Annotated in this window: 52 protein-coding genes, 10 pseudogenes and 1 riboswitch (1 of these 63 running past the window's edge); of the genes and pseudogenes, 30 read left to right on the top strand and 32 right to left on the bottom strand. The window is 51.0% G+C overall.

Annotated elements, in window-relative coordinates:
• Together A7090_RS05710 and A7090_RS05705 are read right to left on the bottom strand one after the other, a co-directional pair.
• Positions 1-172 carry the 5' portion of a hypothetical protein gene (locus A7090_RS05710; protein WP_157941443.1) on the bottom strand. 38 nt of this gene lie to the left of the window's left edge, so the window shows 172 of its 210 coding nt (coding positions 1-172); it begins with the start codon at positions 170-172; its stop codon lies beyond the left edge, outside the window.
• Positions 111-288, bottom strand: a pseudogene (locus tag A7090_RS05705) (IS481 family transposase); the annotation flags it as partial. The pseudogene A7090_RS05705 and the gene A7090_RS05710, both read right to left, overlap by 62 nt.
• Before the next feature lie 103 nt (positions 289-391).
• Here A7090_RS05705 and emrE point away from each other — a divergent pair.
• Positions 392-724, top strand: coding sequence for a multidrug efflux SMR transporter EmrE (gene emrE, locus A7090_RS05700; RefSeq protein ID WP_001070442.1), 333 nt, complete (start codon positions 392-394; stop codon positions 722-724).
• Positions 725-784: 60 nt separating this feature from the next.
• Here the strand turns inward: emrE and A7090_RS05695 are convergent, their stop codons facing one another.
• Entirely contained in the window at positions 785-1,828 is a 1,044-nt protein-coding gene (locus A7090_RS05695) for an alpha/beta hydrolase fold domain-containing protein (protein WP_105273322.1), read from the bottom strand.
• Positions 1,829-2,180: 352 nt separating this feature from the next.
• Between A7090_RS05695 and A7090_RS25710 the strand changes: the two are divergent.
• Together A7090_RS25710 and A7090_RS05690 are read left to right on the top strand one after the other, a co-directional pair.
• Positions 2,181-2,306 (top strand): annotated as a pseudogene (locus A7090_RS25710) (bacteriophage antitermination protein Q); the annotation flags it as partial.
• 67 nt (positions 2,307-2,373) lie between these two features.
• Positions 2,374-3,116: pseudogene (locus A7090_RS05690) on the top strand (hypothetical protein).
• Between the two features lie 405 nt (positions 3,117-3,521).
• On the opposite strand, the pseudogene A7090_RS26425 reads toward A7090_RS05690, so the two are convergent.
• A pseudogene (locus A7090_RS26425) lies at positions 3,522-3,643 on the bottom strand (hypothetical protein); the annotation flags it as partial.
• Here A7090_RS26425 and A7090_RS05675 point away from each other — a divergent pair.
• Positions 3,641-3,751, top strand: a pseudogene (locus A7090_RS05675) (DUF1737 domain-containing protein); the annotation flags it as partial. The pseudogenes A7090_RS26425 and A7090_RS05675 sit on opposite strands and share 3 nt — an antisense overlap.
• On the opposite strand, the pseudogene A7090_RS26125 reads toward A7090_RS05675, so the two are convergent.
• A pseudogene (locus A7090_RS26125) lies at positions 3,725-3,829 on the bottom strand (kinase inhibitor); the annotation flags it as partial. The pseudogenes A7090_RS05675 and A7090_RS26125 overlap by 27 nt on opposite strands.
• A 42-nt stretch (positions 3,830-3,871) precedes the next feature.
• The gene (bioA, locus tag A7090_RS05670; protein ID WP_105273320.1) at positions 3,872-5,176 is read right to left on the bottom strand and encodes an adenosylmethionine--8-amino-7-oxononanoate transaminase; all 1,305 of its coding nucleotides are present in this window, start codon (positions 5,174-5,176) and stop codon (positions 3,872-3,874) included.
• Between the two features lie 86 nt (positions 5,177-5,262).
• On the opposite strand from bioA, the gene bioB reads away from it, so the two are divergent.
• The 5 genes from bioB (at position 5,263) to uvrB (ending at position 11,465) form a co-directional block, all read left to right on the top strand.
• Positions 5,263-6,303 carry a biotin synthase BioB gene (bioB, locus tag A7090_RS05665; RefSeq protein ID WP_105273319.1) on the top strand — a complete coding sequence of 347 codons (1,041 nt, stop codon included), beginning with the start codon at positions 5,263-5,265 and terminating at the stop codon, positions 6,301-6,303.
• Positions 6,300-7,454 carry an 8-amino-7-oxononanoate synthase gene (gene bioF / locus A7090_RS05660; protein WP_105273318.1) on the top strand — a complete coding sequence of 385 codons (1,155 nt, stop codon included), beginning with the start codon at positions 6,300-6,302 and terminating at the stop codon, positions 7,452-7,454. The genes bioB and bioF overlap by 4 nt, the downstream gene beginning before the upstream one ends.
• Positions 7,441-8,196 carry a malonyl-ACP O-methyltransferase BioC gene (gene bioC, locus A7090_RS05655; protein WP_105273317.1) on the top strand — a complete coding sequence of 252 codons (756 nt, stop codon included), beginning with the start codon at positions 7,441-7,443 and terminating at the stop codon, positions 8,194-8,196. Before bioF ends, bioC begins: the two co-directional genes overlap by 14 nt.
• Positions 8,189-8,866, top strand: a complete 678-nt coding sequence (bioD, locus tag A7090_RS05650) for a dethiobiotin synthase (protein ID WP_105273316.1) — start codon at positions 8,189-8,191, stop codon at positions 8,864-8,866. The genes bioC and bioD overlap by 8 nt, the downstream gene beginning before the upstream one ends.
• A 577-nt stretch (positions 8,867-9,443) precedes the next feature.
• On the top strand, positions 9,444-11,465 hold the full coding sequence (gene uvrB / locus A7090_RS05640) for an excinuclease ABC subunit UvrB (RefSeq protein WP_105273314.1): 2,022 nt from the start codon (positions 9,444-9,446) through the stop codon (positions 11,463-11,465).
• 191 nt (positions 11,466-11,656) lie between these two features.
• Here the strand turns inward: uvrB and yvcK are convergent, their stop codons facing one another.
• Positions 11,657-12,565 carry a uridine diphosphate-N-acetylglucosamine-binding protein YvcK gene (gene yvcK, locus A7090_RS05635; protein ID WP_105273313.1) on the bottom strand — a complete coding sequence of 303 codons (909 nt, stop codon included), beginning with the start codon at positions 12,563-12,565 and terminating at the stop codon, positions 11,657-11,659.
• Between the two features lie 265 nt (positions 12,566-12,830).
• A riboswitch (molybdenum cofactor riboswitch) is annotated at positions 12,831-12,975 on the top strand.
• Between yvcK and moaA the strand changes: the two genes are divergently transcribed.
• From moaA to A7090_RS05585, 10 genes are all read left to right on the top strand, one after another.
• The gene (gene moaA, locus A7090_RS05630) at positions 12,963-13,952 is read left to right on the top strand and encodes a GTP 3',8-cyclase MoaA (RefSeq protein WP_097502660.1); all 990 of its coding nucleotides are present in this window, start codon (positions 12,963-12,965) and stop codon (positions 13,950-13,952) included. Its footprint overlaps the riboswitch before it by 13 nt.
• Before the next feature lie 21 nt (positions 13,953-13,973).
• Positions 13,974-14,486, top strand: coding sequence for a molybdenum cofactor biosynthesis protein B (moaB, locus tag A7090_RS05625; RefSeq protein ID WP_105273312.1), 513 nt, complete (start codon positions 13,974-13,976; stop codon positions 14,484-14,486).
• 2 nt (positions 14,487-14,488) lie between these two features.
• Entirely contained in the window at positions 14,489-14,974 is a 486-nt protein-coding gene (moaC, locus tag A7090_RS05620) for a cyclic pyranopterin monophosphate synthase MoaC (RefSeq protein ID WP_000080885.1), read from the top strand.
• Complete coding sequence (gene moaD / locus A7090_RS05615) at positions 14,967-15,212, top strand: molybdopterin synthase sulfur carrier subunit (protein ID WP_105273311.1); 246 nt, start codon at positions 14,967-14,969, stop codon at positions 15,210-15,212. The genes moaC and moaD overlap by 8 nt, the downstream gene beginning before the upstream one ends.
• 1 nt (position 15,213) lies before the next feature.
• Positions 15,214-15,666, top strand: a complete 453-nt coding sequence (gene moaE / locus A7090_RS05610; protein ID WP_000852287.1) for a molybdopterin synthase catalytic subunit MoaE — start codon at positions 15,214-15,216, stop codon at positions 15,664-15,666.
• Between the two features lie 137 nt (positions 15,667-15,803).
• Positions 15,804-16,508 (top strand): Bax inhibitor-1/YccA family protein, encoded by a 705-nt coding sequence (locus A7090_RS05605; protein ID WP_105273310.1) that lies wholly within the window; start codon positions 15,804-15,806, stop codon positions 16,506-16,508.
• A 109-nt stretch (positions 16,509-16,617) separates the two neighbouring features.
• Positions 16,618-17,361, top strand: a complete 744-nt coding sequence (locus tag A7090_RS05600) for a Bax inhibitor-1 family protein (RefSeq protein ID WP_240245880.1) — start codon at positions 16,618-16,620, stop codon at positions 17,359-17,361.
• A gap of 69 nt (positions 17,362-17,430) precedes the next feature.
• Positions 17,431-18,144 carry a Bax inhibitor-1/YccA family protein gene (locus A7090_RS05595; protein ID WP_105273308.1) on the top strand — a complete coding sequence of 238 codons (714 nt, stop codon included), beginning with the start codon at positions 17,431-17,433 and terminating at the stop codon, positions 18,142-18,144.
• Between the two features lie 58 nt (positions 18,145-18,202).
• A complete protein-coding gene (locus tag A7090_RS05590; RefSeq protein ID WP_105273307.1) occupies positions 18,203-18,580 on the top strand; it encodes a DUF3969 family protein in 378 nt (125 codons plus the stop codon).
• Positions 18,573-18,794: a hypothetical protein gene (locus A7090_RS05585; protein WP_105273306.1), complete on the top strand. Its 222-nt coding sequence runs from the start codon at positions 18,573-18,575 to the stop codon at positions 18,792-18,794. Before A7090_RS05590 ends, A7090_RS05585 begins: the two co-directional genes overlap by 8 nt.
• 47 nt (positions 18,795-18,841) lie before the next feature.
• Here the strand turns inward: A7090_RS05585 and A7090_RS25700 are convergent.
• The 3 genes and pseudogenes from A7090_RS25700 to A7090_RS05570 all read right to left on the bottom strand — a co-directional run.
• A pseudogene (locus A7090_RS25700) lies at positions 18,842-18,952 on the bottom strand (UPF0104 family protein); the annotation flags it as partial.
• Positions 18,952-20,193 carry a cardiolipin synthase ClsB gene (gene clsB, locus A7090_RS05575; protein WP_105273304.1) on the bottom strand — a complete coding sequence of 414 codons (1,242 nt, stop codon included), beginning with the start codon at positions 20,191-20,193 and terminating at the stop codon, positions 18,952-18,954. The gene clsB and the pseudogene A7090_RS25700, both read right to left, overlap by 1 nt.
• Positions 20,190-20,951 (bottom strand): endonuclease/exonuclease/phosphatase family protein, encoded by a 762-nt coding sequence (locus A7090_RS05570; protein ID WP_105273303.1) that lies wholly within the window; start codon positions 20,949-20,951, stop codon positions 20,190-20,192. Before A7090_RS05570 ends, clsB begins: the two co-directional genes overlap by 4 nt.
• A gap of 132 nt (positions 20,952-21,083) precedes the next feature.
• Between A7090_RS05570 and A7090_RS05565 the strand changes: the two genes are divergently transcribed.
• On the top strand, positions 21,084-21,494 hold the full coding sequence (locus A7090_RS05565) for a YbhQ family protein (protein WP_000871982.1): 411 nt from the start codon (positions 21,084-21,086) through the stop codon (positions 21,492-21,494).
• On the opposite strand, the gene A7090_RS05560 is transcribed toward A7090_RS05565, so the two are convergent.
• Genes A7090_RS05560 through cecR form a run of 5 tightly spaced genes read right to left on the bottom strand, consistent with a single transcriptional unit; the run spans position 21,456 to position 27,097 of the window.
• Positions 21,456-22,562: an ABC transporter permease gene (locus A7090_RS05560; RefSeq protein WP_001704899.1), complete on the bottom strand. Its 1,107-nt coding sequence runs from the start codon at positions 22,560-22,562 to the stop codon at positions 21,456-21,458. The two genes, A7090_RS05565 and A7090_RS05560, sit on opposite strands and share 39 nt — an antisense overlap.
• Before the next feature lie 10 nt (positions 22,563-22,572).
• Positions 22,573-23,706, bottom strand: a complete 1,134-nt coding sequence (locus tag A7090_RS05555; RefSeq protein WP_105273302.1) for an ABC transporter permease — start codon at positions 23,704-23,706, stop codon at positions 22,573-22,575.
• Positions 23,699-25,435, bottom strand: coding sequence for an ATP-binding cassette domain-containing protein (locus A7090_RS05550; protein WP_105273301.1), 1,737 nt, complete (start codon positions 25,433-25,435; stop codon positions 23,699-23,701). Before A7090_RS05550 ends, A7090_RS05555 begins: the two co-directional genes overlap by 8 nt.
• Positions 25,428-26,423, bottom strand: a complete 996-nt coding sequence (gene hlyD, locus A7090_RS05545) for a secretion protein HlyD (RefSeq protein ID WP_123056927.1) — start codon at positions 26,421-26,423, stop codon at positions 25,428-25,430. The genes A7090_RS05550 and hlyD overlap by 8 nt, the downstream gene beginning before the upstream one ends.
• Positions 26,424-26,425: 2 nt before the next feature.
• Positions 26,426-27,097 (bottom strand): DNA-binding transcriptional regulator CecR, encoded by a 672-nt coding sequence (gene cecR, locus A7090_RS05540; protein ID WP_001295890.1) that lies wholly within the window; start codon positions 27,095-27,097, stop codon positions 26,426-26,428.
• A 228-nt stretch (positions 27,098-27,325) separates the two neighbouring features.
• On the opposite strand from cecR, the gene rhlE reads away from it, so the two are divergent.
• Entirely contained in the window at positions 27,326-28,669 is a 1,344-nt protein-coding gene (rhlE, locus tag A7090_RS05535) for an ATP-dependent RNA helicase RhlE (RefSeq protein WP_105273299.1), read from the top strand.
• A gap of 233 nt (positions 28,670-28,902) precedes the next feature.
• Here the strand turns inward: rhlE and A7090_RS05530 are convergent.
• Positions 28,903-29,064 (bottom strand): annotated as a pseudogene (locus tag A7090_RS05530) (NADAR domain-containing protein); the annotation flags it as partial.
• A 285-nt stretch (positions 29,065-29,349) separates the two neighbouring features.
• On the opposite strand from A7090_RS05530, the gene dinG reads away from it, so the two are divergent.
• Positions 29,350-31,500 carry an ATP-dependent DNA helicase DinG gene (gene dinG / locus A7090_RS05520; RefSeq protein ID WP_105273336.1) on the top strand — a complete coding sequence of 717 codons (2,151 nt, stop codon included), beginning with the start codon at positions 29,350-29,352 and terminating at the stop codon, positions 31,498-31,500.
• 26 nt (positions 31,501-31,526) lie between these two features.
• A complete protein-coding gene (gene ybiB / locus A7090_RS05515; RefSeq protein ID WP_105273297.1) occupies positions 31,527-32,489 on the top strand; it encodes a DNA-binding protein YbiB in 963 nt (320 codons plus the stop codon).
• 442 nt (positions 32,490-32,931) lie between these two features.
• Here ybiB and ybiJ read toward each other — a convergent pair whose 3' ends face one another.
• The 5 genes and pseudogenes from ybiJ to mcbA form a co-directional block, all read right to left on the bottom strand.
• Positions 32,932-33,192, bottom strand: a complete 261-nt coding sequence (ybiJ, locus tag A7090_RS05510; protein WP_105273296.1) for a DUF1471 family protein YbiJ — start codon at positions 33,190-33,192, stop codon at positions 32,932-32,934.
• A 321-nt stretch (positions 33,193-33,513) separates the two neighbouring features.
• Positions 33,514-33,722, bottom strand: a pseudogene (locus tag A7090_RS05505) (DksA/TraR family C4-type zinc finger protein).
• Positions 33,723-33,778: 56 nt separating this feature from the next.
• Positions 33,779-34,456 (bottom strand): PKHD-type hydroxylase YbiX, encoded by a 678-nt coding sequence (gene ybiX, locus A7090_RS05500; RefSeq protein ID WP_105273295.1) that lies wholly within the window; start codon positions 34,454-34,456, stop codon positions 33,779-33,781.
• A 212-nt stretch (positions 34,457-34,668) separates the two neighbouring features.
• On the bottom strand, positions 34,669-36,951 hold the full coding sequence (locus tag A7090_RS05495; RefSeq protein WP_105273294.1) for a catecholate siderophore receptor Fiu: 2,283 nt from the start codon (positions 36,949-36,951) through the stop codon (positions 34,669-34,671).
• 264 nt (positions 36,952-37,215) lie between these two features.
• The gene (gene mcbA / locus A7090_RS25695) at positions 37,216-37,476 is read right to left on the bottom strand and encodes a DUF1471 family periplasmic protein McbA (protein WP_123056926.1); all 261 of its coding nucleotides are present in this window, start codon (positions 37,474-37,476) and stop codon (positions 37,216-37,218) included.
• A gap of 275 nt (positions 37,477-37,751) precedes the next feature.
• Between mcbA and rlmF the strand changes: the two are divergent.
• Positions 37,752-38,544: pseudogene (gene rlmF, locus A7090_RS05485) on the top strand (23S rRNA (adenine(1618)-N(6))-methyltransferase RlmF).
• On the opposite strand, the gene ybiO reads toward rlmF, so the two are convergent.
• From ybiO to rhtA, 6 genes are all read right to left on the bottom strand, one after another.
• Positions 38,541-40,760 (bottom strand): mechanosensitive channel protein, encoded by a 2,220-nt coding sequence (gene ybiO, locus A7090_RS05480; RefSeq protein ID WP_105273293.1) that lies wholly within the window; start codon positions 40,758-40,760, stop codon positions 38,541-38,543. The pseudogene rlmF and the gene ybiO sit on opposite strands and share 4 nt — an antisense overlap.
• 116 nt (positions 40,761-40,876) lie before the next feature.
• On the bottom strand, positions 40,877-41,599 hold the full coding sequence (glnQ, locus tag A7090_RS05475) for a glutamine ABC transporter ATP-binding protein GlnQ (protein WP_000569076.1): 723 nt from the start codon (positions 41,597-41,599) through the stop codon (positions 40,877-40,879).
• On the bottom strand, positions 41,596-42,255 hold the full coding sequence (glnP, locus tag A7090_RS05470) for a glutamine ABC transporter permease GlnP (protein WP_001159057.1): 660 nt from the start codon (positions 42,253-42,255) through the stop codon (positions 41,596-41,598). The genes glnQ and glnP overlap by 4 nt, the downstream gene beginning before the upstream one ends.
• 138 nt (positions 42,256-42,393) lie before the next feature.
• Entirely contained in the window at positions 42,394-43,140 is a 747-nt protein-coding gene (gene glnH, locus A7090_RS05465; RefSeq protein ID WP_105273292.1) for a glutamine ABC transporter substrate-binding protein GlnH, read from the bottom strand.
• 402 nt (positions 43,141-43,542) lie between these two features.
• Positions 43,543-44,046, bottom strand: coding sequence for a DNA starvation/stationary phase protection protein Dps (dps, locus tag A7090_RS05450; protein WP_000100800.1), 504 nt, complete (start codon positions 44,044-44,046; stop codon positions 43,543-43,545).
• Between the two features lie 298 nt (positions 44,047-44,344).
• A complete protein-coding gene (gene rhtA, locus A7090_RS05440) occupies positions 44,345-45,232 on the bottom strand; it encodes a threonine/homoserine exporter RhtA (protein ID WP_105273291.1) in 888 nt (295 codons plus the stop codon).
• 234 nt (positions 45,233-45,466) lie between these two features.
• Here rhtA and A7090_RS25690 point away from each other — a divergent pair, with 234 nt between their 5' ends.
• Together A7090_RS25690 and ompX are read left to right on the top strand one after the other, a co-directional pair.
• Positions 45,467-45,532 carry a protein YliM gene (locus A7090_RS25690; protein WP_120795379.1) on the top strand — a complete coding sequence of 22 codons (66 nt, stop codon included), beginning with the start codon at positions 45,467-45,469 and terminating at the stop codon, positions 45,530-45,532.
• 52 nt (positions 45,533-45,584) lie between these two features.
• A complete protein-coding gene (gene ompX / locus A7090_RS05435) occupies positions 45,585-46,100 on the top strand; it encodes an outer membrane protein OmpX (protein ID WP_024017622.1) in 516 nt (171 codons plus the stop codon).
• A gap of 48 nt (positions 46,101-46,148) precedes the next feature.
• Here the strand turns inward: ompX and opgE are convergent, their stop codons facing one another.
• Both opgE and mntS read right to left on the bottom strand, forming a co-directional pair.
• On the bottom strand, positions 46,149-47,732 hold the full coding sequence (opgE, locus tag A7090_RS05430) for a phosphoethanolamine transferase (RefSeq protein WP_105273290.1): 1,584 nt from the start codon (positions 47,730-47,732) through the stop codon (positions 46,149-46,151).
• A 270-nt stretch (positions 47,733-48,002) separates the two neighbouring features.
• Positions 48,003-48,131, bottom strand: coding sequence for a manganase accumulation protein MntS (gene mntS, locus A7090_RS05425; protein ID WP_001001762.1), 129 nt, complete (start codon positions 48,129-48,131; stop codon positions 48,003-48,005).
• Between the two features lie 185 nt (positions 48,132-48,316).
• Between mntS and mntR the strand changes: the two genes are divergently transcribed.
• Positions 48,317-48,784, top strand: coding sequence for a manganese-binding transcriptional regulator MntR (mntR, locus tag A7090_RS05420; RefSeq protein ID WP_105273289.1), 468 nt, complete (start codon positions 48,317-48,319; stop codon positions 48,782-48,784).
• On the top strand, positions 48,781-49,899 hold the full coding sequence (locus A7090_RS05415; protein ID WP_105273288.1) for an anion transporter: 1,119 nt from the start codon (positions 48,781-48,783) through the stop codon (positions 49,897-49,899). Before mntR ends, A7090_RS05415 begins: the two co-directional genes overlap by 4 nt.
• Positions 49,900-49,957: 58 nt before the next feature.
• On the opposite strand, the gene ldtB is transcribed toward A7090_RS05415, so the two are convergent.
• On the bottom strand, positions 49,958-50,878 hold the full coding sequence (ldtB, locus tag A7090_RS05410) for a L,D-transpeptidase (protein ID WP_105273287.1): 921 nt from the start codon (positions 50,876-50,878) through the stop codon (positions 49,958-49,960).
• A gap of 217 nt (positions 50,879-51,095) precedes the next feature.
• Here ldtB and A7090_RS05400 point away from each other — a divergent pair, with 217 nt between their 5' ends.
• A complete protein-coding gene (locus A7090_RS05400) occupies positions 51,096-52,691 on the top strand; it encodes an ABC-F family ATPase (RefSeq protein ID WP_000961457.1) in 1,596 nt (531 codons plus the stop codon).
• A 178-nt stretch (positions 52,692-52,869) separates the two neighbouring features.
• Here the strand turns inward: A7090_RS05400 and A7090_RS05395 are convergent, their stop codons facing one another.
• Complete coding sequence (locus tag A7090_RS05395; protein ID WP_123056925.1) at positions 52,870-55,233, bottom strand: glycoside hydrolase family 31 protein; 2,364 nt, start codon at positions 55,231-55,233, stop codon at positions 52,870-52,872.
• Between the two features lie 14 nt (positions 55,234-55,247).
• Positions 55,248-56,549, bottom strand: coding sequence for an MFS transporter (locus A7090_RS05390; RefSeq protein ID WP_123056924.1), 1,302 nt, complete (start codon positions 56,547-56,549; stop codon positions 55,248-55,250).
• Positions 56,550-56,843: 294 nt separating this feature from the next.
• On the opposite strand from A7090_RS05390, the gene A7090_RS05380 reads away from it, so the two are divergent.
• The coding region (locus tag A7090_RS05380) for a LacI family DNA-binding transcriptional regulator (RefSeq protein ID WP_157941442.1) at positions 56,844-57,671 on the top strand (828 nt) is incomplete at its 3' end.

Raw genomic sequence — 57,671 nt, 5'->3', positions numbered from 1 at the left:
TAAAACGGCTCATCACCCGTTGCCAATTCTGGATCGGCATGCTCCATTTTTTCGATGCCGACTGGATGGCCAGGTAAATGATCTTTCGCACCGAGTCATTTGTCGGGAGCACCTTGCTTGCGTAGCTGATTGCTGGTCCGGAGCTGGCCATGCGCAGGAAACGCGATGGCATAATCAACAACGGCCTGTCCAGTGGCTGCGATTTATCAGCGCCTCTACACTACCTTCATCAGCCAGATTGAGCAAACCGGCTTTGTGTTTGCTGACAGGATTGTTAGTATGAAGCATGAGAGTTACCTCGTGTTTTGTATACGGATTCGACACCTGTATCAAAATCGGTAACTGTCAACCTTTCAACGCCATGTGTCAGATCAGGTCGCGACTAATACATATGAACCCTTATATTTATCTTGGTGGAGCAATACTTGCAGAGGTCATTGGTACAACCTTAATGAAGTTTTCAGAGGGTTTTACACGATTATGGCCCTCTGTTGGTACAATTATTTGTTACTGTGCATCATTCTGGTTATTAGCTCAGACGCTGGCTTATATTCCTACAGGGATTGCTTATGCTATCTGGTCAGGAGTCGGTATTGTCCTGATTAGTTTACTGTCCTGGGGATTTTTCGGCCAACGGCTGGACCTGCCAGCCATTATCGGCATGATGTTGATTTGTGCCGGTGTGTTGGTGATTAATTTGTTGTCTCGAAGCACACCACATTAAAAATAATTTCTTTTGAATCGAGTGAAATACGTTAGCCCGCATGTAAATGCGGGCTGCTTTTTACAGGTTAGCGTTTGAGTTTTGTTGTTGTGTAGCGGTTTTTATGGGGGCTCCCAGGTTTTTAGTAAACCACTCAACAACTTTGTTTATAATAATTGGCTGATACCATGTGTTATCGCCATGTTCAGCCCCTTCTACCAGCACGTATTCAGCATTATCGCCGTTCTTCTTCAACATCCTGAATAGTTTGGCGCTTTGCTCCGGTGAAACCAGAGTGTCTTTGCTACCATGCATAATAAGGAATGGGGGTTTGACTCCTTTCATATGTCCGATTGGACTGGCGTTTAGCGCTTTTTCTTTTGACGCTGTGATGGGGGCTCCCGCAAAACTTCTGAATGCAGGGCCATTGATCATTAAAGCTTCGGTTACGGCAGGAGACCGATGAACCTCCTGCACTGACTCAGGGAACCCCTCGCCAATATTCAACAAGTCAGAAATCCCATAAAGTGTGGCAACTGCCTGAACATCTGATGATTGCTGAAGAAAGTCACCTTTATCAAAGGTTTTGTTACCATTTGTAGTTCCCATCATCTGGGCAAGCCATCCACCGGCAGAGTCACCCAGAACTCCGATTCTTTGAGGATCAATTCCATAATCGCTGGCATGCTCTCTCAGGTAACGTATTGCAGCTTTTCCATCCTCAACCGGTGCTGGAAATGTATCAGGAATTGTTCTGTATTCTACAGCGGCTACAACAAACCCTGCTTCAGCCAGAGCCATTCTCATTTCAATAAATTTGTCATGTTCAGAAGACATGAATCCGCCGCCAGGATAATAAATAATGGCGGGTTTTAACTCATTTGTTCGTGGGGCAAGAACTGACATGTGAAGCTGTCTGACAGAACGAGTCCCTTTTATCTGGGAATAAACAACATCACCAATAAGATCGACCTGGTTTCTGGCCGGTGAAACACTAATGACATCTGCACCGGGGGTGTAACCTGGAAGATTAGTCTGGACAGGTGTTGCACAACTCCCGACCGACATGACCATTGACATACCATACAATAGTGTTGCGGATGATAATATCTTGTTAATTTTCATGTTTTGCATGCCTTGACTTATCAGATGAAATTCTCTTAGTGAATTTAATGGCAACTTAATAGCCGTACAACTCAAGGTAGCCAGGGAAGTATCCCGGTTGCGGTTAAAGTTGTACCTGGTGGTTATTATTTCAACAATGCTTAAAGTGAGAGTTTAGGGTTATGCATCTGTTTTACAGTCCTGGTGCATTCAGGCCAATAGTTTCTTTGTACAATTCTGTCAGAAATTAATCTTGGTTTGCAGAGACGTTGGGTTAAATACATATGCAGAATGAGGCGATACTTTGACATGTGAAATCAGTGAGTAACAGCCTCAAAGTCGGCGAGCAGAACCATTACCATGCATGAACCCATGGCGCCGTGCGGTTTTGTCTCTCGAAGAACATCAGAAAGCATCGTTGCTGCGGAGTTACAGCGAATGTGTTCGCTGGGAGCATCAAGTCATTATAACGCAGTGGGCATGGAGCAAGTCTGTTACGTAATAGGGGTTTTTAGCCAGCACCCTCTTGACGGCATTGAATTGCTTTTGTTATGAGTTGCAAGTCGATGTTATCATCTTGTTAAGGTGGCTTATGAAAGATGGTGCGCTGCTCAGGAGTTCTTCACTTTTTATTGCCTACATGGGATGCCTTGGGTGGGGGAGTGCTTATTTCTATGGCTGGGGCACTTCTTTTTACTACGGCTTTCCATGGTGGATTGTAGGTGCTGGTGTTGATGATGTTGCCAGAAGTTTATTTTTTGCTGTTATCGTCATAGCTATATTTCTTATCGGCTGGGGTGTTGGTGTTGTATTTTTCTTCGCAGTAAAAAGAAAACACTCTATGCAGGAGCTAAATGTTTTTCGCCTTTATTTTGCTGTGGAATTATTGTTTGTGCCTGCTATTATTGAGTTTTCTATATTGAGACAGACGGTTCAGGTGTCTCTTTTGCTACTGTCAGCTGCTATAGCACTGGGGGTTACAATTGCGATAAGATTTTATGGGCGGTTTTTATCGGTATCATGCTTCTATGATAAGCCATTTATAAAGAAGCATTTTTTTGAAATTGTGCTGGTCTCTTTTGTGGCATATTTCTGGCTTTTTTCATTTCTGACTGGATATTATAAACCGCAGTTTAAGAAAGAATATGAAATGATTAATTATAATGATAATTTGTATTATGTCCTTGCTCGTTATGATAATCGCCTGGTTTTGTCTACATCTTTTAATGCAGGGAATAAGCGGTTTGTTATTTATCAATCCGCACAGGATAAGAATCTTCAGGTTGATATTGTAAGGACCAGGATTTAATGGGTTGCATAAAGAATAATGTATTAATCTGCGGGTTGGTTTTCGCATGAATAGAACCTTAGACATGCAGATTTTTATAAACTGTGTCCGCTTCTGTTGTGATCCTGCTTTTGGTAGTGATGCTGGATTTCACCAGCAGGATAATATCGGGGCTGGTACGTGAGATTATGATGTAATTGTGGCCTGTGATTGATAAAAATCGGTACTAATAATGCTTGATTTTTTGGTTTGCTGTTTATTAAAAACACTGCTGCATGGTGAATCCCCCTATGCGGTGGGGCAATCAGCTAGAAGGAATATGGGGTAATCGCGGATTCAGGTGCTGATACTGAATTCACCGGGAGGCACCCGGCACCATGTACTGCAACAAAAGTGTTTTTTCTCAAACTATCATTGTTATCCCTTTATTTCCGGCTGCGCATGGCGCAGCCTTTTTTTTACGATCTGCCACTGACAGATGGTCATCCTGTGATCTGATTCCGGTTCCGGCTTTTAACTCTGTTCCTGTACATGGGAGAAAGTCGATGTCAATTAAACATTACGATGTTGCCAGAGCCGCGTCGCCGTCAGACCTTGCGGAAAAGCTGACACACAAAATGAAAGAGGGCTGGCAGCCGTTTGGTCGTCCGGTGGCCAATGTCACCCGTGCCGTTAAAGACATGGCGGTGCGGCAGCTTATCGCCATCGCGCAGGTCATTACTAATGAGTTTCATGAACCCTCCTTTCTTGTTTGCAGAAAGTGTAGCCAGAACCCCTCACGCTGACTGCTCGTTATTAGCAAAAAATGTTTCATCCTGTACCGCGCGATTAACCGCTGAGGTCAGGCGCTGCAACTGTTGCGGGTGAATAATATAGGGCGGCATCAGGTAAATCAGTTTGCCAAAAGGCCGGATCCAGACACCCTGTTCGACAAAGAATTTTTGCAGCGCCGCCATATTCACCGGACGAGTGGTTTCGACCACACCAATTGCTCCCAGTACGCGCACATCGGCAACTATTTTGGCATCACGGGCGGGGGCCAGTTGCTCGCGCAGCTGCACTTCAATAGCCGCTACTTGTTGCTGCCAGTCGCCAGACTCGATAATCGCCAGGCTGGCGTTTGCTGCCGCGCAGGCCAGCGGATTACCCATAAAAGTTGGCCCGTGCATAAAGCAGCCAGCTTCACCGTTACTTATGGTCTCAGCAACCTCGCGCGTGGTGAGCGTGGCAGAAAGGGTCATCGTACCGCCGGTTAAGGCTTTACCGAGGCATAAAATATCTGGCGCGATCCCTGCATGTTCACAGGCAAACAGTTTGCCTGTGCGACCAAATCCGGTGGCGATCTCGTCATTAATCAGCAAGATACCTTCACGATCGCACATTTTGCGGATTCGTTTTAACCATTCAGGATGGTAGATGCGCATCCCGCCTGCGCCCTGGACAATCGGTTCAATGATCACCGCCGCGATTTCATGACGATGCGCCGCCATCAGGCGCGCAAAGCCCACCATATCGCGCTCATCCCATTCGCCATCCATGCGGCTTTGCGGGGCTGGAGCAAACAAGTTTTCTGGCATATAGCCTTTCCACAAGCTGTGCATCGAGTTGTCTGGATCGCACACCGACATCGCGCCAAAGGTATCGCCATGATAACCATTGCGGAAGGTCAGAAAACGCTGGCGCACTTCGCCTTTGGCTTGCCAGTACTGCAACGCCATTTTCATCGCCACTTCCACCGCTACGGAACCGGAGTCCGCGAGAAAAACGCATTCCAGCGGTTGCGGCGTCATCGCCACCAGTTTGCGGCACAGCTCAATGGCTGGCGCATGGGTGATACCGCCAAACATCACATGCGACATGGCATCAATTTGCGATTTCATCGCGGCATTGAGTTGTGGGTGATTGTAACCGTGGATCGCCGCCCACCAGGACGACATACCGTCAACCAGACGTCTGCCGTCAGACAAAATCAGCTCGCAACCTTCGGCGCTTGCCACCGGATAAACCGGCAGCGGGGAGGTCATGGATGTGTAGGGGTGCCAGATATGGCGTTGGTCAAAGGCAAGATCGTCCGTTGTCATAATCGACTTGTAAACCAAATTGAAAAGATTTAGGTTTACGAATCTACACCGAATTAACAACAAAAAACACGTTTTGGAGAAGCCCTATGGCTCACCGCCCACGCTGGACATTGTCGCAAGTCACAGAATTATTTGAAAAACCGTTGCTTGATCTGCTGTTTGAAGCGCAGCAGGTGCATCGTCAGCATTTCGATCCTCGTCAGGTACAGGTCAGCACTTTGCTGTCGATTAAAACCGGAGCTTGTCCGGAAGATTGCAAATACTGCCCGCAAAGCTCGCGCTACAAAACCGGGCTGGAAGCCGAGCGGTTGATGGAAGTTGAACAGGTGCTGGAGTCAGCGCGCAAAGCGAAGGCGGCGGGATCGACGCGTTTTTGCATGGGCGCGGCGTGGAAGAATCCGCACGAACGCGATATGCCGTACCTGGAACAAATGGTGCAGGGGGTAAAAGATTTAGGGCTGGAGGCGTGTATGACGCTGGGCACATTGAGCGAATCTCAGGCGCAGCGCCTGGCGAACGCCGGGCTGGATTACTACAACCACAACCTCGACACCTCGCCGGAGTTTTACGGCAATATCATTACCACACGCACTTATCAGGAACGTCTCGATACGCTGGAAAAAGTGCGCGATGCCGGGATCAAAGTCTGCTCAGGTGGCATTGTGGGTTTAGGCGAAACGGTAAAAGATCGGGCCGGATTATTGCTGCAACTGGCAAACCTGCCGACGCCGCCGGAAAGCGTGCCAATCAACATGCTGGTGAAGGTGAAAGGCACACCGCTGGCAGATAACGATGATGTCGATGCCTTTGATTTTATTCGCACCATTGCAGTAGCGCGGATCATGATGCCGACCTCTTACGTACGCCTTTCTGCCGGACGCGAGCAGATGAATGAACAGACCCAGGCGATGTGCTTTATGGCTGGCGCAAACTCGATTTTCTACGGTTGCAAACTGCTGACCACGCCGAATCCGGAAGAAGATAAAGACCTGCAACTGTTCCGCAAACTGGGGCTAAATCCACAGCAAACTGCCGTGCTGGCGGGCGATAACGAACAACAGCAACGTCTGGAGCAGGCATTGATGACCCCGGACACTGACGAATACTACAACGCGGCAGCGCTATGAGCTGGCAGGAGAAAATCAACGCGGCGCTCGATGCGCGGCGTACTGCCAATGCCCTGCGTCACCGTTATCCGGTGGCGCAAGGAGCCGGACGCTGGCTGGTGGTGAATGATCGCCAGTATATGAACTTTTCCAGTAACGATTATTTAGGTTTAAGCCATCATCCGCACATTATCCGTGCCTGGCAGCAGGGGGCAGAACAATTTGGCGTAGGTAGTGGCGGCTCCGGTCACGTCAGCGGTTATAGCGTTGCGCATCAGGCGCTGGAAGAAGAACTTGCCGAGTGGCTGGGCTATTCGCGGGCGCTGCTGTTTATCTCCGGTTTTGCTGCTAATCAGGCAGTCATCACCGCGATGACGTCGAAAGAGGACCGCATTGTTGCCGATCGGCTTAGCCACGCCTCCTTGCTGGAAGCCGCCAGTTTAAGCCCGGCGCAGCTTCGTCGTTTTGCTCATAACGATGTCGCTCATCTGGCGCGACTGCTTGCCTCCTCCTGTTCGGGGCAGCAACTGGTGGTGACAGAAGGCGTGTTTAGCATGGACGGCGATAGTGCACCACTGGTGGAAATCCAGCAGGTAACGCAACAGCACAATGCCTGGTTGATGGTCGATGATGCCCACGGCACGGGTGTTATCGGTGAACAGGGGCGCGGCAGCTGCTGGCAGCAGCAGGTGAAGCCAGAATTGCTGGTGGTGACTTTTGGTAAAGGATTTGGCATCAGCGGGGCAGCGGTGCTTTGTTCTGATAGCGTGGCGAATTATCTGCTGCAATTCGCCCGTCATCTTATCTACAGCACCAGTATGCCACCCGCTCAGGCGCAGGCATTACGTGCGGCGCTGGCGGTCATTCGCAGTGAAGAGGGGGATGCCCGGCGCGAAAAACTGGCGGCACTCATTACGCGTTTTCGTGCCGGAGTGCAGGGTTTGCCGTTTACTCTTGTTGATTCACGTAGCGCCATTCAGCCATTAATCGTCGGTGATAACAGCCGTGCATTACAACTGGCAGAAAAACTGCGCCTGCAAGGCTGCTGGGTCACGGCGATTCGCCCGCCAACCGTCCCCGCTGGTACTGCGCGACTGCGTCTGACCTTAACCGCAGCCCATGAAACGCAGGATATCGACCGGTTGCTGGAGGTGCTGAATGGCAACGGTTAATAAACAAGCTATTGCTGCGGCATTTGGTCGGGCAGCCGCGCAATATGAGCAACACGCAGATCTACAGCGCCAGAGCGCTGACGTCTTACTGGCAATGCTCCCACAGCGTACATACACCCACGTGCTGGACGCTGGTTGTGGGCCAGGCTGGATGAGTCGCCACTGGCGCGAACGTCACGCGCAGGTGACGGCGTTAGATCTTTCGCCGCCAATGCTTGTTCAGGCACGCCAGAAGGATGCCGCAGATCATTATCTGGCGGGAGATATCGAATGTCTGCCGTTAGCGACTGCGACGTTCGATCTTGCATGGAGCAATCTCGCGGTGCAGTGGTGCGGTAATTTATCCACGGCACTCCGCGAGCTATACAGGGTGGTGCGCCCCGGAGGCATGGTGGCGTTTACCACGCTGGCGCAGGGATCGTTACCCGAACTGCATCAGGCGTGGCAAGCGGTGGACGAGCGCCCGCATGCCAATCGCTTTTTACCACCAGATGAAATCGAACAGTCGCTGCACGGCGTGCATTATCAACACCATATTCAGCCTGTCAGGCTGTGGTTTGATGACGCGCTCAGTGCCATGCGTTCGCTGAAAGGCATCGGTGCAACGCATCTTCATGAAGGGCGCGACCCGCGAATATTAACGCGTTCGCAGTTGCAGCGATTGCAACTGGCCTGGCCGCAACAACAGGGGCGATATCCTCTGACGTATCATCTTTTTTTGGGAGTAATTGCTCGTGAGTAAACGTTATTTTGTTACCGGAACGGATACCGAAGTGGGGAAAACCGTTGCCAGTTGTGCACTTTTACAAGCCGCAAAAGCCGCAGGCTATCGGACAGCTGGTTATAAACCGGTGGCCTCTGGCAGCGAAAAGACCCTGGAAGGCTTACGTAATAGCGACGCGTTAGCGTTACAGCGCAGCAGCAGCCTGCAACTGGATTACGCAACGGTAAATCCTTACACCTTCGCAGAACCCACTTCGCCGTACATCATCAGCGCGCAAGAGGGCAGGCCGATAGAATCATCGGTAATGAGCGCCGGATTACGCGCGCTTGAGCAACAGGCTGACTGGGTGTTAGTGGAAGGCGCTGGCGGCTGGTTTACGCCCCTTTCTGACACATCCACTTTCGCGGATTGGGTAACACAGGAACAACTGCCGGTAATACTTGTGGTTGGCGTGAAACTCGGCTGTATTAATCACGCGATGTTGACTGCACAGGCAATACAACACGCCGGACTGACTCTGGCGGGGTGGGTGGCGAACGATGTCACACCTCCGGGAAAACGTCACGCTGAATATATGGCCACGCTCACCCGCATGATTCCCGCGCCGCTGTTGGGAGAAATTCCCTGGCTTGCAGAAAATCCAGAAAATGCAGCAACCGGAAAGTTCATAAACCTTGCCTTGTTGTAGTCATCCTGTATTTGGTTGAATTATGAGCGAGATCACGTCTTGGATTGACTGCAATTTAACCAATTAAATTCCAAAAAAATCACGAAAAAAATTTTGCCTTCACATCATACGGCGAATGTGGGAATTGCCCAGGCCAGGGGGGATAGGGGCTGCAGACAGTTATCCACTATTCCTGTGGATAACTATGTGTATTAGAGTTAGAAAACACGAGGCAAGCGAGAGAATACGCGGCTTGCACGTGAATTGGCGTTAAAGACGGCTCAAAGAATTATCTTTTATTTTTTAACTGGTTAGATAAATGCAATGGCAGTCACTAAAGAGACATCTCTTGCCATAAAACTGTCATCACTCATCTTGACAAATGTTAAAAAAGCCATTGCTTTGGGGATAACCTGATAAGGCCGGAGTTTTATCTCGCCGCAGAGTAAATTTTGCTCATGATTGACAGCGGAGTTTACGGTGTAACAGAAAATTATGGTGATGAACTGTTTTTTTATCCAGTATAATTTGTTGGCATAATTAAGCACGACGAGTAAAATTACATACCTGCCCGCCCAACTCCTTCAGGTAGCGACTCATGAGTAAACCGTTCAAACTGAATTCCGCTTTTAAACCTTCTGGCGATCAGCCAGAGGCGATTCGACGTCTCGAAGAGGGGCTGGAAGATGGCCTGGCGCACCAGACGTTACTTGGTGTGACAGGCTCCGGGAAAACGTTCACCATTGCCAATGTCATTGCTGACCTTCAGCGCCCAACAATGGTACTGGCACCCAACAAGACGCTGGCGGCCCAGCTGTACGGCGAGATGAAAGAGTTCTTCCCGGAAAACGCAGTGGAATATTTCGTCTCCTACTACGACTACTATCAGCCGGAAGCCTACGTACCGAGTTCTGACACCTTCATTGAGAAAGATGCCTCGGTAAACGAACATATCGAACAGATGCGTTTGTCCGCAACCAAAGCGATGCTGGAGCGGCGTGATGTGGTTGTGGTGGCGTCTGTTTCCGCGATTTATGGTCTGGGCGATCCTGATTTATATCTCAAGATGATGCTCCATCTCACGGTCGGTATGATTATCGATCAGCGTGCGATCCTGCGCCGACTGGCAGAGCTGCAATACACTCGTAACGATCAGGCATTCCAGCGTGGTACTTTCCGCGTTCGAGGTGAAGTGATTGATATCTTCCCGGCAGAATCGGATGACATTGCTCTTCGCGTGGAGCTGTTTGACGAGGAAGTGGAACGATTGTCGTTATTTGACCCGCTAACCGGGCAGATTGTTTCCACTATTCCACGTTTTACCATCTACCCGAAAACGCACTACGTTACACCGCGCGAGCGCATTGTGCAGGCGATGGAAGAGATCAAAGAAGAACTGGCCGCCAGACGAAAAGTGTTGTTGGAGAACAACAAGCTGCTGGAAGAGCAGCGGCTGACCCAGCGTACCCAGTTTGATCTGGAGATGATGAATGAGCTGGGATATTGCTCGGGCATTGAAAACTACTCGCGCTTCCTCTCCGGGCGCGGGCCGGGAGAGCCACCGCCGACGCTGTTTGATTACCTGCCTGCCGATGGTCTGCTGGTCGTTGATGAATCTCACGTCACCATTCCACAAATTGGCGGCATGTATCGCGGTGACCGGGCGCGTAAAGAGACACTGGTGGAGTATGGTTTCCGCCTGCCTTCGGCGCTGGATAACCGTCCGCTGAAGTTTGAAGAATTCGAAGCATTAGCGCCGCAAACTATCTATGTTTCGGCGACGCCGGGTCATTACGAGCTGGAAAAATCCGGCGGCGATGTGGTGGATCAAGTGGTGCGTCCAACCGGATTGCTTGATCCGATAATCGAAGTCCGACCGGTGGCGACACAGGTTGATGATCTTCTTTCGGAGATTCGTCAGCGAGCGGCAATTAACGAACGCGTACTGGTCACAACACTGACCAAGCGGATGGCAGAAGATCTCACTGAATATCTCGAAGAACACGGCGAGCGCGTGCGTTATCTTCACTCAGATATCGATACCGTCGAGCGTATGGAAATCATCCGCGACTTGCGTCTGGGTGAGTTCGACGTGCTGGTGGGGATCAACTTACTGCGCGAAGGTCTGGATATGCCAGAAGTTTCACTGGTGGCGATCCTCGACGCCGACAAAGAAGGATTCCTGCGTTCTGAACGTTCATTAATTCAGACCATTGGGCGTGCGGCACGTAATGTCAACGGTAAAGCGATTCTCTACGGCGATAAGATCACGCCGTCAATGGCGAAAGCGATTGGCGAAACCGAACGTCGCCGTGAGAAACAGCAACGCTACAACGAAGAGCATGGTATTACGCCGCAAGGGCTGAACAAGAAAGTAGTCGATATCCTGGCACTGGGGCAGAACATTGCGAAAACCAAAGCGAAGGGCAGAGGGAAATCTCGTGCTATTGTCGAGCCAGATGATATGCCAATGGATATGTCGCCAAAAGCGTTGCAGCAGAAAATCCATGAACTGGAAGGGCAGATGATGCAACACGCGCAGAATCTGGAGTTCGAAGAAGCGGCGCAAATTCGTGACCAGTTGCATCAGCTGCGTGAGCTGTTCATTGCGGCTTCGTGACAGGATGGCGAAGAAAACAGATGACAAACGCAAAACAGCCTGATGCGCTACGCTTATCAGGCCTACATGATCTCTGCAATATATTGAATGTGTAATGTTTGTAGACCAGATAAGGCGTTTACACCGCATCTGGCATGAACAATGTGCGCTTTGTCTTCAATCGGAAGCCGGAATTTTCTTTCGGCTTCTCGTTAACCTAAAGTCTGTAATGCTTTTTCTAGTGCGTTATGTAACAGCTGGCGGTCATGACGATACGGAATATCGCTGGCCTCCAGCACTTCCTGAATCACAATCCGCTCTTTCACCGCCGAGACATCCGCTTTTGGCCCGACGATGACCGCATCAATCACCTTTTTACCGACATACTGCTCCATAATTGCCAGCTTGCTTTCCAGTTTCAGATTAGCCGCAGGTAAACTCAGCTCACGCCCCAGATTGCCGATATAGACCATCGGCGCTGGCGTGCGGCGTAATGCCTGTGCGATTTCTTTCAGCAGCAGGATTGGCATCAGGCTGGTATAAAAACTGCCAGGCCCAATAATGATGAGATCTGCTTCATTGATAGCATGAACCGCCTCACGCGTTGCGGGTACATTAGGCGTTAACAGTAACTCCTGAATCGGCGTAGTTAACTGGTCAATATCCACTTCGCCGTAAACTTCATACCCCTGGGCATCAATTGCCATCAGATCAACAGGATGTTCTGACATCGGGATTAAATGTGCGTCTACTTTCAGCAGATTACGAATCAGATTAATTGCTTCCAAAGGCCGCACGCTCAAATTATCCAGCGCTTTTAACATTAAATTTCCAAGGTTATGCCCGGAAAGTTCGCCATTACCACCAAAACGGTATTCAAACATCGCGGAAGCGACGCTGGGTTCTGTAATCAGCTGGTTGAGGCAGTTGCGCATATCGCCCCAGGCGATACCGCCTTCCGAGCGACGAATACGCCCTGTTGAGCCGCCATTATCGGTAGTGGTCACAATGCCCGTTAAACGAGATCCCAAAGACGAAAGTGATGAAAGAACACGTCCCAGTCCATGCCCCCCGCCGAGAGCAACAACACGATCAAGATCAGCCAGCGTACGATTGCGCATATAGATTCCTGGAGTCAGATTATCCGCGCTACAGTAGCGCAAATTGCGGGGAAACAGCAATTAACCTGCCAATATTGAGGATACAAACTATTTTCTTCTACCTCTAAAGGACGATGCACGCTATGCCTCCCTGATGATATACATCAAAGTAAAACCGCCATTTTCCCTTATTCTGTAGCGAAATGGCACGATTATGGCGCTATATACATGATTACATAGCGAAAACTGTGAATGGTAAAAGTTTCATTTACACGCTAGTATCGGCGTAACCACTAAACACTCTAGCCTCTGCACCTGGGTCAACTGATACGGTGCTTTGGCCGTGACAATGCTCGTAAAGATTGCCACCAGGGCGAAGGAAGAAATGACTTCGCCTCCCGTATCTGGAAAGGTGTACATGGCTTCACAACTGACTGATGCATTTGCGCGTAAGTTTTACTACTTGCGCCTGTCAATTACCGATGTGTGTAACTTTCGTTGCACCTACTGCCTGCCGGATGGCTACAAACCGAGCGGCGTCACCAATAAAGGCTTTCTTACCGTCGATGAAATTCGCCGGGTTACGCGCGCCTTTGCCAGTCTGGGCACCGAAAAAGTCCGTCTGACGGGGGGAGAGCCGTCTTTACGCCGCGACTTTACCGATATCATCGCCGCTGTGCGAGAAAACGACGCTATCCGCCAGATTGCGGTCACCACCAATGGTTACCGTCTGGAACGCGACGTGGCGAACTGGCGCGATGCTGGCCTTACTGGCATTAACGTCAGCGTCGATAGCCTCGATGCTCGCCAGTTTCATGCCATTACCGGGCAGGACAAATTCAACCAGGTCATGGCGGGGATTGACGCCGCATTTGAGGCTGGTTTTGAGAAGGTCAAAGTCAATACCGTGCTGATGCGTGATGTTAATCATCACCAGCTCGACACCTTTCTGAACTGGATCCAGCATCGTCCCATCCAGCTGCGTTTCATCGAACTGATGGAAACGGGCGAGGGCAGCGAGCTCTTCCGTAAGCATCACATCTCTGGTCAGGTTTTGCGTGACGAGCTACTGCGTCGCGGCTGGATACATCAATTACGTCAACGCAGCGACGGTCCCGCGCAAGTCTTTTGTCATCCGGATTACGCCGGAGAGATTGGCCTTATCATGCCGTATGAAAAAGACTTCTGCGCCACTTGCAACCGTCTGCGCGTCTCCTCCATTGGTAAACTCCATCTCTGCCTGTTTGGTGAAGGCGGCGTTAACCTGCGCGATCTGCTGGAAGACGATACCCAGCAACAGGCGCTGGAAGCGCGTATTTCAGCGGCGCTGCGGGAGAAAAAACAGACTCATTTCCTGCATCAAAACAACGCCGGTATTACGCAAAACTTATCGTACATTGGCGGTTAAAACGTCAAAAGGAGAGATCAGATGAGTCAGGTAAGCACTGAATTTATCCCGACCCGTATTGCTATTCTTACGGTTTCTAATCGTCGCGGTGAAGAAGACGATACCTCCGGTCACTATCTGCGCGATTCGGCGCTGGAAGCGGGCCATCATGTTGTCGATAAAGCCATTGTGAAAGAAAACCGCTACGCTATTCGCGCTCAGGTTTCTACGTGGATCGCCAGCGACGATGTACAAGTGGTGTTAATTACTGGTGGTACTGGGCTGACCGAAGGCGATCAGGCACCTGAAGCGTTGTTACCGTTGTTCGACCGTGAAGTTGAAGGTTTCGGCGAAGTATTCCGTATGTTGTCGTTCGAAGAGATAGGCACTTCAACATTGCAATCTCGTGCGGTAGCGGGCGTCGCTAACAAAACGCTGATTTTCGCTATGCCCGGTTCAACCAAAGCGTGCCGTACCGCCTGGGAAAATATCATCGCGCCGCAACTGGATGCTCGTACGCGTCCGTGTAATTTCCATCCACATTTGAAGAAATAAGTATGTCGCAACTGACCCATATCAACGCCGCTGGCGAAGCGCACATGGTGGATGTCTCCGCGAAAGCGGAAACTGTACGTGAAGCGCGCGCCGAAGCCTTTGTCACCATGCGCAGCGAGACGCTGGCGATGATTATTGATGGTCGCCACCACAAAGGCGACGTATTTGCCACAGCGCGTATTGCCGGTATTCAGGCTGCAAAACGCACATGGGATCTGATCCCGCTGTGTCACCCGCTGATGCTCAGCAAAGTTGAAGTCAATTTACAGGCCGAGCCGGAGCACAATCGGGTTCGTATAGAAACCTTATGCCGTCTGACCGGAAAAACCGGTGTCGAAATGGAAGCATTAACCGCAGCCTCCGTGGCGGCGCTGACCATCTACGACATGTGCAAAGCGGTGCAAAAAGATATGGTGATTGGTCCGGTACGTTTGCTGGCAAAGAGCGGCGGCAAATCAGGTGACTTTAAGGTGGAAGCGGATGATTAACGTTCTTTTTTTCGCCCAGGTGCGCGAGTTGGTGGGAACGGATGCTACCGAAGTGGCTGCGGATTTCCCAACCGTAGAAGCCTTACGCCAGCACCTGGCGGCGCAGAGCGAGCGCTGGGCGCTGGCGCTGGAAGATGGCAAATTGCTGGCTGCCGTCAACCAGACGCTGGTGAGTTTTGACCATCCGCTGACTGATGGTGACGAAGTAGCTTTCTTCCCGCCAGTGACCGGAGGCTAAAATGGCAGAAACCAAAATTGTTGTCGGCCCGCAGCCGTTCAGCGTAGGAGAAGAGTACCCGTGGTTGGCTGAGCGTGATGAAGACGGTGCGGTAGTCACCTTTACCGGTAAGGTGCGCAACCATAACCTGGGCGACAGCGTCAAAGCATTAACCCTCGAACATTATCCGGGGATGACTGAAAAAGCACTGGCAGAAATTGTCGATGAAGCGCGTAACCGCTGGCCGCTGGGGCGCGTCACGGTGATTCATCGCATCGGCGAATTATGGCCAGGTGACGAAATTGTTTTTGTCGGTGTCACCAGTGCGCATCGCAGCAGTGCGTTTGAGGCCGGGCAGTTTATTATGGACTATCTCAAAACTCGTGCACCGTTCTGGAAGCGCGAAGCCACGCCGGAAGGCGACCGCTGGGTCGAAGCTCGGGAAAGCGATCAGCAGGCGGCAAAACGCTGGTAGTTTTTTGTTAGCCGGATAAGGCACCGCTGCGTCCGGCAATTTCACCGCTCAGTACATGCGTTTACGCTACGTCGATGCACGGCCCTATCATTTTTGCAGTATCCTTAAGATATTCCTTATATCTTCAGGAGATCGTCATGGACAGATTCCCACGTTCTGATTCAATCGTACAACCCCGTGCCAGCCTGCAAACCTATATGGCGCAAGTCTATGGCTGGATGACCGTTGGCTTGTTGCTGACCGCGTTTGTTGCCTGGTATGCGGCTAATTCCGCGGCTGTGATGGAGCTGTTGTTCACTAACCGTGTCTTTTTAATCGGTCTGATCATTGCGCAATTAGCACTGGTTATTGTGTTATCAGCGATGATTCAAAAGTTGAGCGCTGGTGTAACGACGATGCTCTTTATGCTTTATTCAACGCTGACTGGTCTTACGCTTTCCAGTATTTTCATTGTCTATACTGCCGCTTCGATCGCCAGTACTTTCGTCGTTACTGCCGGGATGTTCGGCGCCATGAGCCTGTATGGTTACACCACGAAGCGCGATTTAAGTGGTTTTGGCAATATACTGTTTATGGCGTTGATCGGTATTGTGCTGGCATCGCTGGTCAATTTCTGGCTGAAAAGCGAAGCATTGATGTGGGCAGTCACCTACATCGGCGTAATTGTCTTTGTCGGCCTGACCGCCTATGACACTCAGAAATTGAAAAACATGGGTGAGCAGATTGATACCCGCGACACATCAAACCTGCGCAAATATTCCATTCTTGGCGCATTAACCTTATATCTGGACTTCATCAACCTGTTCCTGATGTTGCTGCGGATCTTCGGCAACCGCCGTTAACTTCGTTTCTAATTCTCTGAATCCCGGCCTGGCGTCGGGATTTTTTCGGAATTTATAAAGGCGATTTCGCTCATTTACATGAGAATTGAATCGCCACAAATGCCAGACTATGTCCACTGCACAATTTCAGGGACAGATAACGCATTTGAACAGACGATCCACTGCTACTCAATTACAGCAAATAAGCGCTTCGCACAGCAAAATGCTGTCCCTCATTTGGTGGTTAACAGCTGCTGGAGTATGGGCTACGGCAGGCTGTGCCTGGATATTTCAGCACTTGCATTGGGGCTATTCACAAGATTCCCCTGGTGCGTTTATCTTCGCTTTTGCTGTGTTGATAATAGGTGGTCTCTGGTTAAACTACGCCCTGAAAAGACTCAATGCATCAGGCGCATGTCTGGTCTATCTGCTAATAATTCTGCTTATTGGCTTTCTCTTCGCCAGCCTTTTTACCTTTTCGGGCATAGCGACGGTAATGGGAATTACAGGAGGGATGTTTGCCGCAATGGCGCTAATTTGCTGTTGTACTAATAGGGTTATCCCACCGGTTAGACAGTTATGCTTATATATATTCTGTGGCTTGAGTATTGCTATTGTTGTTAACCTGACTCTTACCAGCCGTTTTTCCGTGTGGTTAATGAGTATTCTGACAGTAGTTGTTTGGGGCATTACGGCTGCCTGTGAAGCAACAACACTGGAAGATTTGATCCGTGTTGCTGACAACTCTGAAATTTCAGGTTCTCTTCGCGGTCTCGTTCCTGGGGCAATAATTCTCTATTTCAGTATTTTAAGCATCCTCTTTAGGATTACTGTAACAGTTCTTTATTTTATTAATGGTTTAGTGTGGTGGTAGTGCGAATTGATGAGTTTTATTACGTTAATTGGAATAGATATTGATATTTAACTTAAGGATACAGAAATAATGGCAACGCGCTCATCAAATAACATAGCTAATGATTTCCTACGCGAGGCGAGAATATTAAACGGCATATGGCTCATTACCGCTTTAGGTTTGGTGGCAAACGCAGGACTGGCCTGGATAGCAAAGCATCTCGAAATCACGGCAACAAAATATGATTCACCGCCAATGTATGTCACCATAGGATTCTTATTACTTTGTATGTATGGCTTAAGCATGGATATCAACAAGATAAATGCAGTCATAGCAGGCGTAATATATCTGTTTTTACTCTCTTTGGTAGCGATTGTCGTTGCAAGTTTAGTCCCTGTACCTGCCATTATCGTCGTGTTCAGCACTGCCGGATCGATGTTCTTAATCAGTATGCTGGCAGGTATATTGTTTAAATTTGATCCTGGTTCTCACCGTTTTATCATTATGATGACGTTAACAGGGTTGGCCCTGGTAATCATCGTGAATGCCACATTAATGAGTGAACGACCCATTTGGGTAATAAGTTGCTTAATGATTGTCTTATGGTCAGGCATTATCTCGCATGGACGAAATAAGCTCCTTGAACTGACAGGAAAAAGCCATAGTGAAGAATTATGGAGTTCGGTTCGTTGTGCTTTTATAGGTGCATTAACACTCTATTACTATTTTATCGGCTTCTTTGGTATACTTGCAGCAATAGTTATAACGATTTTTTGGCAAAAGCATACTCGATTCCATATTTAACGCACTTTCGGCTCACGTTTAGAAAGGTAGTATCTGAAATACAATAGAGAGGAATGTCATGCAGTTAGTTTGTACCATCGATAATAAATATGTGGATAAGTTTATGGCTATTCTGCTTTCAGGAATTTTACATTCACTCAAAGAAGGTTCAATAACTATAGATGAATCTGAATTACTTGTTTTTAGACCTTTTATTTCCAGACTTTTGCACAAAAATGGTTGTGATAAAGAGTTAATAGATATAATTGATCTAGGTTGTGAGTTTGAAGATATTGAGTCATTAGTCCCTGAGCATTTTGATGCTGCAATAAAAAACTTAATATCCAAAACAAGTGATTTTACATATACAAAAAAAGATACTTATCCCATGAGTGATGAAATGGAAAACGTGGTTTCCTTTGAATTTAGCAATAATGAGAATTTGCAGAGTGTTTAAAGATAAAACTGTCGCAGCAGATATCAGTGCATTAATGCTTGAGATTGGTGCAAAATTAGATAATTCCGTTTCACTTGTTCAGAGAAGTTGCGATGAATCTGAGCTTAATATTTATCAGGCCGCCGTTGGTGAAATTATGGGGTGCATGCTAATTGACATAATGAACCCCATTTATAAACAGCATCCCGAACTTAAACCCAAAGAACTTAACTGAACTTCACATCGCCGCTTCATTTTTCGCCCGTAACTTCTTCGCCTGGCTTTCCAGTCCACCTTTTTGGCGTAGACCACCAGCAACACAATCATCGCGATAAAAAACAGCCAGGTGAGGAGTTTCTTTGCTAAGCGCCAGCGCGGGTGTGATTTACTCATCAGGGTTTTACCCCCGTGTTTTCAGTTTCTATCCGATCCTGAGTTTCCATTGTCGGTTGTGCGGGGGGATCAACCTGCGCCAGACGTGGTGTGTGCGCCGGAAGCCAGCCGACCAGCGCCGGGAAATGGCGTAAAAAGTGGAATGCCAGCACGCTTTTGGTCAGGTTCCACCAGGTGCGTTTCGGCAGCATACTTTCATCCACTTGCTGGCAGTCGGCAGCGATGATGCCGTTCAGATTATCGCGCAGCGTCTGGTTAAAATGACGATCGTGGATGATCACATTTGCTTCGAGATTCAGTGACAAACTGAGCGGATCGAGATTACTGGACCCTACCGTCGCCCAGTGATCGTCCATCAATGCCACTTTGCCGTGGAGCGGGCGGCGACGGTACTCAAACACCTGAACGCCGCCTTTAATCAGATAGTTATACAGCAAGCGTGCGCCGACTCTGACAATGGGCATATCCGGTTCGCCCTGAATGATCAGTTTGATCCGTACCCCGCGGCGGGCAGCTTTACGCAAGGCGTGTAAAAATCGATAGCCGGGGAAGAAGTAGGCGTTGGCGACAATGACTTCCCGCTGCGCCTGAGTGAGCATTTTCAGATAGTGGCGTTCGATATCATCGCGATGTTCTTCGTTATCGCGCCAGACCAGCAATACCTGCGCTTCTCCTGGCTGGCGGTTCTCTTCCGCTTTATGATGATGTCGCCACCAGCGTCGTGCCGCGCTCTGTCCTGGCAGGTTTTCCAGCTCAAATTGCAGAATATCTTCGACAATCGGCCCTTCGAGGCGCACCGCGTAATCTTGTTTAGCTTCTGGACCGTAGCTGGACATATGCTCTGCAGAGTAATTCAGCCCGCCAATAAAGGCGATACGCGCGTCGATCACCACAATTTTGCGATGCATCCGGCGAAACACATTGGTGCGCATGCCGAACAGGCGAGGGCGGGGATCGTAGTAGCGAAATACCACGCCAGCTGCCGTCAGTTCATTGACAAACTCATCGCTGAGATCCGGCGAACCGTAGCCATCCAGCAAGACTTCCGCTTTTACCCCGCGTTGCGCGGCTGCCAGTAGCGCCGCATGCAGCTGTTTGCCGACGTCATCCTCAAACCAGATAAACGTTTCAAGAATGATGCGTTCTTGTGCCTCGCCAATCGCTTTAAACACTGCGGGATAATACTGCTCGCCATTTTCCAGCAACTGGATCTTATTGCCTTCGCGCCAGCGACATTTCATAAATGAATCTCCGTACTTAAAGGGGCATGATCAGAAAGGTGTCGCCAGATCCGCAGCGGTAACGCGGTTGGCGCACTGGCGCTGGCATTTTTGACGTAGATCCTGTCCAGACGTAGTAGAGGAAATTGCACCGGAAACGTGCGCGCCGGACGTCCGTGGGCGTGGGTAAATATCTCATCCAGCCCGGCACGGACCTTTAATGGATGATTAGCTTTTTGCCGCCAGTCGTTGAAATCACCCGCGACCAATGTCGGTTCGCCGTCCGGCAGCTCATTCACCCACTCGGCGAGCATCGCAAGCTGCGCCTGACGGTGCGCCTCACGCAGGCCCAGATGTACGCACATCACATGAATCGCTTTCCCGGTCATCGGCGGCACAATGCGGCAGTAGAGCACGCCGCGCTTTTCCGCACCATCGACCGAAACATCACGATTCTCATAATGTTCAATGGGATAGCGCGACAGTACGGCGTTGCCGTGATGCCCTTGCGGGTATACGGCATTGCGACCGTAGGCAAAATCGTTCCACATGGTGTCGGCGAGAAACTCGTAGTGCGAGGTATCGGGCCAGTTGTCCACATGCAGCGGATGAACTTCGTGCGCGCCCATCACTTCCTGCAGGCAAACAATATCGGCGCTGACGGTGCGCACGGCGTCGCGCAATTCCGGCAAAATGAAGCGTCGGTTAAACGCGGTAAAGCCTTTGTGAATATTGATGGTGAGCACCTTGAACGAAAAATGTTGTGTTTGATCGGGCATAATTTTCCTGTCTTTGCCTCTTATCTCATTGAAATAGTGTAGTCGGCGTCACAAAAAGGTGCGGTCTTACGGAATTTTCCGTAAAGTTCGGTACTCTGAGTAAGTAGAGATAAATTCTTCAGGAGAGAAGCCATGAAGTGGCAACAACGTGTTCGTGTCGCAACGGGTCTAAGTTGCTGGCAGATTATGTTGCATTTACTGGTAGTGGCGCTGCTGGTTGTGGGCTGGATGAGTAAGACTCTGGTTCATGTCGGCGTGGGATTATGCGCACTGTATTGTGTCACGGTAGTGATGATGCTGGTGTTTCAGCGCCACCCTGAGCAACGCTGGCGTGAGGTGGCAGACGTACTGGAAGAGCTGACCACCACCTGGTATTTTGGCGCGGCACTGATTGTGCTGTGGCTGTTATCCCGCGTACTGGAAAACAACTTTTTGCTGGCCATTGCAGGGCTGGCAATCCTTGCCGGCCCGGCGGTAGTGTCTTTGCTTGCGAAAGATAAGAAGTTACATCACCTTACGTCTAAACATCGCGTACGCCGCTGACCCTGTCGTGGCCGTTATCACCAGTAGCGGCCACAAACTATTCCACACAATATCCAGACTCGCATCCTTCAAATAAATCTGCTTGGTAATGTCCGTAAAGTGGCGAATAGGGTTAATCCACGTCAGGTTTTGCAGCCACACAGGCATGTTCTCCACCGGCGAAACGTAACCGGAAAGGAGAATAGCGGGCATCATAAAGACAAACACGCCGATAAACGCCTGCTGTTGTGTTGAACAGAGTGATGAAATCAACAGACCGAATCCCACCAGCGATAAACCGTAAATCACCATCGTAAAGTAGAACAGTGCCAGCGATCCGGCGAAGGGGATTTGATACGCCCAGATACCAATCGCCAGCACAATGGTGGCCTGGAAGGTGGCGACAATTAATGCCGGTACGGCTTTGCCGATGAATATCTGCCAGGTGGTGAGCGGCGAAACCAGTAGCTGATCGAGCGTACCTTGTTCACGTTCGCGGGCGACGGAAAGTGAAGTGACGATCATTACGCCGATAGTGGTGATCATGGCGATTAGCGACGGCACCACAAACCATTTGTAGTCGAGATTCGGGTTATACCAGTTGCGTACCACCAGCTCGCTGTTGTTTGGCTTCGGTTTTCCTTCCAGCAACTCCTGCTGATAATTTTTGACGATCTGTTGCAGGTAGTTGGCGGCGATTTGCGCGCTGTTGGAGTTACGCCCGTCGAGAATTAACTGCAACGGCGCGGTCTGGAAGGTATCCAGTTTGCGCGAGAAGTCAGCCGGGAAACGCACCAGCAGTAACGCCTTTTGTGTGTCGATGGTTGGGCGGATCTCCTGTGGGCTTTTCAGCAACAGCACATGGGTAAAGGCGCTGGCGCGGGCAAAACGCTGGGGCAGTTCTACTGAGTGCTCGCCGTTATCTTCATCGTAGATGGCGATGGTGGCGTTGGTCACTTCCAGCGTGGCGGCGAACGGGAACAGGATCACCTGAATCAGCACGGGTAAAATCAGAATCGCGCGGGTTTGCGGTTCGCGCAGCAGCGACTGCAACTCTTTGCGGATTAACGTCCATAAACGATGAAACATGCTCTTCTCCCTAATCCAGCCGACGTTTGGTTTTCAGCCACGTCAGGCCGATAAACATCACCGCCGAAGCGATCAAAAACAGCACGTTCACCACCAGCACCACTGGAATATTCCCGGCGAGGAACAGGCTTTGCAGAGTGCTGACGAAATAACGTGCGGGAATAATGTACGTCACCGCGCGGATCACTGCGGGCATACTGTCGATCTGAAAAATAAAGCCGGAAAGCATAATCGACGGCAGGAAAGCGGCGTTCAGAGCGACCTGAGCGGCGTTGAACTGGTTGCGGGTAATCGTGGAAATCAGCAGCCCCATCCCCAGGGTACTGAGTAAAAACAGGCTGGAGATAAAAAACAGAATCAGCAGCGACCCGCGATACGGCACGCCGAGAATAAACACCGACACCAGCATACACAGCAGCATCGCCAGCATGCCGAGAAAGTAATAAGGGATCAGCTTACACAGCAGCAGTTCCGTGCGGGTAATCTCCGTAGAGAGCAAAGCCTCCATAGTGCCGCGCTCCCATTCCCGCGCCACCACCAGCGAGGTGAGAATGGCGCCGATGACCGTCATGATAATGGTCACCGCACCGGGGATAATAAAGTGCTGGCTAATCGCCGCTGGGTTAAACCAGTAGCGGGTTTGTACATCAATAAGCGGTTCAAAAGTCTGCCCGTTATCCTCCGCTCGCTGCATTTGCCAGATCTGCCAGATCCCTTCGACATACCCCTGCACAAAGTTGGCGGTATTCGGCTCACTGCCGTCGGTGATCACCTGAATCGGTGCGGTGGCGTTGGCGCGCTCCATCTGTTCGGCGAAATCCACGGGAATCACCACCAGACCACGAATTTTCCCTGCCTGCATTTTGGCGATCAGTTCCTGTCGGTTATCGCTGATGGAGGCGTCAATATAGGGCGAACCGGTCATGGTGTGGGTGAAATCCAGCGCCGCTTCGCTACGCTGTTCCAGCAAAATTCCGACGCGCAGCTTGCTGGAGTCGAGGTTAATGCCATAACCAAAAATAAACAGCAGCAACAGCGGGATCACCACCGCAATCAGCCAGCTACTCGGATCGCGAACGATCTGCCGCGTCTCTTTGACGCACAGCGCCCGTACGCGACGCCAGGACAGGATCGGATTACTCATTGTTATGCTCCTTATCCCAGTTGTGGATCAACTGAATAAAGGCCTGCTCCATGGTGGGATCGGGTTGCTCATCGTTAGCCGACAGTGCTTTCAAATCATCCGGCGTACCGCTGGCAATCAGCTTCCCACGGTACACCAGGCCGATACGGTCGCAATATTCCGCTTCATCCATAAAGTGGGTGGTAACCATCACCGTGACGCCTTTCTCTACCATGCTGTTGATGTGCAGCCAGAACTCGCGGCGGGTGAGGGGATCGACGCCGGAAGTGGGTTCATCGAGAAACAGAATGTCCGGTTCATGCATCAGCGAACAGGCCAGCGCCAGCCGCTGTTTAAAACCTAAGGGCAGTTCATCGGTGGCGTGGGAGGCGATACTTTTCAGACCAAATGCTTCGCTCATACGGGAGATTTTTTCATTCTGCGCCCGACCGCGTAAGCCATACACACCAGAGAAAAAGCGTAAATTCTGGTCGACCGTCAGGTTGCCGTAGAGCGAAAACTTTTGCGCCATATAGCCGAGATGCTGGCGCGCTTTACCGGAACTCTCTTTCAGATCCATTCCCAGCACCAGCGCCTGGCCGGAGGTCGGTACCAGCAAACCGCACATCATCTTAAAGGTGGTCGATTTCCCCGCGCCGTTTGGCCCCAGCAAACCAAAAATCTCTCCACGTTTAACGGCAAAGTTAACGTGATCGGTGGCGGCAAAATCGCCAAACTTCTTGGTTAGTTCTTTCGCTTCGATCATCGTCTCGTCGGGTGTGCCTTCTACCGTATGTAATATTGCGCCCAGCGGCGATTCTGAGGTTCCGGCACCGCCCAGCAAATCAATAAACGCATCTTCAAAACGCGGCGTAGTTTCGTTGATATTGATTTCCGGCATCCCGTCGGCATGGCGAATATCATCTGGTGTGGCCTCTTTTTTGAGGATCAGACGTACCGATTTCCCCTGAATCATGCCGTCGCTGACCTGCGGCAGTTTCAAGGTGCGTTGTAGCAGTTTGCGGTTGCCCTCGTGTGGACTGGTCATCAGAAAGCTACGTCCGGCCATAGTTTGCGTCAGGGCCGTCGGTTCTCCCTGATACAGCAGCTCGCCTTCGTTCATCAGTAACACGTCACGGCACTGCTCGGCTTCGTCAAGATACGAGGTGCTCCAGAGGATTAACATCCCTTCGCCTGCCAGCTCATGCACCATCTGCCACAGTTCGCGCCGTGAGATAGGGTCAACGCCGACGCCGGGTTCATCGAGCAGCAACACTTTCGGTTCACCCACCAGCGTACAGGCCAGCCCCAGTTTCTGTTTCATACCGCCGGAGAGCTTGCCCGCCAGGCGCCCGGTAAATGGGCCGAGGGACGTAAACTCCAGCAGGCGAGCAAAAGTTTGCTTCCGCGCTTCACCGGTGACGCTGCGCAAATCCGCGTACAGATTGAGGTTCTCCATCACCGTGAGATCTTCATACAGACCGAATTTCTGCGGCATATAGCCGAGAACGGCGTGCAACGCGCCGTCGTTTTTGATCGGATCAAAGCCAATCACCGTGGCATTGCCGCTATCAGGTTTCAGTAATCCCGCGAGCATCCGCATCAGCGTGGTTTTACCTGCGCCATCCGGCCCTACCAGCCCCGTCACATAACCAGCATGAATGGTACAGTCGAGCGGTGCGACAGCGGGCTTGACCATGCCCGGAAAGCGTTTTTCCAGACCGTTCAGCGTAATAACGGCATCATTCATGACCTGCCTCGTCACCGAATTGTACCGTCACTGGCATTCCCTGGCGTAACGCATCATCGGCATCGGTCACCACAATACGCAGGCGATAGACGAGGTCGGTACGCAGATCCGGCGTTTCGACGGTTTTCGGGGTAAATTCAGCCGTTGGTGAAACGAAGCCAATCTGCCCGTGATACGGTTTGTCCGGGCGACCATCGGTATAAAGCAGCACTTTGCGCCCCGGCTGCGCCTGATCGAGATTACGTTCGTTAACATAAGCGCGGACCCATACCGGTCGCGTCAGCGAAACGGTAAACACCGTGCCGCCTTCATTGAGTACCGTGCCAGGTTCAACCGCGCGGGTTAACAGCGTGCCATCAGAGGGGGCTATCAACGTTGAGTCCTGCAAATTCAACTCTGCCTGTGCCAGTTGCGCCTGTGCCTGTTCGAGGCTGGCTTTCGCCTGGGCGATGTCCTGTTCACGGTTACCGGAGCGATACTGACGCAATTTATCCTGTGCTGACTTCAGCGTTGCCTGTGCCTGGTCGCGCGAGGAGCGGGCATTTTCCAGGTCATTTGCCGAAATGGTGCGGCTTTTCCAAAGCCCTTGCTGGCGGGTATAGAAATTCTGCGCATAGTCATACGCGGCTTGTGCCTGTTTCACCGCTGCGGCGGCCTGAGCGATTTCTTCATCGCGATACCCGGCAAGCATCAGGTCATACTGCGCCTGAGCCACTGAAACGCCCGCTTTTGCCTGCATCAGGGCAATTTCATATGGTTTATGATCCAGTTCGCCCAGCACCTGGCCCGCTTTGATTGCATCACCTTCGTCTACCGCCAGCGACTCAACGCGACCACCGACACGGAAGCTAAGATTCACCGTACGAATATCCACGTTGCCATACAGCGTCAGGCCGTTGTCCTGGCGGCTTTGATACCACCAGTAGCCTCCGGCAACCACGGCGGCAAGTACCACTACCGCCAGTCCAATCACGACAGGTTTTTTCATCACTACAAACTCCTTTGCGATAATCCTTGCAAAATCAGGTCGATATGACAGGTCACCGTCTGGTTAATCAGTTCGGTCTTTTCTTCATCGAACGCGGTCCAGCCGGTACGTAACAGAATGGTTTCTTTGCCAAGACGAAACGCCAGAATCTCGCCAATCAGCGCATGGGTATGAAGGATCATGCGAGTGTCGCTGGCATCGCAGCCGGTCCAGGCGGCAATCAGGCGTGTAAGGTGGCTGTGTAGCGGACTAATCACCTGTTCGTGCACCAGGTGGTAGGCTGCCGTGGGAGAGAGCTGCTCACGGGAGATAAACTTGCTGAGGTTGACGGTGTCATCCTGGGTGAGCAGCTTAATCATATTCCTGCAGGCACGAAGGATCAGTTCACGGATTGCCGCCCGATCCGGCTGAGGTTGTGCGAACAAACGTTCGGCCTCTTCCGCGTGCGGACGGAACTGCTCGCCAATAAAATCGGCAATCCACTGGGCGCAGGCGAGGTACAAATCTTCTTTCGAACCGAAGTAGTAGGTGATAGCAGCGATATTCTGTCCGGCCTGGGCGGCTATTTCGCGGGTGGTGGCGTTCATTCCGTATTCACCAAACTGCGCCAGTGCGGCGGCAATCAGCTGTTTTTTCGCCTGTTCACCCTTGATTGTCATGGCAGGATTATTCATCAGACAGTCCATTCTTAATCAAATGATTGATTAAGACTATGTCTCCTTATTGGAGTTGTCCAGTATGGCTAAGAATTTTAGCTGCACCAGTCACAAGGATAATTTATGCGCTGCGTCACAAAAACTGCTACACTCCGCCCCCTCATGACATTGTGGTTTTTGTCATTTTCCTTTTCAGTATCTCCCTGAAAACTACACCGGTAACGGTCGGGGCGGTTCGGAGTAGTTATGTCTTTCGATTCTTTGGGTTTAAGCCCTGATATCCTGCGCGCCGTTGCCGAGCAAGGTTACCGTGAACCCACCCCTATTCAGCAGCAGGCGATCCCTGCGGTGCTGGAAGGCCGCGACCTGATGGCCAGCGCCCAGACCGGCACCGGCAAAACAGCAGGCTTTACGCTGCCGTTGTTGCAACACCTGATCACTCGCCAGCCGCATGCCAAAGGGCGTCGTCCGGTACGTGCGCTCATTCTTACCCCAACCCGTGAACTGGCTGCACAGATTGGCGAAAACGTCCGTGATTACAGCAAATACCTGAATATTCGTTCGCTGGTGGTGTTTGGTGGCGTGAGCATTAACCCGCAAATGATGAAGCTGCGCGGCGGCGTTGATGTGCTGGTGGCAACGCCGGGGCGTTTGTTGGACCTGGAACATCAGAATGCGGTAAAACTCGATGGCATCGAAATTTTGGTACTGGATGAAGCCGACCGTATGCTTGACATGGGCTTTATTCACGATATCCGCCGCGTGCTGGCAAAACTGCCTGCAAAGCGCCAGAACCTGTTGTTCTCCGCAACGTTCTCTGACGATATTAAAAACCTGGCAGAAAAACTGCTGCACAACCCGCTGGAAATCGAAGTTGCACGCCGCAATACCGCTTCTGATCAGGTGACCCAGCACGTTCACTTTGTCGATAAGAAGCGCAAACGCGAATTGCTGTCGCACATGATTGGTAAAGGGAACTGGCAGCAGGTGCTGGTCTTTACCCGTACCAAACACGGTGCTAACCATCTGGCTGAACAGCTTAATAAAGATGGCATCCGCAGTGCGGCGATCCACGGTAATAAATCGCAAGGTGCGCGTACTCGTGCACTGGCTGATTTTAAATCGGGCGATATTCGTGTTCTGGTGGCAACTGACATCGCTGCACGCGGTCTGGATATCGAAGAGTTGCCGCACGTCGTCAACTATGAACTGCCAAACGTACCTGAAGATTATGTCCACCGTATCGGGCGTACCGGTCGCGCGGCAGCCACCGGTGAAGCGTTGTCGCTGGTGTGTGTTGATGAACACAAACTGCTGCGCGACATCGAAAAACTGCTGAAAAAAGAGATCCCACGCATTGCGATTCCGGGCTATGAGCCGGACCCGTCAATCAAGGCCGAACCGATCCAGAATGGTCGCCAGCAACGTGGCGGGGGGCGTGGTCAACAGCAACCACGCCGTGGAGAAGATGGCGCGAAGTCTGGTAACGCAAAGCCCGCAGAAAAACCGTCTCGTCGCCTTGGTGATGGCAAACCGGCAGGCGAACAACAACGGCGTCGCCGTCCGCGTAAACCTGCCGCTGCGCAGTAATCTTTTATGCCGGGATATGCCCGGCATCTGAGACTGATGACAAACGCAAAACTGCCTGATGCGCTACGCTTATCAGGCCTACATGATTCCTGCAATATATTGAATATGCACGATTTTGTAGGCCGGATAAGGCGTTCACGCCGCATCCGGCATGAACAACAAGCACTTGTCAGCAATTTGAGAACACGGCAAAAAGATTTCTCTGTTTTATCGCCCACAAGCCGCCCGATGCGTTACTTCTCCGCAGCCAATTGTTCGCGCAACTCCATTAAAAGGTAGCCCAGACGATTCTTCCCCTGACCATTACCGCCATCTCCCCAGTACGCATCATTTTCTGTATGCTCAACCAGTTTCGCTGACGCGGTTGCCAGCAGGAGCGCGCGCAGTTCTACGTGTCTGCCTGATGCGCTACGCTTATCAGGCCTACATGATTCCTGCAATATATTGAATATGCACGATTTTGTAGGCCGGATAAGGCGTTCACGCCGCATCCGGCATGAACAGGCAACCACGGGCGAGGAAATGCATGACGTGTTTGATCCTTTGTGCTCGAACGGGCATTAAACTGCATTATGTTGGTGGTTATTGCGAGCCGCTTTCCAGAAACAGAAAAACCATTACCCCTGAAAACCGAAAAATGCCACAATATTGGCTGTTTATACAGTATTTCAGGTTTTCTCATGGCATTGACTATTGCGCTTAAAGCGCAAATTGCCGCCTGGTATAAGGCGCTTCAGGAACAGATCCCCGACTTTATTCCCCGTGCGCCGCAGCGGCAGATGATTGCGGACGTGGCCAAAACGCTGGCCGGAGAAGAAGGGCGGCATCTGGCGATTGAAGCACCCACCGGCGTTGGGAAAACGCTCTCCTATTTGATCCCCGGCATCGCCATTGCCCGCGAAGAGCAAAAAACGCTGGTGGTGAGTACCGCTAACGTAGCGTTGCAGGATCAGATCTACAGCAAAGATTTACCGCTGCTGAAAAAGATCATTCCCGATCTTAAATTCACCGCTGCTTTCGGGCGTGGGCGCTACGTTTGCCCGCGTAACCTGACGGCGCTCGCCAGTACTGAACCCACGCAACAGGATCTGCTGGCGTTTCTTGACGACGAGCTGACGCCGAACACTCAGGAAGAGCAAAAACGTTGTGCGAAGCTCAAGGGCGATCTCGATACTTATAAATGGGATGGTCTGCGTGATCATACTGATATCGCTATAGATGACGATCTCTGGCGTCGTTTAAGTACCGACAAAGCCAGCTGCCTCAACCGCAACTGTTATTACTATCGCGAATGCCCGTTTTTTGTCGCTCGCCGGGAAATTCAGGAAGCCGAAGTTGTCGTGGCAAACCATGCGCTGGTGATGGCGGCGATGGAAAGCGAAGCAGTATTGCCGGACGCGAAAAATTTGCTGCTGGTGCTGGATGAAGGTCATCACCTACCGGATGTAGCGCGGGATGCGCTGGAAATGAGCGCCGAAATTACCGCGCCGTGGTATCGGCTGCAGCTGGACTTGTTCACGAAACTGGTCGCTACCTGCATGGAGCAGTTTCGCCCGAAGACGATCCCACCGCTGGCGATCCCTGAACGTTTGAATGCGCATTGTGAAGAGTTGTATGAGCTTATCGCCTCTTTAAACAACATTCTCAATCTCTATATGCCTGCCGGACAGGAGGCAGAGCACCGTTTTGCGATGGGCGAATTGCCTGATGAAGTGCTGGAGATCTGCCAGCGGCTGGCAAAACTCACCGAGATGCTGCGTGGTCTGGCAGAGTTATTTCTTAACGATTTAAGTGAGAAAACCGGTAGTCACGACATTGTGCGTCTGCATCGCTTGATTTTGCAGATGAACCGCGCGTTGGGGATGTTCGAGGCGCAAAGCAAGCTCTGGCGGTTGGCTTCACTGGCGCAATCATCCGGTGCGCCAGTGACCAAATGGGCGACGCGGGAAGAGCGCGACGGGCAGCTACATCTCTGGTTTAACTGTGTAGGTATTCGCGTCAGCGATCAACTGGAACGCCTGCTGTGGCGCAGTATTCCGCACATTATTGTCACCTCCGCGACGTTGCGTTCGCTGAACAGTTTTTCGCGTTTGCAGGAGATGAGCGGGCTGAAAGAGAAAGCGGGCGATCGCTTTGTGGCGCTGGACTCGCCCTTTAACCACTGTGAACAGGGCAAAATTGTTATTCCCCGGATGCGCTTTGAGCCTTCCATCGATAACGAAGAGCAGCACATTGCCGAAATGGCGGCCTTTTTCCGTGAGCAGGTGGAGAGCAAAAAGCATCTCGGTATGTTGGTGCTGTTTGCCAGCGGACGGGCGATGCAGCGGTTTCTCGACTATGTGACGGATTTACGCCTGATGTTGCTGGTGCAGGGCGATCAGCCGCGCTATCGCTTAGTTGAACTGCATCGCAAACGCGTCGCTAACGGTGAGCGTAGCGTACTGGTTGGTTTACAGTCATTTGCCGAAGGGCTTGATTTGAAAGGCGATCTTCTCAGCCAGGTCCATATCCACAAAATCGCGTTTCCACCCATCGACAGCCCGGTGGTGATCACCGAGGGGGAATGGCTAAAAAGCCTCAACCGCTATCCGTTTGAGGTACAAAGCCTGCCGAGCGCCTCGTTTAACCTGATTCAGCAGGTTGGGCGACTGATTCGAAGCCACGGTTGCTGGGGCGAAGTGGTTATCTACGACAAACGCTTGCTGACCAAAAATTATGGTAAGCGACTACTGGATGCATTACCGGTATTTCCGATAGAGCAACCGGAAGTCCCTGAAGGTATAGTTAAAAAGAAAGAAAAAACGAAATCCCCACGCCGTCGGCGGCGTTAATGATGTGAGTCAGGTAAGGAGTCGTAATGGACTATCGCAAAATCATTAAAAAGATCGGGTGCGGGAAAAACCACGCGCGCGATTTAGACCGGGATACTGCGCACGGTCTGTATGCCCATATGCTCAACGGTGAAGTCCCTGACCTTGAGTTGGGCGGCGTATTGATTGCGCTGCGTATCAAAGGGGAAGGGGAAGCAGAGATGCTCGGCTTTTACGAAGCCATGCAAAATCACACCATCAAGCTGACACCACCTGCTGGCAAGCCGATGCCGATCGTCATCCCCAGTTATAACGGCGCACGTAAACAGGCCAACCAGACGCCGTTGCTGGCGCTCCTGCTGCATAAACTCGGTTTTCCTGTAGTGGTTCACGGGGTTAGCGAAGATCCAACCCGCGTGCTGACAGAAACCATTTTCGAACTGATGGGGATTACGCCAACGCTGCACGGCGGGCAGGCGCAGGCGAAGCTCGATGAACATCAGCCTGTCTTTATGCCTGTCGGCGCGTTTTGCCCGCCGCTGGAAAAACAACTGGCGATGCGCTGGAGGATGGGCGTGCGTAACAGTGCACATACCCTTGCGAAACTGGCAACACCATTTGCCGAAGGTGAAGCGCTGCGTCTTTCCAGTGTTTCGCATCCGGAATACATCGGACGAGTTGCGAAGTTCTTTAGCGATATCGGCGGGCGGGCGCTGTTAATGCATGGCACTGAAGGTGAAGTTTATGCTAATCCGCAGCGCTGCCCGCAGATCAATCTCATTGACCGTGAAGGGATGCGGGTACTGTATGAAAAACAGGACACGGCTGGCTGCGAGCGACTGCCACAAGCAAAAGACCCGGAAACCACGGCACAGTGGATTGAGCGTTGCCTGGCTGGCAGCGAACCGATACCCGAATCGCTGAAAATCCAGATGGCTTGCTGCCTGGTCGCAACAGGTGAAGCGGCAACCATCAGCGATGGTCTGGCGCGCGTTAATCAGGCACTTTAATTTTTTCTCTGCCGGATGAGCAATGTCATCCGGCCTTTACCCCACCGCAACATGAAATTCCTGCATCTTTGTTGACCTTCCCACACCCGGCGTGCAGCATAAAAAACAACACATACATAACATAAGCAGGAGTTAACCATGGAAAGTGGTCATCGCTTTCATGCTCAGACGCTGCACTGTTTTATTCAGGCTGTCTGTCAGCAGTTAGCCAGCTAAAAAAGCCCGTCCAATAATGGACGGGCAAACAAGGGTAACATAGGATCAATGAGGGTTAGAGCATATGCGTCTGTCGGCAAACAGACAGGGAAGTACTTTTGCTGGACATAGCGTAAACGCCTTATCCGTCCAACGGTTCGGATTTTGTAGGCCTGATAAGACGCGGTAGCGTTGCATCAGGCACCTGTTGCCGGATACGGCGTAAATGTCTTATCCGGCCTACGAATTACTTATAGATAACCGCTGTACCGCTTAATTTATTGTTGCTGGTGGCAGAAGTGATGTTGTATCCGCTGGCGCCAGCAGCTGCCGCTTTCTCAGCCAGTTTCGCTTCCAGGGCATCGAGGGTGGATGCGCCATCGGCAGAAACCACGCCGATTTTATTCATGTTCTGTGCCTGGGATGCCGTTACCGGTTCCGCGGCGAACACGCCAAATGACAGAGTTGAAAGAGCCATAGCAGCAACAACAGTATTGATAGTTTTCATAATTAATCTCTCGCAGGTGATTTTTGTTTAAGTGACGTTGTTTCGTCGATGTGATGAGTATCACGTTTTTTTACGAGAGATAAAATCGAAGAGAATTGACCGCCTTGTTCAAATAAATTGATTGATATATAACATAATGATAAACCATCTATTTGTTGTACTTATGGACTCGTTTTGTACCGAGTGGCAGTCATGGCAGCGTTAAAGGCACGGAATGCCACGCAAAATACAAATTATACTCGCTATACATCCCGACAGTTACAGTTAACGTAACTGGCTGCCTTTCGAATCAATGAAATTATATCCTGTATAATCTGGTTTTCATAAATTTTTCTCCTGTTGATAATGGGGCATAAGCGCACGCCAGGAATGGCTTCCCGACGGCCCTGCGGGATGGAGGCGCCACACTCTTCACATTCATACAGGCTTTCACCACGTGGAGTTTCACCCTAGGTGCGAGCAATCGCATCTTCAATTGTACTGTTGATCTGTTCGTTGACGGCGTCATCGTTAGCCCAACCGGATGCCATATCGTCCTCACAGTTAAGTGTAGCTAATACAGGGACGAAGCCGGGCAGTTCAAGCGTCAGATCTCCGACCATTCCCGCAGCAGATTATGATAAAGATTGAGCAGCGAGAGGATCTCTTCACTTTCGCCATAGCGGCTTTTCAGCGACTGAATATTGTTGTCCAGTTCAAACAGCATGGCGCGTTTTTTATCATCGCGGATCATCGACTGGATCCACATAAATGATGCCACTCGTACGCCGCGGGTTACGGGTGTTACGCAATGCAGGCTGCTGGAGGGGTACAACACCAGATCGCCTGCCGGAAGTTTTACCTGATGTTGTCCGAAGGTGTCATTAATGACTAGTTCGCCGCCGTCGTAGCTTTGTGGATCGCTCAAAAACAGCGTGGCAGAAAGGTCAGTACGCATCCAGCCATTTTGCGGATGACTGCGTACCGCGCCATCCACATGAAAACCATAGGTTTCATTGTTCTGATAGCGATTAAACAGCGGTGTGGAAAGGGTACGCGGCAAGGCAGCGGCAAAGAACAAAGCATGTTGGTTAACCGCGTTCAGCACCTCATTTTGCAGGGCGGCGTATAACGTACTGCGGGTGTCTACCTGTTGATTGTTCTTAACTTGCGCACCTTGTGCGCCGGTGGTGACGCGTCCATCAACCCATTCGGCTTGTTCCAGTTGTTCGCGAAGCCGGGCGACGTCCTGTGGCGATAACACGCCAGAAATGTGGTACATCATACAAGTTCTCCAAAAAGTGGGGTTTTTACCTCACACCGATTTTTAACAGCTGGTGCTTTGTTCATGCCGGATGCAGCGTGAACACCTTATCTGGCCTACAAAATGATGTGAATTCAATGCATTGCACAACCTTGTAGGCCTGATAAGCGCAGCGCATCAGGCAGTCCTGTTCTCACCATCAACATTAGTGAGCCTTGCGCCCCACATCTGAATCAGAAATGCATATTGGCCGTGAGCAAGAAGGTTGTTGGCTCGCCCGGGTGATAACGGTAGCCGCTCTTGTTGATTGAGGCGACGTAATCGGTATCAAACAGGTTGTAAATGTTTAGCTGGAAGTCGAGGTTGCGATTGACGCGATACCCCAGTTTGGCATCGGCGACCCAATAACTTTCGGTAAACGCTGGCGTTCCCACCGCGCCGTCTGAGCCTTTATGCATACTGCCGATATAGCGTGCGCCCGCGCCAACGGAGATATCATCGGTTGCCTGATACTGGCTCCATAAGGTAAAGGCGTGCTCTGGCGTATACGGCAGCGATGAGGAACCATCCTGGGCAACATCTTTGCCGGTTTTGATGGTTGCTTTTTGCTGGGTATAGCCGCCAATCACCTGCCACGCAGGAGTGATATTCCCGGCTACGGATATCTCATAGCCTTCGACACGTTTCTTACCGTATTGCGAGTAAGTCCCGTCATCATTTTGCTCAACTTCATTTTCGATATCAGTACGGAACAGCGCAGCGGTAAGCAACAGGCGTTTATCCAGAACCTGCCATTTGGTGCCGATCTCGCTGGTGTTGGCTTTTTGCGGTTTAAAGTCGGTGCGGTTGGCACTGTTACCGCTGCCCGACTGAGCAAGGGCGAAGTTGTTGCCGCCCGGCGGCTGCTGGGAAACGGCATAGTTAATATAGACATTGCCGTTTTCCGTCAGGTGATACAGCGCCCCGGCTTTCCAGTTCACCAGATTGCCTGACCTGGCGGTGTCGACGGTGGTGACCGGAGAACCTTTCGTTACGCCTGCTGGGCAGGTGACGGCACCGCGGCCACTGCCGCCGCAGGCGGTGGCACTGTCATATTCAGTATGATAATTATCCAGACGGATCCCGCCGTTCAGCTCAAAATCACGGGTGATTTGCAGCGTATCGAAGGCATAAACTGCGAAGGTATCCGTCTGACCATTGGCGTTTGCGCCGTTGCGCGTCAGGCCGCCGGGATGAATGCTGCTGTCAGGATGATAAATATTCACCGCCGGTAACGTCAGCGGATTAACGCCGTAGTTGGTCTGCGTCTCACGGGTAAATTCCATGCCGGTACTGACATCATGACCGATAGCGCCGGTATAGAACGTCGAGGTCAGGTTGGTCTGGTTGGTGAGAATTTTATTACTCACATCTTTGGTATTCGCCGTGCGTGACCACGTCCAGCTATTCACATCGCTGGTGGGCTGGGTAATATTCGACGCCCCGCCCATAATCGCCGTCATCAGGTAATCCTGCTTCACCCGCGACCAACGCGTGGTGTTGCGAATAGTGGTGTTCTCGTTGATGTCGTGTTCAAAACGCATAGTCGCGGAGTCGGTGGTCGAATCGTCGTAATCGGAATCCGTGCCATAAAAGTTATGCGTATCCACTTTACCGGAATGATTCAGTGCCGCTGTTCCCGCAGATGGCGCGGAATAGCCGGGCAAACCAATGGTCGGAATACCGCCGTCCGGCGTGTTATGTTGGGTAACGTGTAAATAGTTAAGATACAAACGATTCGCAGTGCCAAGACCAAAGGCTACGGAAGGTGCAACGCCGTAACGCTCATTTTTGACTTTGTCGCGCCCGGCATCGTGCGTTTTTTCGCCCATCACATTCAGGCGCACCGCGGTGGTGTCACCAATGACCTGATTGACGTCCAGCGTGCCGCGACGGAACCAGGCGCTGCCAATACTGGCAGAGGCGTCAATGCCAGAATCATTGCGCGGCTGCTTGCTGATCATATTGATAGAACCCGTCGGCGCGCTGCGCCCGTAGTCGGTGCCAGATGGCCCTTTAATCACTTCGACCTGTTCTGTATTAAAGGTGTCGCGTGAGACGCTGCCGATATCGCGAATGCCATCAATATAAATACTGTTAGAGGTATCGGCGCCGCGCATATAAATGGCGTCGCCAGTGGTGGAGTTACCGTTCTCACCAGCAAAAAACGCACCCACGCCTGGGACGTTTTTGAGCGCGTCGGTAAGGTTGGTTGCGCCCTGATCTTTAATCACTTGTTCAGAAATCACCGTCATCGTGCGGGTAGTATCCGCTACCGGACGCGAGAATTTCGGATCGGCAGATTGTTGTGGTGCATAAAGCGAAGGTGTTGATGCTTCGACAACCAGCGTGTCATCCGCGTTAGTTTTCTCTTCGGCGGCGAGTGCCTGTGCCACAGGCGTGATACCAATACAAAGACCGGCAAAGAACGTGAGCGAATGAAATTGTCTGGCAGGGAAATTGCGATTGTTTTCCATTTTGCAGGTGACTTTTTCTTATATGTTGAAATTTTCACTGTCACGAGAAAGCATCTCTGCGGATGCGATGCCACTGTTAATCCCGTGATAGTGTTTACGTAAGTAATAATGATTTTGATAATCGTTATCACTTGGCGCGACTTTCTATCACCCATTGCGTGAAAAAGAAATACATTTATTTACATTGTGTTCATATTTGATGTTTTTTGCTTACAAAACAGGCGAAAACTGCATCCAGAGGCGAATGCAGTTACGTTGGTGGGGTTATTTGTAGATGGTTGCAGTACCGAACATCTGGTCATTTCCACCTGCGGAATTAATGACATAACCTTTCGCGCCTTGTTCGCGCGCTTTTTCTGCCAGTTTATCCTCCAGATCGCTTAGGTTCGATGCGCCAGTTGCCGAAACGGTACCGGCGGGCCGTAGCTGACCACTGTCCTGGTTACTCATTGGTTGCGCGGCATAAGCCGTGAGAGAGATTCCGCTCAGGACGGTGGCAATCAGTAGTGCGAGGCACTTTTTCATAATGACATCCTCATAAATACAACGGGTAGTGCCTGATAAGTGTAGGTCGCCTGTGCGATGAAAATGAGGCAAAAAATTGACAGAGATGCGCTTGTTTTTTGAACAATATATTTTTACAAAATAAGACAAATCAATGACATGCACGATGCTGATTTTTATGGTGAATTGATGGGAGAACATGATAGGTTGCGTGTTTTGCGCATGATACACGACGCCAGATATTTACCCTGTCGCGTTATGCGGGTATCTTACGCCGCTGCTTAAAGGAGAATGCTATGTCTGCCCAGAAACCGGGGTTGCATCCGCGCAACCGCCATCACAGCCGCTACGATCTCGCCACGCTTTGTCAGGACAATCCTGAACTCAGGCAATTCCTCACGCTTACACCCGCCGGGGAGCAAAGCGTAGACTTTGCCAATCCGTTGGCGGTGAAGGCGCTCAATAAGGCGTTGCTGGCCCATTTTTACGCCGTAGCGAACTGGGATATTCCGGACGGTTTTCTCTGCCCGCCAGTACCAGGCCGGGCAGATTATATTCATCACCTTGCTGATTTACTGGCAGAAGCAAGCGGAACAATTCCAGCTAATGCCTGCATTCTGGATATCGGCGTTGGTGCGAACTGTATTTATCCGCTGATTGGCGTACATGAATATGGCTGGCGTTTTACCGGTAGTGAAACCAGCAGCCAGGCGTTAAGTAGCGCGCAGGCGATCATCAGTGCTAATCCTGGTCTTAACCGCGCCATTCGTCTGCGTCGGCAAAAAGAGAGCGGGGCGATTTTTAATGGCATCATCCACAAAAACGAGCAATACGACGCGACCTTGTGTAACCCGCCGTTCCACGATTCTGCCGCTGCGGCACGGGCTGGTAGTGAGCGTAAACGCCGTAACCTGGGGCTGAACAAAGACGATGCACTGAACTTTGGTGGTCAGCAACAGGAGCTGTGGTGTGAAGGCGGTGAAGGTGGTAAAAAAAGAGATGGCCCAGGGGCAAAAGCAGAGTCGCTTTATTGCCTGGACCTTTATGAACGACGAGCAGCGCCGCCGTTTTGTCAATCGCCAGCGTTAAAGCGTTGGCTCCCCCGGTGGTAGCGGTGCTGCCGGGGCCGCGCCCGGCAGCACCTGATAAGTCTGCACTGGCGCGCGAACACCCGCCAGGTCGAAATGCTTTTTCACCTGGCTGTCGAGGGCAAAACGTACCGTCCACTGTTTGAGTGGCAGAGTGGTGAACGAAACTCGCAGTGTAAATGCGGTATTGCTTAAGCCGACAATTCCGGCAAAGTTCGGTTCACCAATAATCAGCCCGCGAATTTCTTCGTTTTCCATCAATTCCGCTACTGCATCTTTTAGCGCCTGATTGGCTTTATCAGCATCTTCATGGCGATCAACATCGTAATTCGCCACTACCGACCCAATGCCGCGGACGAAGTTAGCAAAGGTGGTAATCGAAGACCACGGAATGATGTGATACGCCCCGGTATCCTGGCGCACGCCCACCGATCGAATTGACATCCGTTCCACTGTGCCGGTCAACGGCCCGATAGTCACCAAATCTCCAGTGTTCATGCCGTTTTCAAACTGAATAAACACCCCGGTAATGATATCTTTCACCAGCGTTTGCGAACCAAACGAGATAGCCAGACCTAATGCCCCGGCACCTGCCAGCAATGGCGCGATATTGACGCCGATTTCCGACAACACAATCATGATGGTGATGGTACTGATAATCACCGCCAGCGCGTTGCGAAACAGCGTCAGCAGGGTACGCGTACGGGCGCTCGGTAGCGGACGTCCATGAATATCCGAAGCCAGCCGGTTTTCGATCAAACTGGCGAGCACCGTCCAGCCAACCGCCGAGAAGAAAAGGATGAGTGCGATACGGATCAGGATATCTACGGTTTTCTGCCCAGCGCCGTTTTGCAGCCAGTTCCAGAAATCGAACAATCCCCATGCGCTCAACAGCAACATCACCGCCACGCAGACTGTCAGAATACGCGCCGTTTTCAGCGCCGCCGAAAGCCAGCCGTTCAGCCGTTTTTGCAGCTCCGGATAGTGACGCTGAGTATGTGGCGAGAGGGTGATGGTCTTTGCCAGCCAGCGGGAAAACATACCGGACACAAACGCCGCGATACCAATAATCGCCAGGCTGCGTACCGTCGCGCCCATCATAAATTTCAGGCTGTTGCCAGGGTCGAACAACGAAAAGAAAAACAGCACGATAAAATAGGCGCTTGCCAGCCAGTGCCACACCAGCGCAAAGGCGCGGATAAAGAGGCTGAAAAAGGCCAGCGAGTGTTCCGCAAAGTTGAGCAAATGCTGGGTAATCTCTTTTTTATTACGAAAGATCAGATACAGCGCCCAGACGGTCATACACAGCATAATGATGACGTTCGCCAGCGCACCTATCTGTACATTCACCTGATTAGAGATAATCGGCACAGCTACAATGAGTCCATAGCCAATCAGGCTGCTTAACCAGCTCAGGCGACGACTCCAGTAACGGGCGCTTTCGTCCTGAATCGTGAACGGGCGCAGTTCTGCCACGTTTGGGCAAAAAATCAGGCGTAGTACGGCTTTGAAAAATTCAATCAGGGCAAAGGCGTTGAGAAACAAACTTTGTTGGAAAGCGATGGTGCGACTGCCCGCATTCAGGTTGTCGCTTAATACCTGGCCGACAAATAATGTCAGTGCCAGTAACAGCAGGTCGATGATAAACGCCCCGATAATCATCGCCGGAAGCTGCAACCAGTTACTGCGCTCACGATTTTTTTGCCGCGCCCACTGGCCCATTTTGCGATACAGCGGCAGCGCGCACAGGCGAATCAGCCAGTAAAAACCAAACACTAATACCGCTAACATTGAAAAATGGGTCAGCGCATTGCTGAAGGTTTGTGGGTTGAATGGCTTATGCGGGGAGCCGGTTATATTGCGATAAAGTTGTCCAAAGCGGGCTGAAAGGGCTTCACCATAATGGCGGCTGACTTCGGTGACCTTTTGCAGCACGGTTTGCTCTTCAACCAGCGTCGGCGGCACGATTTTCGGTACGGGTTCCGCAGGGGGCGTCGCGGCGACGCTGCGCAACTGGTCGATCAACTCTTTGCGAGAGGTGTCGTTATCCAGCACATCTGCCAGTGCGCCATAGGCTGCTTTTTTTTGTTCGATATCTGGTTCCGGGGCCGGCTCAGAGGCCGAGTCCGATGTGGCTGTGGTTGTAACGCCGGGTATGGATACCGCGTGGGCAGGTGCGCCCAGCAGGCAGAAGAGGATGAACAGGATCCACCGCATGACTCCTCCAGTGAGAAAACAGAGCAAAAAGATAAGTATAGATGCTGGGGGAGGGGGGATTTTAAATGAGAGGAATCTGGTGTGCCTCCCTTTCGGGTGAAAGGGAGGCAGAGATGTTAAGAGACGTGCTGCAAAAATTCCTGCAAGCGTTGGCTCGGTGGATTCTTGATCAACACCTGCGGATCGCCATCTTCCGCAATTCGGCCTTTATCAATGAAGATAAGACGCGATGCTACTTTCTCGGCAAAACCGATTTCGTGGGTTACGATCACCATCGTCATGCCTTCTTCAGCCAGATCCTGCATAACCTTCAGCACTTCATGGCGCAGTTCCGGGTCAAGAGCGGAAGTCGGTTCATCAAACAGCATCATTTTCGGTTTCACCGCCAGTGCGCGGGCAATCGCCACCCGCTGCTGTTGACCACCAGAAAGTTCGGAAGGGTAGTGATGCGCACGTTCTGCCAGACCGACTTTCGCCAGCAGCTCTCGCGCCAGCTTTTCCGCGTCTTCTTTGTTCGCGCCACGTACACGTAGCGGGCCAAACATGACGTTTTCCAGCGCCGTCAGATGCGGGAAAAGGTAAAACTGCTGGAACACCATACCTGCTTCCTGGCGAATCAGGCGCTCGTCAACTTTCGGATCGTTAACCTTCAGGCCATCGACAATCAGATCGCCGGAGGTGATTTCTTCCAGTTTGTTGATGCAGCGCAGCAGGGTCGATTTACCGGAGCCGGACGGCCCGATAATCACCACGACTTCGCCCTGGGCAATGTTCAAATCGATATTGTGCAGCACCTGGGTTGGACCAAAATGCTTGGAGACGTTTTTAAATTCAATCACAGGATTTTCATCCTTCTTTCCAGACGACGCAGAATAAAGCTCAGCACCAGGGTAATAATCAAATAGAACACCGCCACGGCGCTCCAGATCTCAAGGGCGCGGAAGTTACCGGCAATAATTTCTTGCCCCTGACGGGTCAGTTCTGCCACGCCGATAACAATAAACAGTGAGGTGTCTTTAATGCTGATGATCCACTGGTTACCCAGCGGCGGCAGCATGCGACGCAGTGCCAGCGGTAAAATGACGTAGCGAATGGTTTCCCAACGTGAAAGACCGAGCGCCAGTCCAGCTTCACGAAAACCTTTGTGGATAGACAGCACCGCACCACGCGTGATTTCCGCAATGTACGCGCCGGAGTTGATCATGATGGTGACCACCGCCGCAGTAAACGGGTCGATGCGTAAGTCGTTAAACGCCATCGGCAGGGCAAAGTAGATAAACATCACCTGGACGACGATAGGTGTGCCGCGGATCACTTCAATAAAGACCAGCGCGATGTGGTTGGCTATCCAACCACCGAAGGTGCGTGCAAAACCTGCCAGCAATCCGATCACCAGACCGCCAGCCAGACCGAGGACCGAAATCCATAGGGTCATTTTGGCGCCTTCAATCAGAAGCGGAATGGCAGGCCAGATGGCACTCCAGTCAAACTGCATATGTTGTTCCTGTTACCGTGGTGTAAATAATCAAAGTTAGGGTAATTAATGGCGTCGGAGCGGGTTTGCGCCCCTCACCCTAACCCTCTCCCCAGAAGGGAGAGGGGGCTGCCAGTGTGCTTTACCAGCGTAGCGTTATTATTTCGGTTCAGTACCAAACCATTTTTTGTAGATTTCGTTGTAAGTTCCGTTGTCGCGCAGGGTTTTCAACGCGCCGTTGACTTTGTCACGCAGCTCGTCACTACCTTTCGGGAACGCAATACCATATTGCTGTGCTTCCAGAGAGTCACCTACCGCTTTGAACTGACCGTTACCGGCAGTTTTGATGAAGTACAGAATGTTTGGCGTATCGTGCAGAACGGCATCTGCGCGGTTGGTGCCCAGTTCCATATAGGCGTTATCGATGTTCGGGAACTGACGCAGATCTTTAGTTTTAATGTTTGCTTTCGCGTAATCAACGGAGCCAGTGCCGCTCTTCACAGCAACCACTTTCCCGTCGAGATCTTTCACGCTTTTCACATCATTATTGTTAGCTTTCACCATCACTAACAGGCCGCTTTTGTAGTAGCCGTCAGAGAAATCGATCGCTTTTTTACGCTCGTCGGTAATGGTAATGCCCGCCAGCGCCAGATCGACGTTTTTGGTTTGCAGTGCCGGAATGATCCCACTGAAATCCATCGGCTTCAGTTCGTAATCCAGCTTCAGCTCTTTAGCGATGGCCGCCCACAGATCAACGTCAAAGCCCACGTATTTATCGCCCTGTTTAAATTCAAACGGAACGAAGGCGGTATCCGTCGCGACAACTAATTTTTTATCCGCGGCATGAGAAGAAACCGCAAAAGCCAGGGTCAGTGCAGCCAGTGAAACTTTTAATACAGACTTCATAGCATTTCCTTTTTTCTATCCACGGGACGATCCCCTGCGTGACATTTACATAAATGAAAAAATCGTGCCAGTTTTGCAACTCATTGATTTTTCGAGATGCAACAAGAATTGATTGCACAATTTATAGGGCAACACCCTGAAGATGCACCATTCTGGGGCACCAAACTGGTGCGCTAAAATGGTGCACTCAACACAGTGACTATTTAGCGTAAAACATGATGAAAAAACAATCTTTATGCAACAATTATGTGATGATGTTGATACAAAAAAATTACTTGATCAGCCAGGGATAGCAGGTAGATGCACTAAATAAGTGCGTTGAGGCGGGCTACAAAACAAAACGGCCTCCTGTCAGGAAGCCGCTTTATCGTGTACTAAAGTTTTGCACCATCAGCGATGGATTTATTCGATATTAGACTCGATAAACCACAGGAATTTATCCAGGTCGCGAGAAGCGGCGGTCAGGATATCTGCGGTATCGTCATCTTTCGCTTCGCCAATCGCTTTACGTACATCATTAGCGACAATCGCGTAACGGTCAGCCAGTTCTTTCAGGTGATCCTGAACGTTGTGGATGTCCAGTGGGTAGCTTTTCAGCGGGGTTTTGCTGTTGATAACTTGAGTGGTCCCCAGGGCTACACCGCCCAGCTGCACTGCACGTTCTGCCATGGTGTCCAGATGATCGATCAGTGCGGTACGGAAGCCATCCAGCATTTCATGCACGGCAATAAAGTTAGCGCCGCGCATGTTCCAGTGCGCTTGTTTGGTAATTAAAGAAAGATCAATAAACTGGATAACCTGGCGATTCAGCAACTCTACTGTTGCTTTTTTCTCGCTGTCAGAGACATCGTTGCGGGTATAAAGCAGATTGGTCGCTTTTGATTTAACTAATTTAGCGGTACTCATAATTTCATATCCTCTTGATGTTATGTCCCAGTAATTAACGAGACTAAGTATAGCACCGGCTATGTGTTCCGCTATTCTGGCTGTTCCTATCACACTAATAGTGGTAACAAGGGTGAAAAACAAAACCAATAAAAATTCAATTAGTTAGCTATATTAATAAAAACAATTCTTATTTATTTGCTCATCAGGGAGTTTCGGAATAAATATGCTTTTGCATAATTCGATATATAAAGACGGTGTAGAGGAAAAGTTGCGAGAAATTCTGCATGGTTATGCATAACCATGCAGAAATGTAAATTTAATTAATGTCTAATTCTTTTATTTTGCGCTCTTTGGGTAGTGTCAGCGTAGAACCCATTGACGCGGCGATGATAGCGCCGAGCGCCAGCAGCTGTATGGGGGTCAGTGTTTCTCCAAGGAAAATCATCCCGGAAACGGCAGCCAGCGCCGGCTCCATGCTCATCAGCGTACCAAATGTCCGCGTTGGCAAGCGGGTGAGGGCAATCATCTCCAGCGAATAAGGCAGAGCGGTCGAGAGAATAGCGACAGCCAGACCCAATGGAATAACTGACCAGTGCCAGAGTGCCTCACCAGCCTGAAGCGCTCCAATTGGCACGAAAATTAACGTTGCAATCAACGAACCAATTGCCACCGTCGCAGGGCCATGTTCCGCTCCAGCGCGTTGTCCACTTAAAATGTAAATAGCCCAACAAGCCCCGGCTCCCAGTGCCAGCGCACAGCCGGTTAAATCGACATGAGAAACGTCTTGCCTCAGCGGTAGCAGGAACCACAGACCGAGAACCGCCAGTACAACCCAAACGAAATCTACCGGGCGACGAGAAGAGAACAACGCTACCGCCAGTGGTCCGGTGAACTCAAGAGCCACCGCAATACCCAGCGGTATTGTCTGAATAGAAAGATAAAAAAGATAATTCATCCCACCCAGCGAAACGCCGTAAAACAACAGGGGTAACCGTTGCTCTTTGGCAAAACGCAGTCGCCATGGTTTAAAGAACGCGATGAGGATCAGCGTTCCTAATGCCAGACGCAGCGCAGTGACTCCCGGTGCGCCCACCAGAGGAAAAAGAGACTTAGCTAATGAGGCTCCTCCCTGAATAGACGCCATGGCAACGAGCAATATGACTATTGGTAACCAGACCGGCATTTTACGTAATGAACCAGGCATCCTTTCTCCCACGAATATCTAAACCTAAGTAAAGCGTGGAGTGTACTGGATATACCCAATGCTGGTTGAGCATTTGTTGAAAAAATTTTCCCCCGGTTTGGCTAAAATGCGCCAGGATTGATGGAATCATTAGTCTTGTGATTAGGAATAATCTGGATGAGTGACAGGGAAATCATGCGTAATACTTACGTAGTTCTCTGAAAAAGTGATTTAAATTTAGATGGATAGCGGTGCATGGAAACGTTCTGTTACATGAAATGGCCCGTTAGACATCACAAATCGCGAAGAGTTTCCCATTAATTTTTGATATATTTAAAACTTAGGACTTATTTGAATCACATTTGAGGTGGTTATGAAAAAAATTGCATGTCTTTCAGCACTGGCCGCAGTTCTGGCTTTCACCGCAGGTACTTCCGTAGCTGCGACTTCTACCGTAACTGGCGGTTATGCACAGAGCGACGCTCAGAGCCAAATGAACAAAATGGGCGGTTTCAACCTGAAATACCGCTATGAAGAAGACAACAGCCCGCTGGGTGTGATCGGTTCTTTCACTTACACTGAGAAAAGCCGTACTGCAAGCTCTGGTGACTACAACAAAAACCAGTACTACGGCATCACTGCTGGTCCGGCTTACCGCATTAACGACTGGGCAAGCATCTACGGTGTAGTGGGTGTGGGTTATGGTAAATTCCAGACCACTGAATACCCGACCTACAAACACGACACCAGCGACTACGGTTTCTCCTACGGTGCTGGTCTGCAGTTCAACCCGATGGAAAACGTTGCTCTGGACTTCTCTTACGAGCAGAGCCGTATTCGTAGCGTTGACGTAGGTACCTGGATTGCCGGTGTTGGTTACCGCTTCTAATCACTTCGGTGATATAAAAAATCCGCCTCTCGGGGCGGATTTTTATTTTTAAGGTTTCGGGTCGAAAATATCGGTTCCGAGATGGTTGTAATCCACCTTCTGTAACTGGAAATTGGTGATGAATACCGGCCCGGCTTTCTTCTCAGATATAAACGGGTATTTGATGTTAATTTCCTTCGCTTTAATTCCCGTCCACTGGGAGAAAAAGCCTAAGAAGTCATTGGCTGAACGGCGGGCTTTAATTACCCGATGCGCTTTATCGTCGCTGGAAATGACCATAAAAGGCACCTGGAAATTTTGCTGATATTGATCATCATGGGCAAGGTATTGCACATCTTTGCCGCGCTCTTTAAAGGCCAGACCGTGGTCCGAAAAGTAAACCAGCGAGAAGCTGCTGCCGCTATTACGTAACTGATCGTACAGCTTACGCAGTAAATCGTCCGTTTGCGTCATGGTATAGAGATAGCACGACGTTTCTTTCGATTGCACAAAAGTCTCGTATTTGCCTTGTGTCCGGTCGCAGGCCTGCGGATGTGAGCCCATCAGATGTAAAACAATCAGTTGCGGTTGTGAGTGTTCTTGCGCCAGTACCTGCGCGGTCATATCCAGTAACGCTTCGTCTTTAGTATTTTTATCGGCTTCAAAATTACCTTCTTTCAGGAATTGCACCTCATCTGCCCGTTTGGCAATGCTGGCGATGGCGGTATCGTATTCGCCGATTTGGCCCTGATTGGAAAACCACCATGTCTGGAAGCCTGCGCGATTTGCCAGGGTGACAAAGTTATCCTGAAACTGTGGTTTTCCATCGACCACGCGGTTGAGCGTTAAGCCAAGCGATTTCTGCGTGGAGCCACTGGCGGCAATGTAGTCAGCAAATATCAAACCGTTAACGCTGCTGGCAAACGGGGTATTGTCCCAGTGACCGCCAAAGGCCCCGAGGGCATCGCGACGCGCGCTTTCACCGATCACCACTACATAGATCTGATACTTCGGCTTAACGGCAGTGACCGTCCAGGTATCTTTCATACCGGAAAGTTTTGCCATCCGTTCTTGCTCTTCAATTACCTCGTTATTATTGACGATAACATCCTTAGCAAAACGGAATACCGGATAGCCCGTATCTTTCAGTTTAAATACGCCGCCCCAGGCCAGGTTTTGCACGGGAGCAACAAAAAATGTCGCCACACTGAATACCAGACACAGGCTGTCGAAGGTACTCCAGCGCGCTTTTTCACTCTCTTTTTTCCTCCTGATTGCTATTACGCCGAGCGCAAAAATAAATAAGCCGGCCAGGTAGCTGTACCACGGAAAAATCGTCAGGATTTCGGTCGACTCTTCCATATTGGTGGAGTGCAATGCCAGCAAGGTATTGAAGTTAGGCGCGCCGTAGGCCTGAGCAAAAGGGAAATAACAAGCGGCTACCAGTGAGCTGACACCGATCAGAACTTTTTGTACGCGAGGCAGTGTTCGCCATAGCAAAAGCAAAACAGCCGTAAATGCGGCGGTGTAGAGCAAACTGAAGGAATAACCTAAGCCGAGGTTAATTAATAGCGACTGTAAAAAGTAGAACGCAGTCCACGGGCTAAATACCCGGCTACGGGTAACAAGCGATTCTTTGAGGGTAAAATTCATATGCCACTATCGTAACAAACGCCATGTGCTTACCCTGGCGTCAAGGGTCAATACCTGCAAGAGCGCCTGAAGAGGAGAAAGGGGTCCGCATCCGCGAGCCGCAATATACGCAGGGCTGCAAGAAGATAGAGCGAGCCGCCGTTCAGGTCAACTACTGATGAACAAATCTTTTGCGAAGGGGATTACAAATCCGACAAAAAGTGGGGTTTTTCAGGACAAACGCGTTATGCCTGCATGAAAGCAGGAGTGAAGCGGCGTACCGCGACGCCGCTATTTATTGGAAGGTTTATCTTGCTGCGGTTTGTTGTTGACCATATCGCATAACATAGAGAGCAGCATTAACCGTACTTTAAAGGGAGAATGACTAAACACGCGCATACACCTCTTGAACTCATTCATAAGACCTCCTGACTTGCTAATCCCGTCAATCCTTGAGGGATGATTGCATTACATACAGATATAGCACAGGCTATATTATATAGCTATTGCTAAAACGTTAATTTTTTGTACCTCCGCAACTCTGGTTTACAATGTGCGCACGAAATGAGAACGCTATTTATGCGTCACCATAATGAGGAAGCACAATGAGTCGTCGCGCAGGTACGCCAACAGCAAAAAAAGTGACGCAGTTAGTGAACGTGGAAGAGCACGTTGAAGGATTCCGCCAGGTCAGAGAGGCGCATCGGCGTGAGCTTATCGATGATTACGTTGAGCTGATTTCTGACTTGATCAGGGAAGTGGGGGAAGCTCGTCAGGTGGACATGGCGGCTCGTCTGGGGGTTTCTCAACCGACGGTGGCTAAAATGCTTAAGCGACTGGCAACCATAGGGCTGATTGAAATGATCCCCTGGCGTGGCGTGTTTTTAACGGCAGAAGGAGAGAAGCTGGCGCAGGAAAGCCGCGAGCGACATCAGATAGTCGAAAATTTCTTGTTGGTGTTGGGCGTCAGCCCGGAAATCGCCCGTCGCGACGCGGAAGGCATGGAGCACCATGTCAGTGAAGAGACGCTGGATGCTTTTCGTTTGTTTACCCAGAAATACGGTGCTAAATGAGCCTGCCTTTTTTACGCACGTTGCAAGGCGATCGCTTTTTTCAGTTATTAATTCTTGTTGGCATTGGATTAAGTTTTTTCGTTCCCTTTGCACCGCAATCCTGGCCTGCGGCTATCGACTGGCACACCATCATCACCTTAAGTGGTTTGATGCTGCTGACCAAAGGTGTGGAGTTAAGCGGCTATTTTGATGTGCTGGGGCGCAAAATGGTGCGCCGCTTTGCTACTGAGCGTCGGCTGGCGATGTTTATGGTGCTGGCGGCGGCGCTGCTTTCTACATTTCTGACCAACGATGTCGCGCTGTTTATTGTTGTTCCGCTGACAATCACACTAAAAAGACTGTGTGAGATCCCGGTTAATCGGCTGATTATTTTTGAGGCGCTGGCTGTCAACGCTGGTTCGCTACTGACGCCGATTGGCAACCCGCAAAATATTCTTATCTGGGGACGTTCTGGTCTTTCGTTTGCCGGGTTTATTGCCCAAATGGCACCGCTGGCTGGGGCAATGATGCTGACACTCCTGCTACTGTGCTGGTGTTGTTTTTCTGGAAAGGCGCTGCAATATCATACGGGGGCGCAAACACCGGAGTGGAAACCGCGGCTGGTGTGGAGTTGTCTGGGGCTATATATCGTCTTTCTGACGGCGCTGGAGTTTAAACAAGATCTGTGGGGACTGGTGATTGTGGCGGCGGGCTTTGCGCTGCTGGCACGTCGCGTGGTGCTCAGTGTGGACTGGACGCTACTGCTGGTGTTTATGACGATGTTTATCGACGTCCATTTACTAACCCAACTGCCAGCTTTGCAGGGGGTGTTGAGTAACGTGAGTCATTTATCCGAACCCGGATTATGGTTAACGGCAATTGGTTTATCGCAGGTGATCAGTAACGTGCCGGGCACGATTTTACTGCTCAATTATGTGCCACCGTCTTTATTACTGGCATGGGCGGTAAACGTGGGTGGCTTTGGTTTATTACCCGGATCGCTGGCAAATTTGATTGCGTTACGGATGGCGAACGATCGCCGTATCTGGTGGCGTTTCCATCTTTATTCGATACCGATACTGTTGTGGGCGGCGCTGGTGGGATATGTTCTGTTAGTTATACTCCCGGCCAACTAGGGTCTGGCAAATAAAAAAGGCGGATTATGAGTCCGCCTTTTGCTTTACGTTTTGACGATTAATTCAGACGAACCGGCATCCCGGAGCGGTTTTTAATCGCTTCATCAAGAACAACCTGGTCAACATCTGGCTGGCCGGTCACTGTCTGCACGCTCTTGGTCAGGGTAATTGGCACAATTTCCTGACCTTCAAACTGGGCTTCGGTGGTAGACAGCGGGTTATGGACTTCAATATAACGGCTGCCGTCTGGCTCGGTGGTCGCTTTCACCGGCTCATCAATAAACTGTACGCGAGTACCGACTGGCACTTTCTCGAACAGGAATTTGATGTCTTCGTTACGCAGACGCACACAACCATGACTAACACGCAGGCCGATACCGAAGTTGGCGTTAGTGCCGTGGATAGCGTACAGGCGACCGATATAGAGTGCATACAATCCCATCGGGTTATCCGGACCTGCCGGAACGACAGCCGGAAGCGGTTCGCCCGCAGCGCGGTATTCTGCGTGCATTTTGGCGGTCGGTGTCCAGGTTGGGCCCGCTTTCTTACGCTCTACTTTGGTGGTCCAGTTGATAGGCGTGTCTTTACCTAACTGACCAATGCCGATCGGCAGCACGATAACGGTGTTGCTCCCTTTCGGATAGTAATACAGACGCATCTCTGCGCTGTTAATGACGATGCCTTCATGAACGGTATCCGGCAGGATCAGCTGCTGCGGAATGTTCAGTACAGTACCACCTTTCGGCAGGAAGGTATCCACACCCGGGTTAGCTTCCATCATATTGGAAAGCCCCATCTGGTATTCGGCAGCAAAATACTCCAGCGGTTGAGTGTTACCTTCAGGAATGGTGAGTACTTGATTCTGACCAACCAGGCGACTCCCGTCGGTTGGCAGAGGATAAGTTACCGCAGAGGCGGTACTGCAAAAGCCGACAACAGCGAAGGCAGTTGCGAATAATGTTTTCAATTTCATATTCATGTTAAGCGAGATTAGTGCCTGGCAGGCCATTGGGTTGAGAATAGTAGAGTATTGGAAGCGCATTATAAGTTCATTCCAGCTCACAGTGAAATCAGATGTGTACGAAATCACATTTTTTGCCTTTGGCTTGAGTGTAGACCTTAAGCGAGGAGCAGGATCTTCTTTCAGACTTATGGCATAATACGCGGTTTGTCATATCTCTTTTCAGGATACGCCTGTGTTAGTTTCCAGTAACGTCACCATGCAGTTCGGCAGTAAGCCGTTGTTTGAAAACATTTCCGTCAAATTTGGCGGCGGCAACCGTTACGGCCTGATTGGTGCGAACGGTAGTGGTAAATCCACCTTTATGAAGATCCTCGGCGGCGACTTAGAGCCGACGTTGGGCAACGTTTCCCTCGATCCCAATGAGCGCATTGGTAAGCTGCGTCAGGATCAGTTTGCCTTTGAAGAGTTCACCGTGCTGGATACGGTGATCATGGGGCATAAAGAGTTGTGGGAAGTGAAGCAGGAGCGCGACCGCATCTATGCTTTGCCGGAAATGAGTGAAGAAGACGGCTATAAAGTGGCCGATCTGGAAGTAAAATACGGCGAAATGGACGGTTACTCTGCGGAAGCTCGCGCCGGTGAATTGTTGCTTGGCGTGGGAATTCCCGTGGAACAACACTACGGCCCGATGAGTGAAGTCGCTCCAGGCTGGAAGCTTCGTGTGCTGCTGGCGCAGGCGTTGTTTGCTGATCCGGATATTCTCTTACTCGACGAACCGACCAACAACCTGGACATCGACACCATTCGCTGGCTGGAACAGGTGCTGAACGAGCGTGACAGCACCATGATCATCATCTCGCACGACCGTCACTTCCTTAACATGGTTTGTACTCACATGGCGGATCTGGATTACGGCGAACTGCGTGTTTATCCGGGTAACTACGATGAGTACATGACGGCGGCGACTCAGGCGCGTGAACGTCTGCTGGCTGATAACGCCAAGAAGAAAGCGCAGATTGCTGAGCTGCAATCTTTCGTTAGCCGCTTTAGCGCTAACGCTTCGAAATCTCGCCAGGCGACTTCGCGTGCGCGTCAGATTGATAAAATCAAACTGGAAGAGGTGAAAGCCTCCAGCCGTCAGAACCCGTTCATCCGTTTTGAGCAGGATAAGAAACTGTTCCGTAACGCGCTGGAAGTGGAAGGGCTGACTAAAGGTTTTGATAACGGTCCGCTGTTTAAAAATCTCAACCTGCTGCTGGAAGTTGGGGAAAAACTGGCGGTACTGGGTACAAACGGTGTTGGTAAATCGACCCTGTTGAAAACGCTGGTGGGTGATCTGCAACCGGACAGCGGCACTGTAAAATGGTCTGAGAACGCGCGTATTGGTTACTATGCCCAGGATCACGAATATGAGTTCGAAAATGATCTGACCGTGTTCGAATGGATGAGCCAGTGGAAGCAGGAAGGCGATGACGAGCAGGCGGTACGCAGTATTCTCGGTCGTTTGCTGTTCAGCCAGGATGACATCAAAAAGCCTGCGAAAGTGCTTTCCGGTGGGGAAAAAGGACGGATGCTGTTTGGCAAGTTAATGATGCAGAAGCCGAACATTCTGATCATGGACGAACCGACCAACCACCTGGATATGGAATCCATCGAGTCGCTGAACATGGCGCTGGAACTGTATCAGGGCACGCTGATCTTTGTTTCTCACGACCGTGAGTTTGTAAGCTCCCTGGCGACCCGTATTCTGGAAATCACCCCGGAACGTGTGATCGACTTTAGCGGTAACTACGAAGATTACCTGCGTAGTAAAGGGATCGACGGTTAATTTCCCGCCGTCTTTCATGCGGCAGATGCATTGGCTTCACCTGTCCACCCCGGTCACTTACTTATTTAAGCTCCGGGGTTTACAGGTTTGCAGCCTTCCGGCAGCGTGAAAAACTGAGGGAAAGGTTTCGATGGCTGGACCGGGTAAGGCGCAGTCGCCTCCCGGCCCCGGTAATGATTTAACGCATCCATTCACTCCCTTCAACACCATTGACCAGCAGCGTGCGTTTTTCTTCCACTGGTAATGACACTTTCAGTGCACTCCATGCAGGACGATAATCCCCACGCGCGTTGACTTTCAGGTTGATGGTCGCCCCATCGCAAACCATTTCCCATTCCACCCAAAGCGCATTACCAGTTTGGTAGCCCCAGCTTTCGCCATCGTCTTCAAACAGCAGGCCGGACGTTGTGCCCACACCTTTCAGCGGGAACAGTTTCAGTTCGCGGGTATCGTCTTGTTCTGCGCTCACATAGGTGATGCGTTTGCTGAGCGGTAGACCAGCCCCGGCACGCACCATCAGCGGCAGTTTCTCCAGCGGTGCGTCGAGGGTGATCCACTGACCGCCACTAAACCATTCGTCGTTGTAGAAATCGTACCAGCCAGTTTCGTTATCTGGTAGCCATACACGGCGCTGGCGCTCGCCTTGCTCTACGACGCTGGCAACCAAAATATCGCGACCAAGCAGGAAGTCATCACACTCTTCAAAAGTCTGAACGTCGTGCTCGTGGTCAAGAAAAGTCGGACGTAGCATTGGTTCATCATCGGCGTATGCCTGCCACATCAGGGTATAAAAGTAGGGCAGCAGGCGATAGCGCAACTCAATAGCGCTGCGGATCGCCGGAGTGACGCCCGGATACATCCACGGTTCGTTTACGGTATGGTCATCGTTCCACGAGTGAATCGTAAAGCGCGGATGCATCACGCCATTTTGTACCCAGCGTACAAACAGTTCCGGGTCCGGCTTATCACCGGAGAAACCGCCGACGTCGTGACCGAGGTTATATAGCCCGGAGAGGCTCATCCCCAGCCCCATGCGGGTGTTGTAGCGCAGAGTGTCCCAGCTAGTGCGGTTATCGCCGCTCCAGGTTTGCACGTAGCGCTGCATTCCCGCGCAGCCGGAGCGGGAGATCAAGTACGGACGTTTTTCTGGAGCGAAACGTTGCTGGGCTTCCATCGAGGCTCGCATCATCAGCAGTGGCATCACCGGGCGAATATGTTTGATCGCGATCGTCTGACCAAAGCCGTGACAGCGTGCTTCACCGTCCCATACTTCGAATTCGTTGTTGTCGTTCCAGGTGGAGTCGATACCCATCTCCAGAAGCTGTGTGGTCACGCCTTCCTGCCACCACTGGATGGTCTGCGGATTAGTAAAGTCGAGGTTAGAACCTTCGTCATCCCAGAAGCTGGAACGTTCTGGTTCATCTGTTTCTGAATCACGGATGAACAGTCCTCTTTCTGCCACTTCGTTATAGCGTGGGTGATCCTGCAACAGGCACGGCTTGATATTGGCAGCCAGGTGCAAACCAGCATTGTGAAATGCCTGGCTCATCACTTTCGGCTGCGGCACTTTGTCGTAATTCCAGTTGAACACATAGCGCTTGCCGTTAATTGAGGTATAACCGGAAGAGAGCTGGAACGAATCGCAGGGAATCGCATGTTCTTCACACAGGTGGATAAAGTTCATCAACTGATTTTGTGCGTCCGGGGCATCGGTGTAGTGCATAGTTGAACCGCTGTAGCCCAGGCTCCATTTCGGCCCGAACAGGGTTTTTCCGGTCAGGCGTACGAAGGCTTTGGTGATATCAAGTACGCGTTCGCCGGTAAACAGGTAGTAGTCGATATCACCCGCTTCTGCCTGCCAGCGGCGATAGGCGGTGTGGTAGTTGTCGATCTCGTTGCCCAGATCCAGCCAGCAGCTGCTGAGGTTGTCATAAAACAGGCCGAAGCTAACGTCATCGCGGCGGGTGATGGTGAATGGAATGTGTTTGTACAGCGGGTCAGTACTAACGGCGTTGTAGCCCATCGCGTCGAGGTTACGCATCTCGTAACGTTTACCGTTGCGTTGCAAGTCGCCGGCTTTATCTCCGAGGCCATAAAAGCGTTCATCTTTACGACGGCTCTGATAGTGCGCCACGCCGTCACCGTGGGCATTCAGCAGATAAGCGCTGGTCGGGCGGTCATTCACCAACGGCAGCCATTCGCCTTCGTTGTTACGATAGTGCCACTCCAGCCACAGTGGCTGGTGAACGGTGGCACGCAGTGACTCGGTGGCGATAACCACGGTGTCGTCGTGCTGGTTCAATGTCCACGCGGGCAGGCTAAAGCCGCTGAGATCTTCGCGGCTGCGCCCTTCCCATGGCACATCCTGCGCCGGAGCAATGCTCCAGGTGCGATCCAGCGCCAGCTCGCCTTTACGTTTTAACAGCACGCGGAACAGATTTTCTTCCAACACGTACAGGCACAGGATGTGCTGGCCATCGACCAGCAGTTCAACGTGGTGGGCAGACTGTTTGTGCAGGATCCAGTTTTTCAGCGTTTTCATATTTACATCCACTCTCAGGCGCGTTTTGCGCGACGTTCAGCAATAAAGGTGACCAGGAAGAAAGCGCCAATCAGGTCAAAGAAGCCCATGGCGATAAACAAGGGGTTAAAGCCGATTTTGTCAGCGGTAACCCCGATAATCAGGGAGAACAGGAAACTTGCGATCCACGCGGCAGAGCCGCGCATGCCGTTAACAGTGGCCATCTGACCTTTGTCGAAGGATTCCACCACTAGTGCGCTAAGCATGCAGGAGATGATCTGGTGACCGAAGCCGCCTATGGAGATAAGGACGATGGCGATATACGGGTTATTGATAAAGGCCATCACCGCCAGCGAAACCATCAGGAATGCGCCACTGACCGATGATGCGACAACGGAGTTCACACGACTCAGCCCAAACAGGCGGGTGTAAAGTTTGGTCAGATAGCCGCTGGCAATACTGCCAAGATCAGCGGCGAGGAACGGTAACCAGGCGAATAATGCGATCTGCTTCAGGTCCATGCCATAGGTTTTGGACAGGTATAGCGGAACCCAGAAACTCATCACCGCCCACGCCGGTTCTGCCATAAAGGCGGGGATAGCGATACCGTAAAAGCGTTTATTTTTGCCCACGGTTTTCAGTGCGGTCAGGAAGGGTAACTTGACCGGGGGCGCTTCGTTATCCTGGCGGATAAAGTCCAGCTCGGCTTTGCTGAGGTTCGGATGCTTATCCGGGGTGTGATAGAACGCCCACCACAGCACTACCCACAACATCGCCAGGATGCCCGTGAACATAAATGCGCCCTGCCAGCCGAATGAAGCGTGGGCAAAATAGATAATCGGTGGAGCCAGCATGGCGCCGATGGAAAAACCGACGCCTGCCCAGCCTGCGGCGATCGGGCGTTCTGATTTTGGAAACCATTCACCGATAGTTTTGGCGTTTGCTGGGGTTGCCGCGGCTTCCGCACCACCCATAAAGAAGCGCAACAGCGCCAGATGTACCCAGTTCCCCGCCCCCGCATGCATCAGACAGGCCAGCGCCCACAGCCCCGCGCAGATCATAAAGCCCAGTTTGAGGCCAATGACGTCAATCAGCCATCCGCATAACGGTTGGAATAAGGTATAGGCGAGTTGGAAAGCACCTACAATCCAGGAATATTGTTCGGTGGTAATCCCCAGGCTGCTTTTCAGTTCGGAGGCGAGAATACCCAGCGAATTACGCGTGATGTAGTTGACAGTAACACCGAGTAAAAAAAGGACCAGCATCCACCAACGCAGATTTTTGACGATATGGCGCGGTTTACTGGCAGTCATATCGTTATTGATACCCTGACTCATATGCACTCCACAGAATAGTATAGGGGGTGTGCGGCAACGTCAGAATGGAGTTGTCACACCACTTTTAACTTTTTGATAAATAAAGTCTTTGTTGTTCGTTTTTCCATTTTTCTTGTATGGAAGTTGTTCTACCAATTCACAGTAAGAGACCCTAAAAGCGAAAGAAAGCGGGTTTTGTGCACGTTTTTCCATGAGTGGCTGATATACATTACTGAAATGGATTTAATGCCAGACAGAATGGGATCTTTTGCTCATGAAAATTCTGTCATTTCCGAATTAGAGGCAGATCACAAAATGGAAAAGAAGCTGAAAATCGCCGATATCGCCGCACGTACTGGGCTATCGCCGAGTACGGTTTCGCGGGTGCTGGCTGGCAAAGCGAATACCAGTGCACGCGCTCGCGAACAAGTGCTGGCCTGCGCGCGTGAGTTGGGCGTGATGGATGGTATGGCAGCGGGTCGTATGTTACTGAACAACCTGCTTATTTTTGCGCCGCAACGCGCTTTTGACCAACGATCCGATATCTTTTATTACCGTGTGATTCAGAGCATCAGCAAAGCGTTATCTCCGCATGAAGTGCGGCTGCGTTACTGCGCGTTGGAGGAGTTTGACAGCGATCCCGCGCTATTTTTCTCGCGGATGAATGAAGCAGATACGCAGGCGGCGATCCTGCTGGGGATTGACGATCCGCACATCCATGATCTGGCCGCTGATCTCGCTAAGCCTTGTGTGCTGATCAACTGCCGTGATGAACGAATGCGCCTCCCGGCGATTGCGCCGGACCATCGGTTAATTGGCGCGTTCGCCGCCCGCTATCTGTTTGAAATGGGTCACCGGGAGGTGATGAACGTGATGTGCCTGCGCCGCTACACTATGGAGCAGCGGTTTGCGGGGATTAAAGAATCATGGCGTCAGCATAATCTGGCCTTTCACCATGACCGTCATTTCCTCAATATCAGCAGTTTTAGCACCAAAGAAGCGGAAGAAAAGGTCGGAGCGTGGCTGGATGCTGCTAATGGCAAGACGCTGCCGACGGCGTTTTTGGTCGGTGGGGATTTTATGGCGGCGGGGACGGGAAATGCGCGGCACCGGTGGGGTTGTGGGGGATCCCCGGGTGGTTCG

It is taken from the genome of Escherichia sp. MOD1-EC7003 (genome assembly GCF_002965065.1).
GTDB lineage: Bacteria > Pseudomonadota > Gammaproteobacteria > Enterobacterales > Enterobacteriaceae > Escherichia.
The sequence above is the reverse complement of the archived record's forward strand: the minus strand, read 5'-3'. Positions and strand labels throughout refer to the sequence as shown.

Coding starts and splice junctions, on each gene's coding strand:
- yvcK (WP_105273313.1), bottom strand. CDS start 12,565: ATGCGCAATCGTACGCTGGCTGATCTTGATCGTGTTGTTGCTCTCGGC.
- glnP (WP_001159057.1), bottom strand. CDS start 42,255: ATGCAGTTTGACTGGAGTGCCATCTGGCCTGCCATTCCGCTTCTGATT.
- ldtB (WP_105273287.1), bottom strand. CDS start 50,878: ATGAATATGAAATTGAAAACATTATTCGCAACTGCCTTCGCTGTTGTC.
- A7090_RS05565 (WP_000871982.1), top strand. CDS start 21,084: ATGAAGTGGCAACAACGTGTTCGTGTCGCAACGGGTCTAAGTTGCTGG.
- dps (WP_000100800.1), bottom strand. CDS start 44,046: ATGAGTACCGCTAAATTAGTTAAATCAAAAGCGACCAATCTGCTTTAT.
- moaC (WP_000080885.1), top strand. CDS start 14,489: ATGTCGCAACTGACCCATATCAACGCCGCTGGCGAAGCGCACATGGTG.
- ompX (WP_024017622.1), top strand. CDS start 45,585: ATGAAAAAAATTGCATGTCTTTCAGCACTGGCCGCAGTTCTGGCTTTC.
- ybiO (WP_105273293.1), bottom strand. CDS start 40,760: ATGCGGTGGATCCTGTTCATCCTCTTCTGCCTGCTGGGCGCACCTGCC.
- A7090_RS05555 (WP_105273302.1), bottom strand. CDS start 23,706: ATGAGTAATCCGATCCTGTCCTGGCGTCGCGTACGGGCGCTGTGCGTC.
- opgE (WP_105273290.1), bottom strand. CDS start 47,732: ATGAATTTTACCCTCAAAGAATCGCTTGTTACCCGTAGCCGGGTATTT.
- A7090_RS05395 (WP_123056925.1), bottom strand. CDS start 55,233: ATGAAAACGCTGAAAAACTGGATCCTGCACAAACAGTCTGCCCACCAC.
- uvrB (WP_105273314.1), top strand. CDS start 9,444: ATGAGTAAACCGTTCAAACTGAATTCCGCTTTTAAACCTTCTGGCGAT.
- ybiB (WP_105273297.1), top strand. CDS start 31,527: ATGGACTATCGCAAAATCATTAAAAAGATCGGGTGCGGGAAAAACCAC.
- A7090_RS05695 (WP_105273322.1), bottom strand. CDS start 1,828: ATGAAAATTAACAAGATATTATCATCCGCAACACTATTGTATGGTATG.
- rhlE (WP_105273299.1), top strand. CDS start 27,326: ATGTCTTTCGATTCTTTGGGTTTAAGCCCTGATATCCTGCGCGCCGTT.
- glnH (WP_105273292.1), bottom strand. CDS start 43,140: ATGAAGTCTGTATTAAAAGTTTCACTGGCTGCACTGACCCTGGCTTTT.
- rhtA (WP_105273291.1), bottom strand. CDS start 45,232: ATGCCTGGTTCATTACGTAAAATGCCGGTCTGGTTACCAATAGTCATA.
- mcbA (WP_123056926.1), bottom strand. CDS start 37,476: ATGAAAAAGTGCCTCGCACTACTGATTGCCACCGTCCTGAGCGGAATC.
- A7090_RS05570 (WP_105273303.1), bottom strand. CDS start 20,951: ATGCCCGATCAAACACAACATTTTTCGTTCAAGGTGCTCACCATCAAT.
- clsB (WP_105273304.1), bottom strand. CDS start 20,193: ATGAAATGTCGCTGGCGCGAAGGCAATAAGATCCAGTTGCTGGAAAAT.
- A7090_RS05495 (WP_105273294.1), bottom strand. CDS start 36,951: ATGGAAAACAATCGCAATTTCCCTGCCAGACAATTTCATTCGCTCACG.
- moaE (WP_000852287.1), top strand. CDS start 15,214: ATGGCAGAAACCAAAATTGTTGTCGGCCCGCAGCCGTTCAGCGTAGGA.
- mntS (WP_001001762.1), bottom strand. CDS start 48,131: ATGAATGAGTTCAAGAGGTGTATGCGCGTGTTTAGTCATTCTCCCTTT.
- cecR (WP_001295890.1), bottom strand. CDS start 27,097: ATGAATAATCCTGCCATGACAATCAAGGGTGAACAGGCGAAAAAACAG.
- bioF (WP_105273318.1), top strand. CDS start 6,300: ATGAGCTGGCAGGAGAAAATCAACGCGGCGCTCGATGCGCGGCGTACT.
- A7090_RS05605 (WP_105273310.1), top strand. CDS start 15,804: ATGGACAGATTCCCACGTTCTGATTCAATCGTACAACCCCGTGCCAGC.
- ybiX (WP_105273295.1), bottom strand. CDS start 34,456: ATGATGTACCACATTTCTGGCGTGTTATCGCCACAGGACGTCGCCCGG.
- A7090_RS05595 (WP_105273308.1), top strand. CDS start 17,431: ATGGCAACGCGCTCATCAAATAACATAGCTAATGATTTCCTACGCGAG.
- hlyD (WP_123056927.1), bottom strand. CDS start 26,423: ATGAAAAAACCTGTCGTGATTGGACTGGCGGTAGTGGTACTTGCCGCC.
- bioC (WP_105273317.1), top strand. CDS start 7,441: ATGGCAACGGTTAATAAACAAGCTATTGCTGCGGCATTTGGTCGGGCA.
- bioA (WP_105273320.1), bottom strand. CDS start 5,176: ATGACAACGGACGATCTTGCCTTTGACCAACGCCATATCTGGCACCCC.
- A7090_RS05600 (WP_240245880.1), top strand. CDS start 16,618: ATGTCCACTGCACAATTTCAGGGACAGATAACGCATTTGAACAGACGA.
- moaA (WP_097502660.1), top strand. CDS start 12,963: ATGGCTTCACAACTGACTGATGCATTTGCGCGTAAGTTTTACTACTTG.
- A7090_RS05590 (WP_105273307.1), top strand. CDS start 18,203: ATGCAGTTAGTTTGTACCATCGATAATAAATATGTGGATAAGTTTATG.
- A7090_RS05415 (WP_105273288.1), top strand. CDS start 48,781: ATGAGCCTGCCTTTTTTACGCACGTTGCAAGGCGATCGCTTTTTTCAG.
- bioB (WP_105273319.1), top strand. CDS start 5,263: ATGGCTCACCGCCCACGCTGGACATTGTCGCAAGTCACAGAATTATTT.
- moaB (WP_105273312.1), top strand. CDS start 13,974: ATGAGTCAGGTAAGCACTGAATTTATCCCGACCCGTATTGCTATTCTT.
- A7090_RS05550 (WP_105273301.1), bottom strand. CDS start 25,435: ATGAATGATGCCGTTATTACGCTGAACGGTCTGGAAAAACGCTTTCCG.
- mntR (WP_105273289.1), top strand. CDS start 48,317: ATGAGTCGTCGCGCAGGTACGCCAACAGCAAAAAAAGTGACGCAGTTA.
- ybiJ (WP_105273296.1), bottom strand. CDS start 33,192: ATGAAAACTATCAATACTGTTGTTGCTGCTATGGCTCTTTCAACTCTG.
- A7090_RS05390 (WP_123056924.1), bottom strand. CDS start 56,549: ATGAGTCAGGGTATCAATAACGATATGACTGCCAGTAAACCGCGCCAT.
- dinG (WP_105273336.1), top strand. CDS start 29,350: ATGGCATTGACTATTGCGCTTAAAGCGCAAATTGCCGCCTGGTATAAG.
- emrE (WP_001070442.1), top strand. CDS start 392: ATGAACCCTTATATTTATCTTGGTGGAGCAATACTTGCAGAGGTCATT.
- A7090_RS05560 (WP_001704899.1), bottom strand. CDS start 22,562: ATGTTTCATCGTTTATGGACGTTAATCCGCAAAGAGTTGCAGTCGCTG.
- moaD (WP_105273311.1), top strand. CDS start 14,967: ATGATTAACGTTCTTTTTTTCGCCCAGGTGCGCGAGTTGGTGGGAACG.